Source organism: Providencia rettgeri (genome assembly GCF_023205015.1).
In the GTDB taxonomy this organism is placed as follows: domain Bacteria; phylum Pseudomonadota; class Gammaproteobacteria; order Enterobacterales; family Enterobacteriaceae; genus Providencia; species Providencia rettgeri_E.
The window spans coordinates 57,672-113,394 of record NZ_CP096259.1 but is presented as its reverse complement, the minus strand read 5'-3'; the positions used below and the strand labels follow the sequence as shown (position 1 = coordinate 113,394).

57 protein-coding genes and 8 pseudogenes (2 of these 65 only partly in view) are annotated in these 55,723 nt (G+C 55.2%); 45 read left to right on the top strand and 20 right to left on the bottom strand.

From position 1 onward, the window contains the following. On the bottom strand, positions 1-86 hold the 5' portion of the coding sequence (locus tag M0M83_RS21295; RefSeq protein WP_248468485.1) for a DNA replication terminus site-binding protein. 748 nt of this gene lie to the left of the window's left edge; the window shows 86 of its 834 coding nt (coding positions 1-86); the start codon lies at positions 84-86; its stop codon lies off the left edge, out of view. 126 nt (positions 87-212) lie between these two features. Then, on the bottom strand, positions 213-668 hold the full coding sequence (gene merR, locus M0M83_RS21290; protein ID WP_001166628.1) for an Hg(II)-responsive transcriptional regulator: 456 nt from the start codon (positions 666-668) through the stop codon (positions 213-215). Positions 669-739: 71 nt separating this feature from the next. Here merR (M0M83_RS21290) and merT point away from each other — a divergent pair, with 71 nt between their 5' ends. From merT to M0M83_RS21240, 10 genes are all read left to right on the top strand, one after another. Then, on the top strand, positions 740-1,105 hold the full coding sequence (merT, locus tag M0M83_RS21285; RefSeq protein WP_001294656.1) for a mercuric ion transporter MerT: 366 nt from the start codon (positions 740-742) through the stop codon (positions 1,103-1,105). Positions 1,106-1,120: 15 nt separating this feature from the next. After that, positions 1,121-1,396: a mercury resistance system periplasmic binding protein MerP gene (gene merP / locus M0M83_RS21280; RefSeq protein ID WP_000732275.1), complete on the top strand. Its 276-nt coding sequence runs from the start codon at positions 1,121-1,123 to the stop codon at positions 1,394-1,396. Between the two features lie 27 nt (positions 1,397-1,423). Further along, positions 1,424-1,849, top strand: a complete 426-nt coding sequence (gene merC, locus M0M83_RS21275) for an organomercurial transporter MerC (protein ID WP_000522996.1) — start codon at positions 1,424-1,426, stop codon at positions 1,847-1,849. Between the two features lie 38 nt (positions 1,850-1,887). Next, a complete protein-coding gene (gene merA / locus M0M83_RS21270) occupies positions 1,888-3,573 on the top strand; it encodes a mercury(II) reductase (protein ID WP_000209296.1) in 1,686 nt (561 codons plus the stop codon). A 17-nt stretch (positions 3,574-3,590) separates the two neighbouring features. Next, entirely contained in the window at positions 3,591-3,956 is a 366-nt protein-coding gene (gene merD / locus M0M83_RS21265) for a mercury resistance co-regulator MerD (protein ID WP_001277466.1), read from the top strand. Then, a complete protein-coding gene (gene merE, locus M0M83_RS21260) occupies positions 3,953-4,189 on the top strand; it encodes a broad-spectrum mercury transporter MerE (protein WP_001087807.1) in 237 nt (78 codons plus the stop codon). The genes merD (M0M83_RS21265) and merE (M0M83_RS21260) overlap by 4 nt, the downstream gene beginning before the upstream one ends. Positions 4,190-4,254: 65 nt before the next feature. Continuing rightward, positions 4,255-4,467: a DUF3330 domain-containing protein gene (locus M0M83_RS21255; protein ID WP_000993245.1), complete on the top strand. Its 213-nt coding sequence runs from the start codon at positions 4,255-4,257 to the stop codon at positions 4,465-4,467. A 125-nt stretch (positions 4,468-4,592) separates the two neighbouring features. Next, complete coding sequence (locus tag M0M83_RS21250) at positions 4,593-5,153, top strand: recombinase family protein (RefSeq protein WP_000147567.1); 561 nt, start codon at positions 4,593-4,595, stop codon at positions 5,151-5,153. A gap of 2 nt (positions 5,154-5,155) precedes the next feature. Beyond that, the gene (locus M0M83_RS21245) at positions 5,156-8,122 is read left to right on the top strand and encodes a Tn3-like element TnAs3 family transposase (protein ID WP_001138064.1); all 2,967 of its coding nucleotides are present in this window, start codon (positions 5,156-5,158) and stop codon (positions 8,120-8,122) included. 66 nt (positions 8,123-8,188) lie between these two features. Next, a complete protein-coding gene (locus tag M0M83_RS21240; RefSeq protein WP_000656305.1) occupies positions 8,189-8,566 on the top strand; it encodes a GNAT family N-acetyltransferase in 378 nt (125 codons plus the stop codon). Positions 8,567-8,766: 200 nt separating this feature from the next. Here M0M83_RS21240 and M0M83_RS21235 read toward each other — a convergent pair whose 3' ends face one another. Then, complete coding sequence (locus M0M83_RS21235) at positions 8,767-9,426, bottom strand: type A-1 chloramphenicol O-acetyltransferase (protein ID WP_000412211.1); 660 nt, start codon at positions 9,424-9,426, stop codon at positions 8,767-8,769. A 278-nt stretch (positions 9,427-9,704) separates the two neighbouring features. On the opposite strand from M0M83_RS21235, the gene M0M83_RS21230 reads away from it, so the two are divergent. Continuing rightward, a protein-coding gene (locus M0M83_RS21230; protein ID WP_095033700.1) for an IS1-like element IS1B family transposase occupies positions 9,705-10,402 on the top strand; the annotation gives its coding sequence in 2 pieces (ribosomal slippage) (positions 9,705-9,954 and positions 9,954-10,402; 699 coding nt in all). A 106-nt stretch (positions 10,403-10,508) separates the two neighbouring features. On the opposite strand, the gene merR (M0M83_RS21225) is transcribed toward M0M83_RS21230, so the two are convergent. Next, the gene (gene merR / locus M0M83_RS21225) at positions 10,509-10,943 is read right to left on the bottom strand and encodes an Hg(II)-responsive transcriptional regulator (RefSeq protein ID WP_000429836.1); all 435 of its coding nucleotides are present in this window, start codon (positions 10,941-10,943) and stop codon (positions 10,509-10,511) included. Positions 10,944-11,014: 71 nt separating this feature from the next. Here merR (M0M83_RS21225) and M0M83_RS21220 point away from each other — a divergent pair, with 71 nt between their 5' ends. The 9 genes and pseudogenes from M0M83_RS21220 (at position 11,015) to M0M83_RS21180 (ending at position 17,269) form a co-directional block, all read left to right on the top strand. Then, positions 11,015-11,365 (top strand): mercuric transport protein MerT, encoded by a 351-nt coding sequence (locus tag M0M83_RS21220; protein ID WP_001294663.1) that lies wholly within the window; start codon positions 11,015-11,017, stop codon positions 11,363-11,365. 13 nt (positions 11,366-11,378) lie between these two features. Then, on the top strand, positions 11,379-11,654 hold the full coding sequence (gene merP / locus M0M83_RS21215) for a mercury resistance system periplasmic binding protein MerP (RefSeq protein WP_000732292.1): 276 nt from the start codon (positions 11,379-11,381) through the stop codon (positions 11,652-11,654). Between the two features lie 35 nt (positions 11,655-11,689). Continuing rightward, complete coding sequence (gene merC, locus M0M83_RS21210; protein WP_001340589.1) at positions 11,690-12,112, top strand: organomercurial transporter MerC; 423 nt, start codon at positions 11,690-11,692, stop codon at positions 12,110-12,112. Between the two features lie 51 nt (positions 12,113-12,163). Next, the gene (merA, locus tag M0M83_RS21205; RefSeq protein ID WP_000105636.1) at positions 12,164-13,858 is read left to right on the top strand and encodes a mercury(II) reductase; all 1,695 of its coding nucleotides are present in this window, start codon (positions 12,164-12,166) and stop codon (positions 13,856-13,858) included. A gap of 17 nt (positions 13,859-13,875) precedes the next feature. Beyond that, positions 13,876-14,238, top strand: coding sequence for a mercury resistance co-regulator MerD (gene merD, locus M0M83_RS21200; protein WP_001277456.1), 363 nt, complete (start codon positions 13,876-13,878; stop codon positions 14,236-14,238). Then, the gene (gene merE, locus M0M83_RS21195; RefSeq protein WP_000993386.1) at positions 14,235-14,471 is read left to right on the top strand and encodes a broad-spectrum mercury transporter MerE; all 237 of its coding nucleotides are present in this window, start codon (positions 14,235-14,237) and stop codon (positions 14,469-14,471) included. The genes merD (M0M83_RS21200) and merE (M0M83_RS21195) overlap by 4 nt, the downstream gene beginning before the upstream one ends. A 35-nt stretch (positions 14,472-14,506) precedes the next feature. Further along, positions 14,507-15,175, top strand: a complete 669-nt coding sequence (locus M0M83_RS21190; protein ID WP_001300294.1) for an EAL domain-containing protein — start codon at positions 14,507-14,509, stop codon at positions 15,173-15,175. Between the two features lie 74 nt (positions 15,176-15,249). Further along, a pseudogene (locus tag M0M83_RS21185) lies at positions 15,250-16,500 on the top strand (transposase); the annotation flags it as partial. A 64-nt stretch (positions 16,501-16,564) separates the two neighbouring features. Continuing rightward, complete coding sequence (locus tag M0M83_RS21180; protein ID WP_001067855.1) at positions 16,565-17,269, top strand: IS6-like element IS26 family transposase; 705 nt, start codon at positions 16,565-16,567, stop codon at positions 17,267-17,269. A 59-nt stretch (positions 17,270-17,328) separates the two neighbouring features. On the opposite strand, the gene intI1 (M0M83_RS21175) is transcribed toward M0M83_RS21180, so the two are convergent. Continuing rightward, positions 17,329-18,342, bottom strand: coding sequence for a class 1 integron integrase IntI1 (intI1, locus tag M0M83_RS21175; RefSeq protein WP_000845054.1), 1,014 nt, complete (start codon positions 18,340-18,342; stop codon positions 17,329-17,331). 157 nt (positions 18,343-18,499) lie between these two features. Between intI1 (M0M83_RS21175) and dfrA17 the strand changes: the two genes are divergently transcribed. The 8 genes and pseudogenes from dfrA17 to M0M83_RS21135 form a co-directional block, all read left to right on the top strand. Further along, entirely contained in the window at positions 18,500-18,973 is a 474-nt protein-coding gene (gene dfrA17, locus M0M83_RS21170) for a trimethoprim-resistant dihydrofolate reductase DfrA17 (RefSeq protein ID WP_001389366.1), read from the top strand. A gap of 130 nt (positions 18,974-19,103) precedes the next feature. Continuing rightward, positions 19,104-19,892, top strand: a complete 789-nt coding sequence (locus tag M0M83_RS21165; RefSeq protein ID WP_000503573.1) for an ANT(3'')-Ia family aminoglycoside nucleotidyltransferase AadA5 — start codon at positions 19,104-19,106, stop codon at positions 19,890-19,892. A 205-nt stretch (positions 19,893-20,097) separates the two neighbouring features. Next, entirely contained in the window at positions 20,098-20,445 is a 348-nt protein-coding gene (locus M0M83_RS21160) for a quaternary ammonium compound efflux SMR transporter QacE delta 1 (RefSeq protein WP_000679427.1), read from the top strand. Further along, positions 20,439-21,278, top strand: coding sequence for a sulfonamide-resistant dihydropteroate synthase Sul1 (gene sul1, locus M0M83_RS21155; protein WP_000259031.1), 840 nt, complete (start codon positions 20,439-20,441; stop codon positions 21,276-21,278). The genes M0M83_RS21160 and sul1 (M0M83_RS21155) overlap by 7 nt, the downstream gene beginning before the upstream one ends. Positions 21,279-21,682: 404 nt before the next feature. Then, positions 21,683-23,224: an IS91-like element ISCR1 family transposase gene (locus M0M83_RS21150; RefSeq protein ID WP_000050481.1), complete on the top strand. Its 1,542-nt coding sequence runs from the start codon at positions 21,683-21,685 to the stop codon at positions 23,222-23,224. A gap of 331 nt (positions 23,225-23,555) precedes the next feature. Then, a complete protein-coding gene (locus M0M83_RS21145; protein WP_012579084.1) occupies positions 23,556-24,212 on the top strand; it encodes a quinolone resistance pentapeptide repeat protein QnrA1 in 657 nt (218 codons plus the stop codon). A 246-nt stretch (positions 24,213-24,458) separates the two neighbouring features. Then, positions 24,459-26,000: an IS91-like element ISCR1 family transposase gene (locus M0M83_RS21140; protein ID WP_000050481.1), complete on the top strand. Its 1,542-nt coding sequence runs from the start codon at positions 24,459-24,461 to the stop codon at positions 25,998-26,000. A 231-nt stretch (positions 26,001-26,231) separates the two neighbouring features. Further along, positions 26,232-27,068, top strand: a pseudogene (locus M0M83_RS21135) (protein-disulfide reductase DsbD domain-containing protein); the annotation flags it as partial. A gap of 10 nt (positions 27,069-27,078) precedes the next feature. Here the strand turns inward: M0M83_RS21135 and M0M83_RS21130 are convergent. From M0M83_RS21130 to M0M83_RS21115, 4 genes and pseudogenes are all read right to left on the bottom strand, one after another. Beyond that, positions 27,079-27,717: a phosphoribosylanthranilate isomerase gene (locus M0M83_RS21130; protein WP_004201168.1), complete on the bottom strand. Its 639-nt coding sequence runs from the start codon at positions 27,715-27,717 to the stop codon at positions 27,079-27,081. Positions 27,718-27,721: 4 nt separating this feature from the next. Beyond that, complete coding sequence (ble, locus tag M0M83_RS21125) at positions 27,722-28,087, bottom strand: bleomycin binding protein Ble-MBL (protein ID WP_004201167.1); 366 nt, start codon at positions 28,085-28,087, stop codon at positions 27,722-27,724. 3 nt (positions 28,088-28,090) lie between these two features. Next, a complete protein-coding gene (locus tag M0M83_RS21120; RefSeq protein WP_004201164.1) occupies positions 28,091-28,903 on the bottom strand; it encodes a subclass B1 metallo-beta-lactamase NDM-1 in 813 nt (270 codons plus the stop codon). 100 nt (positions 28,904-29,003) lie between these two features. Further along, positions 29,004-29,393: pseudogene (locus M0M83_RS21115) on the bottom strand (IS30 family transposase); the annotation flags it as partial. Between M0M83_RS21115 and M0M83_RS21110 the strand changes: the two are divergent. The 6 genes and pseudogenes from M0M83_RS21110 to armA all read left to right on the top strand — a co-directional run. Then, positions 29,382-29,708, top strand: a pseudogene (locus M0M83_RS21110) (dihydropteroate synthase); the annotation flags it as partial. The pseudogenes M0M83_RS21115 and M0M83_RS21110 sit on opposite strands and share 12 nt — an antisense overlap. Positions 29,709-30,112: 404 nt before the next feature. Next, a complete protein-coding gene (locus tag M0M83_RS21105) occupies positions 30,113-31,654 on the top strand; it encodes an IS91-like element ISCR1 family transposase (RefSeq protein ID WP_000050481.1) in 1,542 nt (513 codons plus the stop codon). Between the two features lie 331 nt (positions 31,655-31,985). Then, positions 31,986-32,642 (top strand): quinolone resistance pentapeptide repeat protein QnrA1, encoded by a 657-nt coding sequence (locus M0M83_RS21100; protein WP_012579084.1) that lies wholly within the window; start codon positions 31,986-31,988, stop codon positions 32,640-32,642. A gap of 246 nt (positions 32,643-32,888) precedes the next feature. Beyond that, positions 32,889-34,430: an IS91-like element ISCR1 family transposase gene (locus M0M83_RS21095; RefSeq protein ID WP_000050481.1), complete on the top strand. Its 1,542-nt coding sequence runs from the start codon at positions 32,889-32,891 to the stop codon at positions 34,428-34,430. 233 nt (positions 34,431-34,663) lie between these two features. After that, positions 34,664-35,503: pseudogene (locus M0M83_RS21090) on the top strand (IS5 family transposase); the annotation flags it as partial. 325 nt (positions 35,504-35,828) lie between these two features. Then, positions 35,829-36,602, top strand: a complete 774-nt coding sequence (gene armA / locus M0M83_RS21085; protein WP_000359986.1) for a 16S rRNA (guanine(1405)-N(7))-methyltransferase ArmA — start codon at positions 35,829-35,831, stop codon at positions 36,600-36,602. Here armA and M0M83_RS22060 read toward each other — a convergent pair. Together M0M83_RS22060 and M0M83_RS21080 are read right to left on the bottom strand one after the other, a co-directional pair. Next, the gene (locus tag M0M83_RS22060; RefSeq protein ID WP_172691603.1) at positions 36,583-36,792 is read right to left on the bottom strand and encodes an aminomethyltransferase beta-barrel domain-containing protein; all 210 of its coding nucleotides are present in this window, start codon (positions 36,790-36,792) and stop codon (positions 36,583-36,585) included. The genes armA and M0M83_RS22060 overlap by 20 nt on opposite strands. A 291-nt stretch (positions 36,793-37,083) precedes the next feature. Then, positions 37,084-37,269, bottom strand: a complete 186-nt coding sequence (locus M0M83_RS21080) for a hypothetical protein (protein ID WP_002026779.1) — start codon at positions 37,267-37,269, stop codon at positions 37,084-37,086. Between the two features lie 48 nt (positions 37,270-37,317). On the opposite strand from M0M83_RS21080, the gene M0M83_RS21075 reads away from it, so the two are divergent. The 3 genes from M0M83_RS21075 (at position 37,318) to M0M83_RS21065 (ending at position 41,316) form a co-directional block, all read left to right on the top strand. Continuing rightward, on the top strand, positions 37,318-38,502 hold the full coding sequence (locus tag M0M83_RS21075; protein ID WP_002001451.1) for an IS4-like element ISEc29 family transposase: 1,185 nt from the start codon (positions 37,318-37,320) through the stop codon (positions 38,500-38,502). Positions 38,503-38,900: 398 nt separating this feature from the next. Beyond that, the gene (gene msr(E) / locus M0M83_RS21070) at positions 38,901-40,376 is read left to right on the top strand and encodes an ABC-F type ribosomal protection protein Msr(E) (protein WP_000052512.1); all 1,476 of its coding nucleotides are present in this window, start codon (positions 38,901-38,903) and stop codon (positions 40,374-40,376) included. Between the two features lie 55 nt (positions 40,377-40,431). Continuing rightward, positions 40,432-41,316 (top strand): Mph(E) family macrolide 2'-phosphotransferase, encoded by an 885-nt coding sequence (locus tag M0M83_RS21065; RefSeq protein ID WP_000155092.1) that lies wholly within the window; start codon positions 40,432-40,434, stop codon positions 41,314-41,316. Positions 41,317-41,505: 189 nt separating this feature from the next. Here M0M83_RS21065 and M0M83_RS21060 read toward each other — a convergent pair. Continuing rightward, positions 41,506-41,796, bottom strand: a pseudogene (locus tag M0M83_RS21060) (helix-turn-helix domain-containing protein); the annotation flags it as partial. 56 nt (positions 41,797-41,852) lie between these two features. On the opposite strand from M0M83_RS21060, the gene M0M83_RS21055 reads away from it, so the two are divergent. The 3 genes and pseudogenes from M0M83_RS21055 (at position 41,853) to M0M83_RS21045 (ending at position 43,908) form a co-directional block, all read left to right on the top strand. Then, entirely contained in the window at positions 41,853-42,557 is a 705-nt protein-coding gene (locus M0M83_RS21055; protein ID WP_001067855.1) for an IS6-like element IS26 family transposase, read from the top strand. Between the two features lie 53 nt (positions 42,558-42,610). Beyond that, positions 42,611-43,045: pseudogene (locus M0M83_RS21050) on the top strand (Mu transposase C-terminal domain-containing protein); the annotation flags it as partial. A gap of 2 nt (positions 43,046-43,047) precedes the next feature. Further along, positions 43,048-43,908 (top strand): TniB family NTP-binding protein, encoded by an 861-nt coding sequence (locus M0M83_RS21045; protein WP_000344784.1) that lies wholly within the window; start codon positions 43,048-43,050, stop codon positions 43,906-43,908. Positions 43,909-43,958: 50 nt separating this feature from the next. On the opposite strand, the gene M0M83_RS21040 is transcribed toward M0M83_RS21045, so the two are convergent. After that, positions 43,959-45,503: an IS3 family transposase gene (locus tag M0M83_RS21040; RefSeq protein WP_000287615.1), complete on the bottom strand. Its 1,545-nt coding sequence runs from the start codon at positions 45,501-45,503 to the stop codon at positions 43,959-43,961. Between the two features lie 122 nt (positions 45,504-45,625). Between M0M83_RS21040 and istA the strand changes: the two genes are divergently transcribed. Further along, complete coding sequence (gene istA / locus M0M83_RS21035; RefSeq protein ID WP_001324342.1) at positions 45,626-47,149, top strand: IS21-like element IS1326 family transposase; 1,524 nt, start codon at positions 45,626-45,628, stop codon at positions 47,147-47,149. Beyond that, the gene (istB, locus tag M0M83_RS21030; protein WP_000983249.1) at positions 47,136-47,921 is read left to right on the top strand and encodes an IS21-like element IS1326 family helper ATPase IstB; all 786 of its coding nucleotides are present in this window, start codon (positions 47,136-47,138) and stop codon (positions 47,919-47,921) included. Before istA ends, istB begins: the two co-directional genes overlap by 14 nt. Positions 47,922-48,096: 175 nt before the next feature. Here the strand turns inward: istB and M0M83_RS21025 are convergent, their stop codons facing one another. The 7 genes and pseudogenes from M0M83_RS21025 to aadB all read right to left on the bottom strand — a co-directional run bounded on the left by M0M83_RS21025 (position 48,097) and on the right by aadB (position 52,992). Continuing rightward, positions 48,097-48,597: a GNAT family N-acetyltransferase gene (locus M0M83_RS21025; protein ID WP_000376623.1), complete on the bottom strand. Its 501-nt coding sequence runs from the start codon at positions 48,595-48,597 to the stop codon at positions 48,097-48,099. Positions 48,598-48,724: 127 nt separating this feature from the next. Further along, positions 48,725-49,564: a sulfonamide-resistant dihydropteroate synthase Sul1 gene (gene sul1 / locus M0M83_RS21020; RefSeq protein ID WP_000259031.1), complete on the bottom strand. Its 840-nt coding sequence runs from the start codon at positions 49,562-49,564 to the stop codon at positions 48,725-48,727. Further along, positions 49,558-49,905 (bottom strand): quaternary ammonium compound efflux SMR transporter QacE delta 1, encoded by a 348-nt coding sequence (locus M0M83_RS21015; protein WP_000679427.1) that lies wholly within the window; start codon positions 49,903-49,905, stop codon positions 49,558-49,560. The genes sul1 (M0M83_RS21020) and M0M83_RS21015 overlap by 7 nt, the downstream gene beginning before the upstream one ends. A gap of 116 nt (positions 49,906-50,021) precedes the next feature. Continuing rightward, a pseudogene (gene aadA1 / locus M0M83_RS21010) lies at positions 50,022-50,860 on the bottom strand (ANT(3'')-Ia family aminoglycoside nucleotidyltransferase AadA1). Positions 50,861-50,876: 16 nt separating this feature from the next. After that, the gene (locus M0M83_RS21005; protein ID WP_000846390.1) at positions 50,877-51,677 is read right to left on the bottom strand and encodes an oxacillin-hydrolyzing class D beta-lactamase OXA-10; all 801 of its coding nucleotides are present in this window, start codon (positions 51,675-51,677) and stop codon (positions 50,877-50,879) included. Positions 51,678-51,745: 68 nt separating this feature from the next. Next, positions 51,746-52,378, bottom strand: coding sequence for a type B chloramphenicol O-acetyltransferase (gene catB / locus M0M83_RS21000; protein WP_248468516.1), 633 nt, complete (start codon positions 52,376-52,378; stop codon positions 51,746-51,748). Positions 52,379-52,458: 80 nt separating this feature from the next. Further along, complete coding sequence (gene aadB / locus M0M83_RS20995; protein WP_000381802.1) at positions 52,459-52,992, bottom strand: aminoglycoside nucleotidyltransferase ANT(2'')-Ia; 534 nt, start codon at positions 52,990-52,992, stop codon at positions 52,459-52,461. 145 nt (positions 52,993-53,137) lie between these two features. On the opposite strand from aadB, the gene intI1 (M0M83_RS20990) reads away from it, so the two are divergent. The 3 genes from intI1 (M0M83_RS20990) to M0M83_RS20980 all read left to right on the top strand — a co-directional run. After that, positions 53,138-54,151, top strand: coding sequence for a class 1 integron integrase IntI1 (gene intI1, locus M0M83_RS20990; protein ID WP_000845054.1), 1,014 nt, complete (start codon positions 53,138-53,140; stop codon positions 54,149-54,151). A gap of 305 nt (positions 54,152-54,456) precedes the next feature. Beyond that, the gene (locus M0M83_RS20985; protein ID WP_001162012.1) at positions 54,457-55,014 is read left to right on the top strand and encodes a recombinase family protein; all 558 of its coding nucleotides are present in this window, start codon (positions 54,457-54,459) and stop codon (positions 55,012-55,014) included. A gap of 2 nt (positions 55,015-55,016) precedes the next feature. Next, a protein-coding gene (locus M0M83_RS20980; protein ID WP_001138073.1) for a Tn3 family transposase crosses the window boundary here: on the top strand, positions 55,017-55,723 show its start. Its footprint extends 2,266 nt past the window's final position; only the first 707 of its 2,973 coding nucleotides appear in the window; it begins with the start codon at positions 55,017-55,019; its stop codon lies beyond the right edge, outside the window.

Sequence of the window (55,723 nt, the reverse complement as noted above, 5' to 3'; positions counted from 1 at the left end):
AGGGCTGAAATTACCTTTGTATCTCGAAAAAGAGAGTCAAGCTGGTGGAGGTACTTCAGCAATGAACCAATATAGCTATCAAGCATGACATGGAACTCCTGTTCTTAGAAAGAAAGTATCACAACCAAATATGCCAACATACAAATAAGAGCTTAACAAATACAGGTGCGAAACTTACAGGGGTCGTCTCAGAATTCGGAAAATAAAGCACGCTAAGGCGTAGTCACCCCGTGACTCCCCCGCGCCGATGCAGCGAGCTTCGTTCCGTCTTGCAGTGACGCAATCAGCGGGCAGGAAACGTTCCCTTTCCGCGCATGGCAGGCGCACACCAGTTCAGACAGCACGGCCTCCATGCGTGCCAAGTCGGCCATCTTCTCGCGCACATCCTTGAGCTTGTGCTCGGCCAGGCCGCTGGCTTCCTCGCAATGGGTGCCATCCTCCAGCCGCAGTAGCTCGGCGATTTCGTCCAGGCTAAAGCCCAGCCGCTGGGCCGATTTCACGAACCGCACTCGTGTTACATCCGCCTCGCCATAGCGGCGAATGCTGCCATAGGGCTTGTCTGGCTCCGGCAGCAGGCCCTTGCGCTGGTAGAACCGGATGGTCTCCACATTGACCCCGGCCGCCTTGGCAAAAACGCCAATGGTCAGATTCTCAAAATTAATTTGCATATCGCTTGACTCCGTACATAACTACGGAAGTAAGCTTAAGCTATCCAAACCAAATTTGAAAGGACAAGCGTATGTCTGAACCACAAAAGTCTGAACCACAAAACGGGCGCGGCGCGCTCTTCGCCGGTGGGCTGGCCGCCATTCTTGCGTCGGCCTGCTGCCTGGGGCCGCTGGTTTTGATCGCCTTGGGGTTCAGCGGGGCATGGATCGGCAACCTGACGGTGCTGGAACCCTATCGCCCGATCTTCATCGGCGCAGCGCTGGTCGCGCTGTTTTTCGCCTGGCGGCGCATCTACCGCCCGGCGCAAGCCTGCAAACCGGGTGAGGTCTGCGCGATTCCCCAAGTGCGAGCTACTTACAAGCTCATTTTCTGGATCGTGGCCGCGCTGGTCCTGGTCTCGCTCGGATTTCCCTACGTCATGCCATTTTTCTATTAATCACAGGAGTTCATCATGAAAAAACTGTTTGCCGCCCTCGCCCTCGCTGCCGTTGTTGCCCCCGTGTGGGCCGCCACCCAGACCGTCACGCTGTCCGTGCCTGGCATGACCTGCGCCTCTTGCCCGATCACTGTCAAGCACGCGCTTTCCAAGGTTGAGGGCGTGAGCAAGACCGACGTAAGTTTCGACAAGCGCCAGGCCGTCGTCACCTTCGACGATGCCAAGACCAACGTCCAGAAGTTGACCAAGGCGACCGAGGACGCGGGCTATCCGTCCAGCCTCAAACGCTGATCCGTTAACCGAACTCGGGAGCGACACATGGGACTCATCACGCGCATCGCTGGCAAAACCGGCGCGCTCGGCAGCGTCGTTTCCGCGATGGGCTGCGCCGCCTGTTTTCCTGCCATCGCCAGCTTTGGCGCGGCCATCGGACTGGGCTTCTTGAGCCAGTACGAGGGGCTATTCATTGGCATCCTGCTGCCGATGTTCGCCGGCATCGCGTTACTCGCCAATGCTATCGCTTGGCTCAATCATCGACAGTGGCGACGCACGGCGCTCGGCACGATAGGCCCGATCTTGGTGCTGGCAGCGGTGTTTTTAATGCGGGCTTACGGCTGGCAGAGCGGTGGACTGCTCTATGTCGGCCTGGCCTTGATGGTTGGGGTGTCGGTCTGGGATTTCATCTCGCCAGCACATCGCCGCTGCGGGCCGGACAGCTGTGAATTGCCAGAACAACGTGGCTGACGGCAACAGCCGTAGCCACCACAGAAAAGGAAAAATACATGACCACCCTGAAAATCACCGGGATGACCTGCGACTCGTGCGCGGCTCACGTCAAGGAAGCCTTGGAGAAAGTGCCCGGCGTGCAATCGGCGCTGGTGTCCTATCCGAAGGGCACAGCGCAACTCGCCATTGAGGCGGGCACGTCATCGGATGCGCTGACTACCGCCGTGGCCGGACTGGGCTACGAGGCAACGCTTGCCGATGCGCCACCGACGGACAACCGCGCCGGCCTGCTCGACAAGATGCGCGGCTGGATAGGGGCCGCTGATAAGCCCAGTGGCAACGAACGCCCGTTGCAGGTCGTCGTCATTGGTAGCGGTGGAGCCGCGATGGCGGCAGCACTGAAGGCCGTCGAGCAAGGCGCGCAGGTCACGCTGATTGAGCGCGGCACCATCGGCGGCACCTGCGTCAACGTCGGTTGTGTGCCGTCCAAGATCATGATCCGCGCCGCCCACATCGCCCATCTGCGCCGGGAAAGCCCATTCGACGGCGGCATGCCACCCACACCGCCGACGATCTTGCGCGAGCGGCTGCTGGCCCAGCAGCAGGCCCGTGTCGAAGAACTCCGTCATGCCAAGTACGAAGGCATCCTGGACGGCAATTCAGCCATCACCGTTCTGCACGGTGAAGCGCGTTTCAAGGACGACCAGAGCCTTATCGTTAGTTTGAACGAGGGTGGCGAGCGCGTCGTGATGTTCGACCGCTGCCTGGTCGCCACGGGTGCCAGCCCGGCGGTCCCGCCGATTCCGGGCTTGAAAGAGTCACCCTACTGGACTTCCACCGAGGCCCTGGCGAGCGACACCATTCCCGAACGCCTTGCCGTAATCGGCTCGTCGGTGGTGGCGCTGGAGCTGGCGCAAGCCTTTGCCCGGCTGGGCAGCAAGGTCACGGCCCTGGCGCGCAATACCTTGTTCTTCCGTGAAGACCCGGCCATCGGCGAGGCGGTGACAGCCGCTTTCCGTGCCGAGGGCATCGAGGTGCTGGAGCACACGCAAGCCAGCCAGGTCGCCCATATGGACGGTGAATTCGTGCTGACCACCACGCACGGTGAATTGCGCGCCGACAAGCTGCTGGTCGCCACCGGCCGGACACCGAACACGCGCAGCCTGGCATTGGAAGCGGCGGGGGTAGCCGTCAATGCGCAGGGGGCCATCGTCATCGACAAGGGCATGCGCACCAGTAGCCCGAACATCTACGCGGCCGGCGACTGCACCGACCAGCCGCAGTTCGTCTATGTGGCGGCAGCGGCCGGCACTCGTGCGGCGATCAACATGACTGGCGGCGATGCGGCCCTGGACCTGACCGCAATGCCGGCCGTGGTGTTCACCGACCCGCAGGTCGCCACCGTGGGCTACAGCGAGGCGGAAGCACATCACGACGGGATCGAGACCGACAGTCGCCTGCTAACACTGGATAACGTGCCGCGTGCGCTTGCCAACTTCGACACACGCGGCTTCATCAAGCTGGTCATCGAGGAAGGTAGCGGACGGCTCATCGGCGTGCAAGCGGTGGCCCCGGAAGCGGGTGAACTGATCCAGACGGCGGTGCTCGCCATTCGCAACCGTATGACCGTGCAGGAACTGGCCGACCAATTGTTCCCCTACCTGACCATGGTCGAAGGGCTGAAGCTCGCGGCGCAGACCTTCAGCAAGGACGTGAAGCAGCTTTCGTGCTGCGCCGGATGAGGAAAAGGAGGTGTTCAATGAGCGCCTACACAGTGTCCCGGCTGGCCCTTGATGCCGGGGTGAGCGTGCATATCGTGCGCGACTACCTGCTGCGCGGATTGCTACGGCCGGTCGCGTACACCACGGGCGGCTACGGCTTGTTCGATGACACCGCGTTGCAACGGCTGCGCTTTGTACGGGCTGCCTTCGAAGCGGGTATCGGCCTGGACGCACTGGCGCGGCTGTGCCGGGCGCTGGATGCTGCGGACGGTGACGGTGCGTCTGCGCAGCTTGCCGTGTTGCGGCAACTCGTCGAGCGTCGGCGCGAGGCCCTGGCCAGCCTCGAAATGCAACTGGCCGCCATGCCAACCGAACCGGCACAGCACGCGGAGAGTCTGCCATGAACAGCCCAGAGCACTTGCCGTCTGAGACGCACAAACCGATCACCGGCTACTTGTGGGGCGCGCTGGCCGTGCTCACCTGTCCCTGCCATTTGCCGATTCTCGCCATTGTGCTAGCCGGCACGACGGCCGGCGCGTTCATCGGGGAGCACTGGGGTATTGCAGCCCTCACGCTGACCGGCTTGTTTGTCCTGTCTGTGACGCGGCTGCTGCGGGCCTTCAAGGGAAGATCATGACCGCTTCCCAGCCAGCCGAGAGTGGGCAGCTTTGAGCTTCGCTACCAATCTGGAGGAGTACCACCATGAACGCAAACGCCCCGAACACTGCCAGTTGCACCACCTGCTGCGTATGCTGCAAAGAAATTCCGCTCGATGCCGCCTTCACCCCGGAAGGCGCGGAATACGTCGAACATTTCTGCGGGCTGGATTGCTATGAACGCTTCCAGGCACGCGCCAAGGCCGCGACAGAATCTGACATTGCGCCTGTCCCTGGCGGTTCGCAGCCGTCAGATTGAGGCATACCCTAACCTGATGTCAGATGCCATGTGTAAATTGCGTCAGGATAGGATTGAATTTTGAATTTATTGACATATCTCGTTGAAGGTCATAGAGTCTTCCCTGACATTTTGCAGGGAATTCCATGACTGGACAGCGCATTGGGTATATCAGGGTCAGCACCTTCGACCAGAACCCGGAACGGCAACTGGAAGGCGTCAAGGTTGATCGCGCTTTTAGCGACAAGGCATCCGGCAAGGATGTCAAGCGTCCGCAACTGGAAGCGCTGATAAGCTTCGCCCGCACCGGCGACACCGTGGTGGTGCATAGCATGGATCGCCTGGCGCGCAATCTCGATGATTTGCGCCGGATCGTGCAAACGCTGACACAACGCGGCGTGCATATCGAATTCGTCAAGGAACACCTCAGTTTTACTGGCGAAGACTCTCCGATGGCGAACCTGATGCTCTCGGTGATGGGCGCGTTCGCCGAGTTCGAGCGCGCCCTGATCCGCGAGCGTCAGCGCGAGGGTATTGCGCTCGCCAAGCAACGCGGGGCTTACCGTGGCAGGAAGAAATCCCTGTCGTCTGAGCGTATTGCCGAACTGCGCCAACGTGTCGAGGCTGGCGAGCAAAAGACCAAGCTTGCTCGTGAATTCGGAATCAGTCGCGAAACCCTGTATCAATACTTGAGAACGGATCAGTAAATATGCCACGTCGTTCCATCCTGTCCGCCGCCGAGCGGGAAAGCCTGCTGGCGTTGCCGGACTCCAAGGACGACCTGATCCGACATTACACATTCAACGATACCGACCTCTCGATCATCCGACAGCGGCGCGGGCCAGCCAATCGGCTGGGCTTCGCGGTGCAGCTCTGTTACCTGCGCTTTCCCGGCGTCATCCTGGGCGTCGATGAACTACCGTTCCCGCCCTTGTTGAAGCTGGTCGCCGACCAGCTCAAGGTCGGCGTCGAAAGCTGGAACGAGTACGGCCAGCGGGAGCAGACCCGGCGCGAGCACCTGAGCGAGCTGCAAACCGTGTTCGGTTTCCGGCCCTTCACCATGAGCCATTACCGGCAGGCCGTCCAGATGCTGACCGAGCTGGCGATGCAAACCGACAAAGGCATCGTGCTGGCCAGCGCCTTGATCGGGCACCTGCGGCGGCAGTCGGTCATTCTGCCCGCCCTCAACGCCGTCGAGCGGGCGAGTGCCGAGGCGATCACCCGTGCTAACCGGCGCATCTACGACGCCTTGGCCGAACCACTGGCGGACGCGCATCGCCGCCGCCTCGACGATCTGCTCAAGCGCCGGGACAACGGCAAGACGACCTGGTTGGCTTGGTTGCGCCAGTCTCCGGCCAAGCCAAATTCGCGGCATATGCTGGAACACATCGAACGCCTCAAGGCATGGCAGGCACTCGATCTGCCTACCGGCATCGAGCGGCTGGTTCACCAGAACCGCCTGCTCAAGATTGCCCGCGAGGGCGGCCAGATGACACCCGCCGACCTGGCCAAATTCGAGCCGCAACGGCGCTACGCCACTCTCGTGGCGCTGGCCACCGAGGGCATGGCCACCGTCACCGACGAAATCATCGACCTGCACGACCGCATCCTGGGTAAGCTGTTTAACGCTGCCAAGAATAAGCATCAGCAGCAGTTCCAGGCGTCAGGCAAGGCCATCAACGCCAAGGTACGTCTGTACGGGCGCATCGGTCAGGCGCTGATCGACGCCAAGCAATCAGGCCGCGATGCGTTTGCCGCCATCGAGGCCGTCATGTCCTGGGATTCCTTTGCCGAGAGCGTCACCGAGGCGCAGAAGCTCGCGCAACCCGATGACTTCGATTTCCTGCATCGCATCGGCGAGAGCTACGCCACCCTGCGCCGCTATGCACCGGAATTCCTTGCCGTGCTCAAGCTGCGGGCCGCGCCCGCCGCCAAAAACGTGCTTGATGCCATTGAGGTGCTGCGCGGCATGAACACCGACAACGCCCGCAAGCTGCCAGCCGATGCACCGACCGGCTTCATCAAGCCGCGCTGGCAGAAACTGGTGATGACCGACGCCGGCATCGACCGGCGCTACTACGAACTGTGCGCGCTGTCCGAGTTGAAGAACTCCCTGCGCTCGGGCGACATCTGGGTGCAGGGTTCACGCCAGTTCAAGGACTTCGAGGACTACCTGGTACCGCCCGAGAAGTTCACCAGCCTCAAGCAGTCCAGCGAATTGCCGCTGGCCGTGGCCACCGACTGCGAACAATATCTGCATGAGCGGCTGACGCTGCTGGAAGCACAACTTGCCACCGTCAACCGCATGGCGGCAGCCAACGACCTGCCGGATGCCATCATCACCGAGTCGGGCTTGAAGATCACGCCGCTGGATGCGGCGGTGCCCGACACCGCGCAGGCGCTGATAGACCAGACAGCCATGGTCCTGCCGCACGTCAAGATCACCGAACTGCTGCTCGAAGTCGATGAGTGGACGGGCTTCACCCGGCACTTCACGCACTTGAAATCGGGCGATCTGGCCAAGGACAAGAACCTGTTGTTGACCACGATCCTGGCCGACGCGATCAACCTGGGCCTGACCAAGATGGCCGAGTCCTGCCCCGGCACGACCTACGCGAAGCTCGCTTGGCTGCAAGCCTGGCATACCCGCGACGAAACGTACTCGACAGCGTTGGCTGAACTGGTCAACGCTCAGTTTCGGCATCCCTTTGCCGGGCACTGGGGCGATGGCACCACATCATCATCGGACGGACAGAATTTCCGAACCGCTAGCAAGGCAAAGAGCACGGGGCACATCAACCCAAAATATGGCAGCAGCCCAGGACGGACTTTCTACACCCACATCTCCGACCAATACGCGCCATTCCACACCAAGGTGGTCAATGTCGGCCTGCGCGACTCAACCTACGTGCTCGACGGCCTGCTGTACCACGAATCCGACCTGCGGATCGAGGAGCACTACACCGACACGGCGGGCTTCACCGATCACGTCTTCGCCCTGATGCACCTCTTGGGCTTCCGCTTCGCGCCGCGCATCCGCGACCTGGGCGACACCAAGCTCTACATCCCGAAGGGCGATGCCGCCTATGACGCGCTCAAGCCGATGATCGGCGGCACGCTCAACATCAAGCACGTCCGCGCCCATTGGGACGAAATCCTGCGGCTGGCCACCTCGATCAAGCAGGGCACGGTGACGGCCTCGCTGATGCTCAGGAAACTCGGCAGCTACCCGCGCCAGAACGGCTTGGCCGTCGCGCTGCGCGAGTTGGGCCGCATCGAGCGCACGCTGTTCATCCTCGACTGGCTGCAAAGCGTCGAGCTACGCCGCCGCGTGCATGCCGGGCTGAACAAGGGCGAGGCGCGCAATGCGCTGGCCCGTGCCGTGTTCTTCAACCGCCTTGGTGAAATCCGTGACCGCAGTTTCGAGCAGCAGCGCTACCGGGCCAGCGGCCTCAACCTGGTGACGGCGGCCATCGTGCTGTGGAACACGGTCTACCTGGAGCGTGCGGCGCATGCGTTGCGCGGCAATGGTCATGCCGTCGATGACTCGCTATTGCAGTACCTGTCGCCACTCGGCTGGGAGCACATCAACCTGACCGGTGATTACCTATGGCGCAGCAGCGCCAAGATCGGCGCGGGGAAGTTCAGGCCGCTACGGCCTCTGCAACCGGCTTAGCGTGCTTTATTTTCCGTTTTCTGAGACGACCCCTATTATGGCGAAGGTATCATTCAGGAAGCGTTGATGAAGGATTATCTCTGTAAAAAGTTATTCAACCGGCTTTCCGGTACCCTGGTGATCAGAGCGCGCTGCGGCAATAACATTACTGGCCTGGCATGTTGCAATATTCTTTATCCCTCGCCCCGATACAGCGGTCAGCTGCATATTAAAGAGCTGTATGTTTCTCAGTGCGATCGAAATAAGGGCACGGGTAAAGCGATAATGCGCTTTATAGCCCGGCTTGCGCTTGAACAGGAATGCCTTAGCCTTAGCTGGAACGCTGAAAAATCCAACCCCGGCGCTAACCGTTTTTATCAGGCTCTGGGAGGCAGAATAAATGATCATATCGTCAATTATTACCTCCACGGGGAGAGCCTGAGCAAACTGGCCTCAGGCATTTGAGAAGCACACGGTCACACTGCTTCCGGTAGTCAATAAACCGGTAAACCAGCAATAGACATAAGCGGCTATTTAACGACCCTGCCCTGAACCGACGACCGGGTCGAATTTGCTTTCGAATTTCTGCCATTCATCCGCTTATTATCACTTATTCAGGCGTAGCAACCAGGCGTTTAAGGGCACCAATAACTGCCTTAAAAAAATTACGCCCCGCCCTGCCACTCATCGCAGTACTGTTGTAATTCATTAAGCATTCTGCCGACATGGAAGCCATCACAAACGGCATGATGAACCTGAATCGCCAGCGGCATCAGCACCTTGTCGCCTTGCGTATAATATTTGCCCATGGTGAAAACGGGGGCGAAGAAGTTGTCCATATTGGCCACGTTTAAATCAAAACTGGTGAAACTCACCCAGGGATTGGCTGAGACGAAAAACATATTCTCAATAAACCCTTTAGGGAAATAGGCCAGGTTTTCACCGTAACACGCCACATCTTGCGAATATATGTGTAGAAACTGCCGGAAATCGTCGTGGTATTCACTCCAGAGCGATGAAAACGTTTCAGTTTGCTCATGGAAAACGGTGTAACAAGGGTGAACACTATCCCATATCACCAGCTCACCGTCTTTCATTGCCATACGGAATTCCGGATGAGCATTCATCAGGCGGGCAAGAATGTGAATAAAGGCCGGATAAAACTTGTGCTTATTTTTCTTTACGGTCTTTAAAAAGGCCGTAATATCCAGCTGAACGGTCTGGTTATAGGTACATTGAGCAACTGACTGAAATGCCTCAAAATGTTCTTTACGATGCCATTGGGATATATCAACGGTGGTATATCCAGTGATTTTTTTCTCCATTTTAGCTTCCTTAGCTCCTGAAAATCTCGATAACTCAAAAAATACGCCCGGTAGTGATCTTATTTCATTATGGTGAAAGTTGGAACCTCTTACGTGCCGATCAACGTCTCATTTTCGCCAAAAGTTGGCCCAGGGCTTCCCGGTATCAACAGGGACACCAGGATTTATTTATTCTGCGAAGTGATCTTCCGTCACAGGTATTTATTCGGCGCAAAGTGCGTCGGGTGATGCTGCCAACTTACTGATTTAGTGTATGATGGTGTTTTTGAGGTGCTCCAGTGGCTTCTGTTTCTATCAGCTGTCCCTCCTGTTCAGCTACTGACGGGGTGGTGCGTAACGGCAAAAGCACCGCCGGACATCAGCGCTATCTCTGCTCTCACTGCCGTAAAACATGGCAACTGCAGTTCACTTACACCGCTTCTCAACCCGGTACGCACCAGAAAATCATTGATATGGCCATGAATGGCGTTGGATGCCGGGCAACCGCCCGCATTATGGGCGTTGGCCTCAACACGATTTTCCGCCATTTAAAAAACTCAGGCCGCAGTCGGTAACCTCGCGCATACAGCCGGGCAGTGACGTCATCGTCTGCGCGGAAATGGACGAACAGTGGGGATACGTCGGGGCTAAATCGCGCCAGCGCTGGCTGTTTTACGCGTATGACAGGCTCCGGAAGACGGTTGTTGCGCACGTATTCGGTGAACGCACTATGGCGACGCTGGGGCGTCTTATGAGCCTGCTGTCACCCTTTGACGTGGTGATATGGATGACGGATGGCTGGCCGCTGTATGAATCCCGCCTGAAGGGAAAGCTGCACGTAATCAGCAAGCGATATACGCAGCGAATTGAGCGGCATAACCTGAATCTGAGGCAGCACCTGGCACGGCTGGGACGGAAGTCGCTGTCGTTCTCAAAATCGGTGGAGCTGCATGACAAAGTCATCGGGCATTATCTGAACATAAAACACTATCAATAAGTTGGAGTCATTACCCCCCGGACGAGTGGGAATCCATGGTAGGGATTTTTACCGAAATGGAAGAACACTATTAGGGGGCACCTCAGAAAACGGAAAATAAAGCACGCTAAGGCATAGCTGACCTTGCCAGGCCTGCTTCGCCCTGTAGTGACGCGATCAACGGGCAGGAAACATTCCCCTTTCGTGCATGGCAGGCGCACACGAGTTCAGACAGCACGGTTTCCATGCGCGCCAAGTCGGCCATCTTCTCGCGCACGTCCTTGAGCTTGTGTTCGGCCAGGCTGCTGGCCTCCTCGCAGTGGGTGCCATCGTCGAGCCGCAACAGCTCGGCAATCTCGTCCAGACTGAACCCCAGCCGCTGTGCCGATTTCACGAATTTCACCCGAACCACGTCCGCCTCCCCATAGCGGCGGATGCTGCCGTAAGGCTTGTCCGGTTCCCGCAACAGGCCCTTGCGCTGATAGAAGCGGATTGTCTCCACGTTGACCCCGGCCGCCTTGGCAAAAACGCCAATGGTCAGGTTTTCCAAATTATTTTCCATATCGCTTGACTCCGTACATGAGTACGGAAGTAAGGTTACGCTATCCAATCCAAATTCAAAAGGGCCAACGTATGTCTGAACCACAAAACGGGCGCGGTGCGCTCTTCGCCGGCGGGCTGGCCGCCATTCTTGCATCGACCTGCTGCCTGGGGCCGCTAGTACTGGTCGCCCTGGGCTTCTCCGGTGCTTGGATCGGCAACCTGACGGTGCTGGAACCCTATCGACCGTTGTTCATCGGCGCGGCGCTAGTGGCGCTGTTCTTCGCCTGGAAGCGGATTTACCGGCCCGTGCAGGCATGCAAGCCAGGTGAGGTCTGCGCGATTCCGCAGGTGCGCGCCACCTACAAGCTGATTTTCTGGATCGTGGCCGTGCTGGTCCTGGTCGCGCTTGGATTTCCCTATGTCGTTCCATTTTTCTATTAACCAGGAGTTCATCATGAAGAAACTGTTTGCCTCCCTTGCCCTCGCCGCCGCTGTTGCCCCGGTGTGGGCCGCTACCCAGACCGTCACGCTAGCGGTTCCCGGCATGACTTGCGCCGCCTGCCCGATCACAGTCAAGAAAGCGCTCTCCAAGGTCGAAGGCGTGAGCAAGGTCGATGTGGGCTTCGAGAAGCGCGAGGCCGTCGTCACTTTTGACGACACCAAGGCCAGCGTACAGAAGCTGACCAAGGCCACCGCAGACGCCGGCTATCCGTCCAGCGTCAAGCAGTGAGCCAGCAAGCCAACGACAACAGCGAGAGCCGCTTCATGGGACTGATGACACGCATTGCCGATAAAACCGGCGCGCTCGGCAGCGTCGTTTCCGCGATGGGCTGCGCCGCCTGCTTTCCAGCCCTCGCCAGCTTCGGCGCGGCCATCGGGCTGGGCTTCTTGAGCCAGTACGAGGGACTGTTCATCAGCCGCCTGCTGCCGCTGTTTGCCGCGCTGGCCTTCCTGGCGAACGCGCTGGGTTGGTTCAGTCATCGGCAATGGCTGCGCAGTCTGCTCGGCATGATCGGCCCGGCCATCGTGTTTGCGGCCACGGTCTGGCTGCTCGGCAACTGGTGGACGGCGAACCTGATGTACGTCGGCCTGGCCTTGATGATTGGGGTGTCGATCTGGGACTTCGTGTCGCCGGCGCATCGCCGTTGCGGACCGGACGGCTGCGAACTCCCCGCCAAGCGCTTGTGAAAGACGGCTGACCGTGCGACACGGCGGCCCACACGAATAAGGAACGATGGTATGAGCACTCTCAAAATCACCGGCATGACTTGCGACTCGTGCGCAGTGCATGTCAAGGACGCCCTGGAGAAAGTGCCCGGCGTGCAATCAGCGGATGTCTCCTACGCCAAGGGCAGCGCCAAGCTCGCCATTGAGGTCGGCACGTCACCCGACGCGCTGACGGCCGCTGTAGCTGGACTCGGTTATCGGGCCACGCTGGCCGATGCCCCCTCAGTTTCGACGCCGGGCGGATTGCTCGACAAGATGCGCGATCTGCTGGGCAGAAACGACAAGACGGGTAGCAGCGGCGCATTGCATATCGCCGTCATCGGCAGCGGCGGGGCCGCGATGGCAGCGGCGCTGAAGGCCGTCGAGCAAGGCGCACGTGTCACGCTGATCGAGCGCGGCACCATCGGCGGCACCTGCGTCAATGTCGGTTGTGTGCCGTCCAAGATCATGATCCGCGCCGCCCATATCGCCCATCTGCGCCGGGAAAGCCCGTTCGATGGCGGCATCGCCGCTACCACGCCGACCATCCAGCGCACGGCGCTGCTGGCCCAGCAGCAGGCCCGCGTCGATGAACTGCGCCACGCCAAGTACGAAGGCATCTTGGAGGGCAATCCGGCGATCACTGTGCTGCACGGCTCCGCCCGCTTTAAGGACAATCGCAACCTGATCGTGCAACTCAACGACGGCGGCGAGCGCGTGGTGGCATTCGACCGCTGCCTGATCGCCACCGGCGCGAGCCCGGCCGTGCCGCCGATTCCCGGCCTGAAAGACACTCCGTACTGGACTTCCACTGAAGCGCTGGTCAGCGAGACGATTCCTAAGCGCCTGGCCGTGATTGGCTCATCAGTGGTGGCGCTGGAGCTGGCGCAGGCGTTCGCCCGACTCGGAGCGAAGGTGACGATCCTGGCTCGCAGCACGCTGTTCTTCCGCGAAGACCCAGCTATAGGCGAAGCCGTCACGGCCGCATTCCGCATGGAGGGCATCGAGGTGAGGGAACACACCCAGGCCAGCCAGGTCGCGTATATCAATGGTGAAGGGGACGGCGAATTCGTGCTCACCACGGCGCACGGCGAACTGCGCGCCGACAAGCTGCTGGTCGCCACCGGCCGCGCGCCCAACACACGCAAGCTGGCACTGGATGCGACGGGCGTCACGCTCACCCCGCAAGGCGCTATCGTCATCGACCCCGGCATGCGTACAAGCGTGGAACACATCTACGCCGCAGGCGACTGCACCGACCAGCCGCAGTTCGTCTATGTGGCGGCAGCGGCCGGCACTCGCGCCGCGATCAACATGACCGGCGGTGACGCGGCCCTGAACCTGACCGCGATGCCGGCCGTGGTGTTCACCGACCCGCAAGTGGCGACCGTAGGCTACAGCGAGGCGGAAGCGCACCATGACGGCATCAAAACTGATAGTCGCACGCTAACGCTGGACAACGTGCCGCGCGCGCTCGCCAACTTCGACACGCGCGGCTTCATCAAACTGGTGGTTGAAGAAGGCAGCGGACGACTGATCGGCGTGCAGGCAGTGGCCCCGGAAGCGGGCGAACTGATCCAGACGGCCGCACTGGCGATTCGCAACCGGATGACGGTGCAGGAACTGGCCGACCAGTTGTTCCCCTACCTGACGATGGTCGAAGGGTTGAAGCTCGCGGCGCAGACCTTCAACAAGGATGTGAAGCAGCTTTCCTGCTGCGCCGGGTGAGGACAAGGAGGTGTGCGATGAGCGCCTACACGGTATCGCAACTGGCCCATAACGCTGGGGTGAGCGTACATATCGTGCGCGACTACCTGGTGCGCGGCTTGTTACGGCCGGTGGCCTGCACCACGGGCGGCTACGGCGTGTTCGACGATGCGGCCTTGCAACGGCTGTGCTTCGTGCGCGCGGCCTTCGAGGCGGGTATCGGCCTGGATGCCCTGGCGCGGCTGTGCCGTGCGCTCGACGCAGCGGACGGCGCACAAGCCGCAGCGCAGCTTGCCGTGCTGCGCCAGTTGGTCGAGCGGCGGCGCGCGGCGTTGGCCCATCTGGACGCGCAACTGGCCTCCATGCCAGCCGAGCGGGCGCACGAGGAGGCATTGCCGTGAACGCCCCTGACAAACTGCCGCCCGAGACGCGCCAACCCGTTTCCGGCTACCTGTGGGGTGCGCTGGCCGTGTTGACCTGCCCCTGCCATCTGCCGATTCTCGCCGCCGTGCTGGCCGGGACGACCGCCGGTGCCTTCCTTGGCGAGCATTGGGGTGTTGCCGCGCTCGCGCTGACCGGCTTGTTCGTTCTGGCCGTAACGCGGCTGCTGCGCGCCTTCCGGGGCGGATCATGACGAGTTCGCAGCCCGCCGGATGGACGGCGGCCGAGTTGGCGCAGGCGGCGGCGCGCGGACAGCTTGACCTGCATTACCAGCCGCTGGTCGATCTGCGCGATCACCGGATCGCTGGCGCGGAAGCGTTGATGCGCTGGCGGCATCCGAGGCTTGGCCTGTTGCCGCCCGGCCAGTTCCTGCCGCTGGCCGAGTCGTTCGGCCTGATGCCGGAAATAGGCGCGTGGGTGCTGGGCGAGGCCTGTCGCCAGATGCACAAGTGGCAAGGACCGGCATGGCAACCGTTCCGTCTTGCCATCAATGTGTCCGCCAGCCAGGTTGGGCCAACGTTCGACGACGAGGTAAAGCGGGTGCTGGCCGATATGGCCCTGCCCGCCGAGCTTCTGGAGATCGAACTGACCGAATCGGTCGCATTCGGCAATCCAGCCCTGTTCGCCAGTTTCGACGCCTTGCGCGCCATCGGCGTGCGCTTCGCCGCCGACGACTTCGGCACCGGCTATTCCTGCCTGCAACATCTGAAATGCTGCCCCATCACCACATTGAAAATCGACCAATCCTTTGTCGCCAGGCTCCCGGATGATGCCCGTGACCAAACTATCGTGCGGGCGGTGATCCAGCTCGCGCACGGGCTGGGCATGGATGTCATTTTCAGAAGACGACTGCACCAGTTGATTGGGCGTAATGGCTGTTGTGCAGCCAGCTCCTGACAGTTCAATATCAGAAGTGATCTGCACCAATCTCGACTATGCTCAATACTCGTGTGCACCAAAGCGAGGTGAGCATGGCGACGGACACCCCACGGATTCCAGAACAAGGCGTGGCCACTCTGCCTGATGAGGCTTGGGAGCGTGCGCGCCGTCGTGCGGAGATCATCAGTCCGTTGGCGCAGTCGGAGACGGTCGGGCACGAAGCGGCCGATATGGCGGCTCAGGCGCTGGGCTTGTCTCGGCGCCAGGTATACGTTCTGATCCGGCGTGCCCGGCAAGGCAGCGGCCTCGTGACGGATCTGGTGCCCGGCCAGTCCGGTGGAGGTAAAGGTAAGGGGCGCTTGCCGGAACCGGTCGAGCGCGTCATCCACGAGCTACTGCAAAAGCGGTTCCTGACCAAGCAGAAGCGCAGCCTAGCGGCCTTTCACCGCGAAGTCACTCAGGTGTGCAAGGCTCAAAAACTGCGAGTGCCGGCGCGCAATACCGTGGCCTTACGGATCGCTAGCCTTGACCCGCGCAAGGTCATCCGCCGGCGGGAAGGCCAGGATGCCGCTCGTGACCTACAAGGTGTGGGCGGCGAGCCTCCTGCCGTGACCGCGCCGCTGGAGCAGGTGCAGATAGACCATACGGTCATCGACCTGATCGTGGTCGATGACCGCGACCGGCAACCTATTGGCCGCCCGTACCTGACCCTCGCCATCGACGTGTTCACCCGCTGCGTGCTCGGCATGGTCGTCACGCTGGAAGCGCCGTCTGCCGTTTCGGTTGGCCTGTGCCTCGTGCATGTCGCCTGCGACAAGCGCCCTTGGCTGGAAGGACTGAACGTGGAAATGGATTGGCAGATGAGCGGCAAGCCCTTGCTGCTCTACCTAGACAACGCGGCCGAGTTCAAGAGCGAGGCCCTGCGCCGGGGTTGCGAGCAGCATGGCATCCGGCTGGACTATCGCCCGCTGGGACAGCCGCACTATGGCGGCATCGTGGAACGGATCATCGGCACGGCGATGCAGATGATTCACGACGAACTGCCGGGAACGACCTTCTCCAACCCTGACCAGCGCGGCGACTACGATTCCGAAAACAAGGCCGCCCTGACGCTGCGCGAGCTAGAGCGCTGGCTCACATTGGCGGTCGGCACCTACCACGGTTCGGTGCACAACGGCCTGCTCCAACCGCCGGCCGCGCGCTGGGCCGAGGCCGTGGCGCGTGTCGGCGTACCGGCCGTCGTCACACGCGCTACTTCGTTCCTGGTCGATTTTCTGCCGATCCTCCGGCGCACGCTGACCCGCACCGGCTTTGTCATCGACCACATCCACTACTACGCCGATGGGCACTGTTGCAAATAGTCGGTGGTGATAAACTTATCATCCCCTTTTGCTGATGGAGCTGCACATGAACCCATTCAAAGGCCGGCATTTTCAGCGTGACATCATTCTGTGGGCCGTACGCTGGTACTGCAAATACGGCATCAGTTACCGTGAGCTGCAGGAGATGCTGGCTGAACGCGGAGTGAATGTCGATCACTCCACGATTTACCGCTGGGTTCAGCGTTATGCGCCTGAAATGGAAAAACGGCTGCGCTGGTACTGGCGTAACCCTTCCGATCTTTGCCCGTGGCACATGGATGAAACCTACGTGAAGGTCAATGGCCGCTGGGCGTATCTGTACCGGGCCGTCGACAGCCGGGGCCGCACTGTCGATTTTTATCTCTCCTCCCGTCGTAACAGCAAAGCTGCATACCGGTTTCTGGGTAAAATCCTCAACAACGTGAAGAAGTGGCAGATCCCGCGATTCATCAACACGGATAAAGCGCCCGCCTATGGTCGCGCGCTTGCTCTGCTCAAACGCGAAGGCCGGTGCCCGTCTGACGTTGAACACCGACAGATTAAGTACCGGAACAACGTGATTGAATGCGATCATGGCAAACTGAAACGGATAATCGGCGCCACGCTGGGATTTAAATCCATGAAGACGGCTTACGCCACCATCAAAGGTATTGAGGTGATGCGTGCACTACGCAAAGGCCAGGCCTCAGCATTTTATTATGGTGATCCCCTGGGCGAAATGCGCCTGGTAAGCAGAGTTTTTGAAATGTAAGGCCTTTGAATAAGACAAAAGGCTGCCTCATCGCTAACTTTGCAACAGTGCCCGCTGCCCTACCTCTCACTAGTGAGGGGCGGCAGCGCATCAAGCGGTGAGCGCACTCCGGCACCGCCAACTTTCAGCACATGCGTGTAAATCATCGTCGTAGAGACGTCGGAATGGCCGAGCAGATCCTGCACGGTTCGAATGTCGTAACCGCTGCGGAGCAAGGCCGTCGCGAACGAGTGGCGGAGGGTGTGCGGTGTGGCGGGCTTCGTGATGCCTGCTTGTTCTACGGCACGTTTGAAGGCGCGCTGAAAGGTCTGGTCATACATGTGATGGCGACGCACGACACCGCTCCGTGGATCGGTCGAATGCGTGTGCTGCGCAAAAACCCAGAACCACGGCCAGGAATGCCCGGCGCGCGGATACTTCCGCTCAAGGGCGTCGGGAAGCGCAACGCCGCTGCGGCCCTCGGCCTGGTCCTTCAGCCACCATGCCCGTGCACGCGACAGCTGCTCGCGCAGGCTGGGTGCCAAGCTCTCGGGTAACATCAAGGCCCGATCCTTGGAGCCCTTGCCCTCCCGCACGATGATCGTGCCGTGATCGAAATCCAGATCCTTGACCCGCAGTTGCAAACCCTCACTGATCCGCATGCCCGTTCCATACAGAAGCTGGGCGAACAAACGATGCTCGCCTTCCAGAAAACCGAGGATGCGAACCACTTCATCCGGGGTCAGCACCACCGGCAAGCGCCGCGACGGCCGAGGTCTTCCGATCTCCTGAAGCCAGGGCAGATCCGTGCACAGCACCTTGCCGTAGAAGAACAGCAAGGCCGCCAATGCCTGACGATGCGTGGAGACCGAAACCTTGCGCTCGTTCGCCAGCCAGGACAGAAATGCCTCGACTTCGCTGCTGCCCAAGGTTGCCGGGTGACGCACACCGTGGAAACGGATGAAGGCACGAACCCAGTTGACATAAGCCTGTTCGGTTCGTAAACTGTAATGCAAGTAGCGTATGCGCTCACGCAACTGGTCCAGAACCTTGACCGAACGCAGCGGTGGTAACGGCGCAGTGGCGGTTTTCATGGCTTGTTATGACTGTTTTTTTGTACAGTCTATGCCTCGGGCATCCAAGCAGCAAGCGCGTTACGCCGTGGGTCGATGTTTGATGTTATGGAGCAGCAACGATGTTACGCAGCAGGGCAGTCGCCCTAAAACAAAGTTAGCCATTAAGGGAGTTAAATTGAAAATATCATTGATTTCTGCAGTGTCAGAAAATGGCGTAATCGGTAGTGGTCCTGATATCCCGTGGTCAGTAAAAGGTGAGCAACTACTCTTTAAAGCGCTCACATATAATCAATGGCTCCTTGTCGGAAGAAAAACATTTGACTCTATGGGTGTTCTTCCAAATCGCAAATATGCAGTAGTGTCAAAGAACGGAATTTCAAGCTCAAATGAAAACGTCCTAGTTTTTCCTTCAATAGAAAATGCTTTGAAAGAGCTATCAAAAGTTACAGATCATGTATATGTCTCTGGCGGGGGTCAAATCTATAATAGCCTTATTGAAAAAGCAGATATAATTCATTTGTCTACTGTTCACGTTGAAGTCGAAGGTGATATCAAATTCCCTATAATGCCTGAGAATTTCAATTTGGTTTTTGAACAGTTTTTTATGTCTAATATAAATTATACATACCAGATTTGGAAAAAAGGCTAACAATGCGTTGCAGCACCAGTCGCTTCGCTCCTTGGACAGCTTTTAAGTCGCGTCTTTGTGGTTTTGCTGCGCAAAAGTATTCCACAAAGCCGCAACTTAAAAGCTGCCGCTGAACTTAACGTTAGGCATCATGGGTGAATTTTTCCCTGCACAAGTTTTCAAGCAGCTGTCCCACGCTCGCGCGGTGATCGAGCGCCATCTGGCTGCGACACTGGACACAATCCACCTGTTCGGATCTGCGATCGATGGAGGGCTGAAGCCGGACAGCGACATAGACTTGCTCGTGACCGTCAGCGCCGCACCTAACGATTCGCTCCGGCAGGCGCTAATGCTCGATTTGCTGAAAGTCTCATCACCGCCAGGCGATGGCGGAACATGGCGACCGCTGGAGCTAACTGTTGTCGCTCGAAGCGAAGTAGTGCCTTGGCGCTATCCGGCGCGGCGTGAGCTTCAGTTCGGTGAGTGGCTCCGCCACGACATCCTTTCCGGAACGTTCGAGCCTGCCGTTCTGGATCACGATCTTGCGATTTTGCTGACCAAGGCGAGGCAACACAGCCTTGCGCTTCTAGGCCCATCCGCAGCCACGTTTTTCGAGCCGGTGCCGAAGGAGCATTTCTCCAAGGCGCTTTTCGACACTATTGCCCAGTGGAATGCAGAGTCGGATTGGAAGGGTGACGAGCGGAACGTCGTTCTTGCTCTTGCTCGCATTTGGTACAGCGCTTCAACTGGTCTCATTGCTCCTAAGGACGTTGCTGCCGCATGGGTATCGGAGCGTTTGCCTGCCGAGCATCGGCCCCTCATCTGCAAGGCACGCGCGGCGTACCTGGGTAGCGAGGACGACGACCTAGCAATGCGCGTCGAAGAGACGGCCGCGTTCGTTCGATATGCCAAAGCAACGATTGAGAGAATCTTGCGTTGAGCGGCATGTGCGAAAAGTGCATCGACCCGCGCCGAGGGCATCTGATGCCTAACTCGGCGTTCAAGCGGACGGGCTGCGCCCGCCGCTCAACTATGCGTTAGATGCACTAAGCACATAATTGCTCACAGCCAAACTATCAGGTCAAGTCTGCTTTTATTATTTTTAAGCGTGCATAATAAGCCCTACACAAATTGGGAGATATATCATGAAAGGCTGGCTTTTTCTTGTTATCGCAATAGTTGGCGAAGTAATCGCAACATCCGCATTAAAATCTAGCGAGGGCTTTACTAAGCTTGCCCCTTCCGCCGTTGTCATAATCGGTTATGGCATCGCATTTTATTTTCTTTCTCTGGTTCTGAAATCCATCCCTGTCGGTGTTGCTTATGCAGTCTGGTCGGGACTCGGCGTCGTCATAATTACAGCCATTGCCTGGTTGCTTCATGGGCAAAAGCTTGATGCGTGGGGCTTTGTAGGTATGGGGCTCATAATTGCTGCCTTTTTGCTCGCCCGATCCCCATCGTGGAAGTCGCTGCGGAGGCCGACGCCATGGTGACGGTGTTCGGCATTCTGAATCTCACCGAGGACTCCTTCTTCGATGAGAGCCGGCGGCTAGACCCCGCCGGCGCTGTCACCGCGGCGATCGAAATGCTGCGAGTCGGATCAGACGTCGTGGATGTCGGACCGGCCGCCAGCCATCCGGACGCGAGGCCTGTATCGCCGGCCGATGAGATCAGACGTATTGCGCCGCTCTTAGACGCCCTGTCCGATCAGATGCACCGTGTTTCAATCGACAGCTTCCAACCGGAAACCCAGCGCTATGCGCTCAAGCGCGGCGTGGGCTACCTGAACGATATCCAAGGATTTCCTGACCCTGCGCTCTATCCCGATATTGCTGAGGCGGACTGCAGGCTGGTGGTTATGCACTCAGCGCAGCGGGATGGCATCGCCACCCGCACCGGTCACCTTCGACCCGAAGACGCGCTCGACGAGATTGTGCGGTTCTTCGAGGCGCGGGTTTCCGCCTTGCGACGGAGCGGGGTCGCTGCCGACCGGCTCATCCTCGATCCGGGGATGGGATTTTTCTTGAGCCCCGCACCGGAAACATCGCTGCACGTGCTGTCGAACCTTCAAAAGCTGAAGTCGGCGTTGGGGCTTCCGCTATTGGTCTCGGTGTCGCGGAAATCCTTCTTGGGCGCCACCGTTGGCCTTCCTGTAAAGGATCTGGGTCCAGCGAGCCTTGCGGCGGAACTTCACGCGATCGGCAATGGCGCTGACTACGTCCGCACCCACGCGCCTGGAGATCTGCGAAGCGCAATCACCTTCTCGGAAACCCTCGCGAAATTTCGCAGTCGCGACGCCAGAGACCGAGGGTTAGATCATGCCTAGCATTCACCTTCCGGCCGCCCGCTAAATATCTCCTTTTGGGTTGTTAATAAAACATCCAATAAGTTGACTGTGCGTGAAAAAGAAAGTTTTGTGTGATGGCGTTGAAGATCGCACCGTTAAGCTCTTATGTGGGATGGTGCAGAGCTCGACGACTACCGATAAAACGCAACCGCCGCAAACAGACAAGAAAAAGCCCCAACTGATAACAGTTGGGGCTTCAGTATTGTGATTGGTGGAGCAATAGCACCCTGAACCCAAAACCTTCTCGCTCAACCGGTAGTGGCTGATAACAACTCGTGAGGGCTATTGCGGGTTAAGCATTTAGCGATGTCTAGGGCCAGACTGGACGTCTGAACGCAAGCCGCTGATACTGTACATAACCACAGTATCAGCGGAGGATACCCATGTCGCTGGCAAGGAACGCCACGGCGAGTCAATCGCCCACTCAAACAAACGGTTACGAACGCCACCAACCCGACCAGACGCTGCTCTACCAGCTGGTTGAGCAGCACTACCCAGCCTTCAAAGCCTCACTCGAAGCCCAAGGTCAACACCTGCCTCGCTACATCCAACAAGAATTCAACGACCTCCTCCAATGTGGCCGTCTGGAGTATGGTTTCATGCGGGTTCGCTGCGAGGATTGTCATCACGAGCGTCTGGTCGCCTTCAGCTGTAAACGACGCGGCTTTTGCCCTAGCTGCGGTGCCCGCCGGATGGCCGAGAGTGCGGCGCTGCTGATAGACGAAGTCTTCCCCAAGGAGCCCATTCGCCAGTGGGTGCTCAGCTTTCCTTTCCAGCTACGCTTTTTGCTGGCTCGCCATCCCCAGCTGATGGGCCAGGTCTTGAGTATCGTCTATCGTACACTCTCAACTCATCTGATCAAAAAAGCCGGTTACACCAAAGCCTCTGCACAAACTGGCTCAGTGACTCTTATCCAACGCTTTGGCTCCGCGCTAAATCTCAATGTCCACTACCACATGCTGTTTCTCGATGGTGTCTATGCCGAAGATGACTATGGCAAGCAACGCTTCCATCGTGTCAAGGCACCCACTTACGATGAGCTGAATACGCTCGCTCACACCCTCAGCCATCGCATCGCTCGCTGCATGGAAAAGCGTGGGATTTTGGAGCGTGATGCCGAGAATACGTGGTTGACACTGGAAGAGGGCGAAGACGATACGCTGACTCAATTACATGGTGCTTCGGTTACGTATCGCATTGCCGTCGGCCCCCAGCAAGGGCGCAAAGTCTTCACCCTGCAAACCTTGCCAGGGCGTGAGGATAAAGCCGACTCAAGCAGTCGAGTAGCCAACCATGCTGGTTTCTCGCTACACGCCGGTGTGATGGCCGAAGCGCATCAGCGGGATAAGCTTGAGCGCTTGTGTCGCTACATTAGTCGGCCAGCGGTTTCAGAAAAACGTCTGGCATTAACCGCCAATGGGCAGGTGCGTTACGAGCTCAAAACTCCGTACCGCAATGGCACCACCCATGTGATCTTCGAGCCGCTGGACTTCATCGCCAAACTCGCTGCGTTGGTACCTAAGCCGCGAGTCAACCTCACACGCTTCCACGGCGTCTTTGCACCGAACAGCAAACACCGAGTTCAAGTAACACCCGCCAAGCGGGGCAAGAAGCCCGACAAATCGGAAGGTCTCGATACTAACTGGCGTGACAAGAGTCCTGCAGAGCGCCACCGCGCCATGACCTGGATGCAACGCCTCAAGCGAGTCTTCAATATTGATATTGAAGTCTGCGAACACTGCGGCGGTCACGTCAAAGTGATTGCCAGCATCGAAGATCCGAAGGTCATTGAGCAGATTCTCAAGCATCTGAAACAGAAAACAGCCAAGGCGAATGCCGCCAAGCAGCGTGAGCTGCCACCAGAACGAGCGCCGCCACTGACTCCCAGCCTGTTCGATCCATCACAGAGTCGTCTCTTTGACTGACGACCCCAAATCCAACACTGCTCAACACTGCCAACTTTTAAACGGGGCGGTGGGGCAGTTTGTATCTCTCGAGCTATCAGGCTAGAGATTTTACCGCCAAATCGAACCTTATTAGAGCGGTTTAGGCTGGACCGGCAGTTAAAATTGGGGCTTGAGCGGTAAACGAGTGAGGGAATTTCAGGTAAGATACTTCGGATGAGGAGCAAAAAGGTGGTTTATACTTCCTATACCCTGCAAAGGTTGTTGGGAAGACGCGAACCAACCCCATGTTTGCCTGCCTAGGCAAAGCTCGCCGAAAGAGTTAGCACCCTCCCTGATTAAAGGAAGCCGTATGGATATTATTGATAAAGTTTTTCAGCAAGAGGATTTCTCACGCCAGGATTTGAGTGACAGCCGTTTTCGCCGCTGCCGCTTTTATCAGTGTGACTTCAGCCACTGTCAGCTGCAGGATGCCAGTTTCGAGGATTGCAGTTTCATTGAAAGCGGCGCCGTTGAAGGGTGTCACTTCAGCTATGCCGATCTGCGCGATGCCAGTTTCAAGGCCTGCCGTCTGTCTTTGGCCAACTTCAGCGGTGCCAACTGCTTTGGCATAGAGTTCAGGGAGTGCGATCTCAAGGGCGCCAACTTTTCCCGGGCCCGCTTCTACAATCAAGTCAGCCATAAGATGTACTTCTGCTCGGCTTATATCTCAGGTTGCAACCTGGCCTATACCAACTTGAGTGGCCAATGCCTGGAAAAATGCGAGCTGTTTGAAAACAACTGGAGCAATGCCAATCTCAGCGGCGCTTCCTTGATGGGCTCAGATCTCAGCCGCGGCACCTTCTCCCGCGACTGTTGGCAACAGGTCAATCTGCGGGGCTGTGACCTAACCTTTGCCGATCTGGATGGGCTCGACCCCAGACGGGTCAACCTCGAAGGAGTCAAGATCTGTGCCTGGCAACAGGAGCAACTGCTGGAACCCTTGGGAGTAATAGTGCTGCCGGATTAGCTCGAATGCAAACACAAGAGGCAAATATCACTTGAGTTCCGCGCTGCAACAAGGCAGATTCTGCTATAGCAGAGTATTACCGCCGGAATGCTGAACCCAAAACCTTCTCGCTCAACCGGTAGTGGCTGATAACAACTCGTGAGGGCTATTGCGGGTTAAGCATTTAGCGATGTCTAGGGCCAGACTGGACGTCTGAACGCAAGCCGCTGATACTGTACATAACCACAGTATCAGCGGAGGATACCCATGTCGCTGGCAAGGAACGCCACGGCGAGTCAATCGCCCACTCAAACAAACGGTTACGAACGCCACCAACCCGACCAGACGCTGCTCTACCAGCTGGTTGAGCAGCACTACCCAGCCTTCAAAGCCTCACTCGAAGCCCAAGGTCAACACCTGCCTCGCTACATCCAACAAGAATTCAACGACCTCCTCCAATGTGGCCGTCTGGAGTATGGTTTCATGCGGGTTCGCTGCGAGGATTGTCATCACGAGCGTCTGGTCGCCTTCAGCTGTAAACGACGCGGCTTTTGCCCTAGCTGCGGTGCCCGCCGGATGGCCGAGAGTGCGGCGCTGCTGATAGACGAAGTCTTCCCCAAGGAGCCCATTCGCCAGTGGGTGCTCAGCTTTCCTTTCCAGCTACGCTTTTTGCTGGCTCGCCATCCCCAGCTGATGGGCCAGGTCTTGAGTATCGTCTATCGTACACTCTCAACTCATCTGATCAAAAAAGCCGGTTACACCAAAGCCTCTGCACAAACTGGCTCAGTGACTCTTATCCAACGCTTTGGCTCCGCGCTAAATCTCAATGTCCACTACCACATGCTGTTTCTCGATGGTGTCTATGCCGAAGATGACTATGGCAAGCAACGCTTCCATCGTGTCAAGGCACCCACTTACGATGAGCTGAATACGCTCGCTCACACCCTCAGCCATCGCATCGCTCGCTGCATGGAAAAGCGTGGGATTTTGGAGCGTGATGCCGAGAATACGTGGTTGACACTGGAAGAGGGCGAAGACGATACGCTGACTCAATTACATGGTGCTTCGGTTACGTATCGCATTGCCGTCGGCCCCCAGCAAGGGCGCAAAGTCTTCACCCTGCAAACCTTGCCAGGGCGTGAGGATAAAGCCGACTCAAGCAGTCGAGTAGCCAACCATGCTGGTTTCTCGCTACACGCCGGTGTGATGGCCGAAGCGCATCAGCGGGATAAGCTTGAGCGCTTGTGTCGCTACATTAGTCGGCCAGCGGTTTCAGAAAAACGTCTGGCATTAACCGCCAATGGGCAGGTGCGTTACGAGCTCAAAACTCCGTACCGCAATGGCACCACCCATGTGATCTTCGAGCCGCTGGACTTCATCGCCAAACTCGCTGCGTTGGTACCTAAGCCGCGAGTCAACCTCACACGCTTCCACGGCGTCTTTGCACCGAACAGCAAACACCGAGTTCAAGTAACACCCGCCAAGCGGGGCAAGAAGCCCGACAAATCGGAAGGTCTCGATACTAACTGGCGTGACAAGAGTCCTGCAGAGCGCCACCGCGCCATGACCTGGATGCAACGCCTCAAGCGAGTCTTCAATATTGATATTGAAGTCTGCGAACACTGCGGCGGTCACGTCAAAGTGATTGCCAGCATCGAAGATCCGAAGGTCATTGAGCAGATTCTCAAGCATCTGAAACAGAAAACAGCCAAGGCGAATGCCGCCAAGCAGCGTGAGCTGCCACCAGAACGAGCGCCGCCACTGACTCCCAGCCTGTTCGATCCATCACAGAGTCGTCTCTTTGACTGACGACCCCAAATCCAACACTGCTCAACACTGCCAACTTTTAAACGGGGCGGTGGGGCAGTTTGTATCTCTCGAGCTATCAGGCTAGAGATTTTACCGCCAAATCGAACCTTATTAGAGCGGTTTAGGCTGGACCGGCAGTTAAAATTGGGGCTTGAGCGGTAAACGAGTGAGGGAATTTCAGGTAAGATACTTCGGATGAGGAGCAAAAAGGTGGTTTATACTTCCTATACCCGGCACCGCACCTCGGTCAAGGCCGATGCCGCCTTCACCGGCGCGACCATGGCGCTGCCGAAGGGCAAGGCCTACCGCGACGAATTCTTCGGCGACGTCGAAACCTACCGCAAGGAATTGCTCGGCACCCTCACCGGCACGCCCGCGGCCGGCGCGAGCGCGACCACCCTGACCGTGAAGTACCAGGGCTGCGCCGATGCCGGCGTGTGCTACCCGCCGCAGACCCGCACCCTGAAGGTCGCGTTGCCGGGCGAAGCGGGCGCTGGCGGCTTCGGCTGTAAGGCGCGCGGGCTGCATGATTATGTCGTCAAGAACGGCTCTGCCGATCATCCCAACGCCGAGGTGAAATTCGCACTGGGTGATGTGGTCAACACCATGATCGGCTGCACTAATGGTGAAACGATCATGCTGTGCCACGACACCTCGCTGCCGCGCCCCTATTCTCTCGGCTTTCGGGTGCAAGGCACCGAGGGGCTGTGGATGGACGTCAACAAGTCGATCTATCTGGAGGGCAAGAGCCCACAGCCGCACCGCTGGGAGCCTGCCGAGGGCTGGTTTGCGAAATACGATCACCCGCTATGGAAACGCTACGCCGATCTGGCGGCAGGGGCCGGGCATGGCGGGATGGACTGGTTCGTGATCCACGCTTTTGTCGAGGCGCTGAAGGCCAAGGCCCCGATGCCAATCGACATTTACGACGCGCTGGCCTGGAGCGCGATCACGCCTCTGTCGGAACAATCGATTGCTGAGGGCAATCGCACGTTAGATTTTCCCGACTTCACCCGAGGGCAGTGGCGCACCCGCAAGCCGATCTTTGCGCTGAACGACGCCTATTGATCGACGCGATTTAGGCCAAGCGCACCGCAAAGGCGAAATTGGTAATCTTGTCGGTATCCTTGACGCCCGGCGCGCTTTCGACGCCGCTGGAGGTATCGACCAGCGGCGCTCCGGTGCGCGCAATCGCCTCGGCAACATTCGTCGGATTTAGCCCGCCTGCCAGCCCCCACGGCAAGGCACCGCGATATCCGGCCAGCAGCGACCAGTCGAACGCCAACCCCATGCCGCCGGGCAGCGCGCCTTTGGGGGTCTTGGCGTCGAACAAGATCAAGTCCGCCGCCCCGGCATAGGCTGCGGCGCGTGCGACATCGCTGGCGCTGGCGACGGGCAGCGCCTTCCACACCGGCTTGCCAAACCGCGCGCGCAACTGGGCCACGCGTTCGGGCGATTCCGAACCGTGCAGCTGCAGCGCGTTCAGCTTGGCTGCCACCAGTGCGTCGGCGATGACAGCATCATCCGCATCGACGAACAAACCGACCATGGCGATCTGGCCAGCTGCGCGCGATGTCAAAGCGCCCGCGACATTCGACGTAACCGCACGGGGCGACGCTGGATAGAACACCAACCCGGCATAGTCCGCCCGCGCCGCGATGGTCGCATCGAGCGCCTCGGGTGTGCTGATCCCGCAAATCTTGATTTTCGCGGGCATGCGGTCAGTCGGGGTTCTGGATCAGCCGCACCAGCGTGCAGTCGGGATCGATCAGGTAGCCGATCCTCAGGCCGCTCGCCTCCAGTTGCGGAGCTTTGAAGCGCGGCCAGCCGGTGCTTTTTTCCTCGGCTCCCGCCGCGTTCACCAATGCCACCATGGCATCGAGATCATCCAACCGCAGGCAACAGCCGAACGAGCTCGTAGCTGGGTCGAGGTCAGGATAGGGGAAGAATTCGAGCTGCAAACCGCCGCGCTGCAGGATCATCCAGCCGCGATCCTTCCAACTCGTCGCAAAGCCCAGCTTCGCATAAAACGCCTCTGTCACATCGAAATCGCGCGATGGCAGATTGGGGGTGACGTGGTCAGCCATGGCTCAGCGCAGCTTGTCGGCCATGCGGGCCGTATGAGTGATTGCGGCGCGGCTATCGGGGGCGGAATGGCTCATCACGATCATGCTGGCCTTGGGGAACGCCGCACCAAACGCGCGCGCTGACGCGGCGTAGTGCTCAGTGTCGGCATCACCGAGATTGCCGAGCGACTTGGCCTTGCTGTCCTTGATCAGGCAGCCACCAAAAGCGATGTCGGTGCCGTCGATCCCAACGGTGATATTGTCACTGGTGTGGCCGGGGCCGGGGTAAAATACCTTGAGCGGGCCAAAGTTGGGCGCGGTTGCTGGTTCGACCCAGCCATTGGCGGCGAAAGTCAGGCTGTGTTGCGCCGCAACCATCCCCTCTTGCGGGGCAAGCTGGTTCGACAACGCATTGGCATAAGTCGCAATCCCCGCCGCATGCAGCGCGTCCATACCGCCCATCTTGTCCTGATGCGCGTGAGTCACCACCGCCAGCGCGACCGGCAGGTTGATCTCCTGCTTGATCCAGTTGAGGATCTGGGCGGTCTGGTCATCGGTCCAGGCGGTATCGACCACCAGCACGCGGCCGCCATCCCTGACGATCAAACCGTTGGAAGCGACTGCCCCGAAACCCGGCATGTCGAGATAGGAAGTGTGCTGCCAGACATTCGGTGCGAGCTGGCGGAAAACCAGATCGCCAAACCGTTGGTCGCCAGTTTCCATTTGCTGGCCAATCGTCGGGCGGATTTCACCGGGCATGCACCCGCTCAGCATCAATGCAGCGGCTAATGCGGTGCTCAGCTTCGCGACCGGGTGCATAATATTGGGCAATTCCATCAAGTTTTCCTTTTATTCAGCATTAAAAACCCCGCAAATGCGAGGCCTAGTAAATAGATGATCTTAATTTGGTTCACTGTAGCAAAAATATGGGGCGAATTCAAACATGAGGTGCGACAGTTTCAAAAGCCATATGATAATCAACAAGCTGAGCAAATTTCTCTAATGGTGTAAGCCAATCTAACGCCTTTCTAGGACGAGTATTCAGTGACATGGCAACTTGATTTAAATAATGCTGATCTGCCTGATTTAAATCAATCCCTTTAGGTAAATATTGCCTAATTAAACCATTCATATTTTCGCATGTGCCTTTTTGCCAGGGTGAATGTGGGTCACAGAAATATACATCTATGCCTAAATCTTCTTCGAGTATTTTATGTTCTGACATCTCACGTCCACGGTCATAGGTCAACGTTTTACGCAGTTCTGCAGGTAAATATTTCAGAGCTTCAGTTAAAGCCTTGCGCACTGATTCTGCCTTTGCCCGGGGATGGGATTTTTCTTGAGCCCCGCACCGGAAACATCGCTGCACGTGCTGTCGAACCTTCAAAAGCTGAAGTCGGCGTTGGGGCTTCCGCTATTGGTCTCGGTGTCGCGGAAATCCTTCTTGGGCGCCACCGTTGGCCTTCCTGTAAAGGATCTGGGTCCAGCGAGCCTTGCGGCGGAACTTCACGCGATCGGCAATGGCGCTGACTACGTCCGCACCCACGCGCCTGGAGATCTGCGAAGCGCAATCACCTTCTCGGAAACCCTCGCGAAATTTCGCAGTCGCGACGCCAGAGACCGAGGGTTAGATCATGCCTAGCATTCACCTTCCGGCCGCCCGCTAAATATCTCCTTTTGGGTTGTTAATAAAACATCCAATAAGTTGACTGTGCGTGAAAAAGAAAGTTTTGTGTGATGGCGTTGAAGATCGCACCGTTAAGCTCTTATGTGGGATGGTGCAGAGCTCGACGACTACCGATAAAACGCAACCGCCGCAAACAGACAAGAAAAAGCCCCAACTGATAACAGTTGGGGCTTCAGTATTGTGATTGGTGGAGCAATAGCACCCTGAACCCAAAACCTTCTCGCTCAACCGGTAGTGGCTGATAACAACTCGTGAGGGCTATTGCGGGTTAAGCATTTAGCGATGTCTAGGGCCAGACTGGACGTCTGAACGCAAGCCGCTGATACTGTACATAACCACAGTATCAGCGGAGGATACCCATGTCGCTGGCAAGGAACGCCACGGCGAGTCAATCGCCCACTCAAACAAACGGTTACGAACGCCACCAACCCGACCAGACGCTGCTCTACCAGCTGGTTGAGCAGCACTACCCAGCCTTCAAAGCCTCACTCGAAGCCCAAGGTCAACACCTGCCTCGCTACATCCAACAAGAATTCAACGACCTCCTCCAATGTGGCCGTCTGGAGTATGGTTTCATGCGGGTTCGCTGCGAGGATTGTCATCACGAGCGTCTGGTCGCCTTCAGCTGTAAACGACGCGGCTTTTGCCCTAGCTGCGGTGCCCGCCGGATGGCCGAGAGTGCGGCGCTGCTGATAGACGAAGTCTTCCCCAAGGAGCCCATTCGCCAGTGGGTGCTCAGCTTTCCTTTCCAGCTACGCTTTTTGCTGGCTCGCCATCCCCAGCTGATGGGCCAGGTCTTGAGTATCGTCTATCGTACACTCTCAACTCATCTGATCAAAAAAGCCGGTTACACCAAAGCCTCTGCACAAACTGGCTCAGTGACTCTTATCCAACGCTTTGGCTCCGCGCTAAATCTCAATGTCCACTACCACATGCTGTTTCTCGATGGTGTCTATGCCGAAGATGACTATGGCAAGCAACGCTTCCATCGTGTCAAGGCACCCACTTACGATGAGCTGAATACGCTCGCTCACACCCTCAGCCATCGCATCGCTCGCTGCATGGAAAAGCGTGGGATTTTGGAGCGTGATGCCGAGAATACGTGGTTGACACTGGAAGAGGGCGAAGACGATACGCTGACTCAATTACATGGTGCTTCGGTTACGTATCGCATTGCCGTCGGCCCCCAGCAAGGGCGCAAAGTCTTCACCCTGCAAACCTTGCCAGGGCGTGAGGATAAAGCCGACTCAAGCAGTCGAGTAGCCAACCATGCTGGTTTCTCGCTACACGCCGGTGTGATGGCCGAAGCGCATCAGCGGGATAAGCTTGAGCGCTTGTGTCGCTACATTAGTCGGCCAGCGGTTTCAGAAAAACGTCTGGCATTAACCGCCAATGGGCAGGTGCGTTACGAGCTCAAAACTCCGTACCGCAATGGCACCACCCATGTGATCTTCGAGCCGCTGGACTTCATCGCCAAACTCGCTGCGTTGGTACCTAAGCCGCGAGTCAACCTCACACGCTTCCACGGCGTCTTTGCACCGAACAGCAAACACCGAGTTCAAGTAACACCCGCCAAGCGGGGCAAGAAGCCCGACAAATCGGAAGGTCTCGATACTAACTGGCGTGACAAGAGTCCTGCAGAGCGCCACCGCGCCATGACCTGGATGCAACGCCTCAAGCGAGTCTTCAATATTGATATTGAAGTCTGCGAACACTGCGGCGGTCACGTCAAAGTGATTGCCAGCATCGAAGATCCGAAGGTCATTGAGCAGATTCTCAAGCATCTGAAACAGAAAACAGCCAAGGCGAATGCCGCCAAGCAGCGTGAGCTGCCACCAGAACGAGCGCCGCCACTGACTCCCAGCCTGTTCGATCCATCACAGAGTCGTCTCTTTGACTGACGACCCCAAATCCAACACTGCTCAACACTGCCAACTTTTAAACGGGGCGGTGGGGCAGTTTGTATCTCTCGAGCTATCAGGCTAGAGATTTTACCGCCAAATCGAACCTTATTAGAGCGGTTTAGGCTGGACCGGCAGTTAAAATTGGGGCTTGAGCGGTAAACGAGTGAGGGAATTTCAGGTAAGATACTTCGGATGAGGAGCAAAAAGGTGGTTTATACTTCCTATACCCTGCAAAGGTTGTTGGGAAGACGCGAACCAACCCCATGTTTGCCTGCCTAGGCAAAGCTCGCCGAAAGAGTTAGCACCCTCCCTGATTAAAGGAAGCCGTATGGATATTATTGATAAAGTTTTTCAGCAAGAGGATTTCTCACGCCAGGATTTGAGTGACAGCCGTTTTCGCCGCTGCCGCTTTTATCAGTGTGACTTCAGCCACTGTCAGCTGCAGGATGCCAGTTTCGAGGATTGCAGTTTCATTGAAAGCGGCGCCGTTGAAGGGTGTCACTTCAGCTATGCCGATCTGCGCGATGCCAGTTTCAAGGCCTGCCGTCTGTCTTTGGCCAACTTCAGCGGTGCCAACTGCTTTGGCATAGAGTTCAGGGAGTGCGATCTCAAGGGCGCCAACTTTTCCCGGGCCCGCTTCTACAATCAAGTCAGCCATAAGATGTACTTCTGCTCGGCTTATATCTCAGGTTGCAACCTGGCCTATACCAACTTGAGTGGCCAATGCCTGGAAAAATGCGAGCTGTTTGAAAACAACTGGAGCAATGCCAATCTCAGCGGCGCTTCCTTGATGGGCTCAGATCTCAGCCGCGGCACCTTCTCCCGCGACTGTTGGCAACAGGTCAATCTGCGGGGCTGTGACCTAACCTTTGCCGATCTGGATGGGCTCGACCCCAGACGGGTCAACCTCGAAGGAGTCAAGATCTGTGCCTGGCAACAGGAGCAACTGCTGGAACCCTTGGGAGTAATAGTGCTGCCGGATTAGCTCGAATGCAAACACAAGAGGCAAATATCACTTGAGTTCCGCGCTGCAACAAGGCAGATTCTGCTATAGCAGAGTATTACCGCCGGAATGCTGAACCCAAAACCTTCTCGCTCAACCGGTAGTGGCTGATAACAACTCGTGAGGGCTATTGCGGGTTAAGCATTTAGCGATGTCTAGGGCCAGACTGGACGTCTGAACGCAAGCCGCTGATACTGTACATAACCACAGTATCAGCGGAGGATACCCATGTCGCTGGCAAGGAACGCCACGGCGAGTCAATCGCCCACTCAAACAAACGGTTACGAACGCCACCAACCCGACCAGACGCTGCTCTACCAGCTGGTTGAGCAGCACTACCCAGCCTTCAAAGCCTCACTCGAAGCCCAAGGTCAACACCTGCCTCGCTACATCCAACAAGAATTCAACGACCTCCTCCAATGTGGCCGTCTGGAGTATGGTTTCATGCGGGTTCGCTGCGAGGATTGTCATCACGAGCGTCTGGTCGCCTTCAGCTGTAAACGACGCGGCTTTTGCCCTAGCTGCGGTGCCCGCCGGATGGCCGAGAGTGCGGCGCTGCTGATAGACGAAGTCTTCCCCAAGGAGCCCATTCGCCAGTGGGTGCTCAGCTTTCCTTTCCAGCTACGCTTTTTGCTGGCTCGCCATCCCCAGCTGATGGGCCAGGTCTTGAGTATCGTCTATCGTACACTCTCAACTCATCTGATCAAAAAAGCCGGTTACACCAAAGCCTCTGCACAAACTGGCTCAGTGACTCTTATCCAACGCTTTGGCTCCGCGCTAAATCTCAATGTCCACTACCACATGCTGTTTCTCGATGGTGTCTATGCCGAAGATGACTATGGCAAGCAACGCTTCCATCGTGTCAAGGCACCCACTTACGATGAGCTGAATACGCTCGCTCACACCCTCAGCCATCGCATCGCTCGCTGCATGGAAAAGCGTGGGATTTTGGAGCGTGATGCCGAGAATACGTGGTTGACACTGGAAGAGGGCGAAGACGATACGCTGACTCAATTACATGGTGCTTCGGTTACGTATCGCATTGCCGTCGGCCCCCAGCAAGGGCGCAAAGTCTTCACCCTGCAAACCTTGCCAGGGCGTGAGGATAAAGCCGACTCAAGCAGTCGAGTAGCCAACCATGCTGGTTTCTCGCTACACGCCGGTGTGATGGCCGAAGCGCATCAGCGGGATAAGCTTGAGCGCTTGTGTCGCTACATTAGTCGGCCAGCGGTTTCAGAAAAACGTCTGGCATTAACCGCCAATGGGCAGGTGCGTTACGAGCTCAAAACTCCGTACCGCAATGGCACCACCCATGTGATCTTCGAGCCGCTGGACTTCATCGCCAAACTCGCTGCGTTGGTACCTAAGCCGCGAGTCAACCTCACACGCTTCCACGGCGTCTTTGCACCGAACAGCAAACACCGAGTTCAAGTAACACCCGCCAAGCGGGGCAAGAAGCCCGACAAATCGGAAGGTCTCGATACTAACTGGCGTGACAAGAGTCCTGCAGAGCGCCACCGCGCCATGACCTGGATGCAACGCCTCAAGCGAGTCTTCAATATTGATATTGAAGTCTGCGAACACTGCGGCGGTCACGTCAAAGTGATTGCCAGCATCGAAGATCCGAAGGTCATTGAGCAGATTCTCAAGCATCTGAAACAGAAAACAGCCAAGGCGAATGCCGCCAAGCAGCGTGAGCTGCCACCAGAACGAGCGCCGCCACTGACTCCCAGCCTGTTCGATCCATCACAGAGTCGTCTCTTTGACTGACGACCCCAAATCCAACACTGCTCAACACTGCCAACTTTTAAACGGGGCGGTGGGGCAGTTTGTATCTCTCGAGCTATCAGGCTAGAGATTTTACCGCCAAATCGAACCTTATTAGAGCGGTTTAGGCTGGACCGGCAGTTAAAATTGGGGCTTGAGCGGTAAACGAGTGAGGGAATTTCAGGTAAGATACTTCGGATGAGGAGCAAAAAGGTGGTTTATACTTCCTATACCCCTGGATGGACGAACAAGCCATTAAGCAGTGGCATTGCCTGGTCCACCATGGCCGCCGAGGGAGAGGTTTCCACTACAGTGACACCGCCATTGAGACGGCCCTGATGCTAAAAGGCTTGTTCAAGTTGCCGCTGCGGGCGCTAGAAGGCTTCATTAACTCGTTGTTCCAACTGATGGCGGTGCCTTTGCAGTCGCCGGACTATAGCTGTATCAGCAAGCGCGCCAAGACCGTCGACATCAAGTACCGCCTCCCCAGCCAAGGCCCGGTGGCTCACTTGGTCATTGATGCCACCGGCCTCAAGGTCTATGGCGAAGGCGAATGGAAAATTCGCAAACACGGCAAGGAGAAGCGACGAGTGTGGCGCAAGCTCCACTTGGCGGTGGATGCCACAACCCATGCGGTCATCGCTGCCGAAGTCAGCCTGGAGACGGTGGCGGATAACGAGGTGTTACCGACGTTGCTCAACCCCTTACGACGCAAGATAAAACAGGTCAGCGCCGATGGTGCGTATGACACCAAGGCCTGTCATGCGCTACTGAAGAAAAAGGGGGCGAAAGCCACCATACCGCCGAGAAAAAATGCGGCACCGTGGGAGGAAGGCCATCCCCGCAACGAGGCGGTGACGGCGCTCAAGGCCGGTGAACTGAAGCAATGGAAGAAAGACTCCGGCTATCACCAGCGCTCGATAGCCGAGACCGCCATGTACCGGTTCAAGCAACTCATCGGGCCAACGCTGAGCCTGCGGAACTACAACGCCCAGGTGGGCGAAATCCTGGCTGGCGTGAAGGTGATGAACAAGCTGATAGGGCTTGGTATGCCTGTTCGCCAGCCAGTGAATTGAGTGGTATCAACGGGTTGGGGAACGGCCATCCAGCGACGGATTTGGTCAACAACGCCGATAACACCTCGAAATCGGAGTTTATATGGCTTCGTGGGGGAGTTATGTGTTTGAGCTTTGTCGCATTAACGCGAATCAGGGGTTGACGGCAGAAATGGACTGGAATTACACTTCTTAGAGTCGGCGTTGCCGGAAAATTCTGATTGGATTAGTTGTTCGGGGTGCGAAAACAGTCGTAGTTCGGGGGAAAAACCGAATTTTGACCCGAAACCGCAAAAAACCCGAAATGACAGTTCCTATCAAATACTTAACTTGTAGGTTCTTTCAAATGGATAAGAATGATGTTGTTAAGAAGATACTTGAATCAAAAAAGTACGAAAACCTTGATTCAGATATTGTTGAAAAGGTTGTTTCCATTTCTGAGAAGAAATATAAATTAAAGGAAGTTGAGAATTATTCTAAAAAGAAATTGCATCAAATATGGGGGTCTTACTATTCTGCCTATCCTAATTGGGATAAATTATTAAAAAAGTACAATCAGGGGCAGTTATCAATAGAAGATTTACTAAAGATTCATTCTTCGACGAATGAAAGAGTCGCAACATTAAATGACTTTTACACTTATGTATTTGGAAATATCAAACATGTCTCATCTATTTTAGATTTTGGTTGTGGCTTCAATCCATTAGCTTTATACCAATGGAATGAAAATGAAAAAATAATATATCATGCATACGATATTGATAGAGCTGAGATAGCTTTTTTGAGTAGCATTATTGGGAAGTTAAAGACGACGATAAAGTATAGGTTTTTGAATAAAGAGAGTGATGTCTACAAAGGTACTTATGATGTAGTATTCCTTTTAAAGATGCTTCCTGTGCTAAAACAGCAAGATGTAAATATCTTGGATTTCCTACAGCTTTTTCATACTCAAAACTTTGTAATATCTTTTCCAATAAAGTCTTTATCTGGAAAGGAGAAGGGAATGGAAGAGAATTACCAGCTATGGTTTGAATCTTTTACAAAAGGTTGGATAAAAATCCTTGATTCGAAGGTTATAGGGAATGAGTTAGTATATATTACTAGTGGATTTCAGAAATAACTCCGCCTCCAAGGCACTCATTTTCTTGGAAAAGTACTAAACTCTGTCCAACGGCTGGAGCCCATTGTGGTGCAGAAAATTCAAATATATATCCATTTTCATTCTGGGTTACTTTTACTGGTGTATCCTGACTTCTATAACGGATAGATGCTGTATAGTTATTATTAAGTAATGAAGTTTCGTTTATCAAGTGCAATTCTGAAACACTTACTATGTTTTTCCAAAGTTTTGGATTATCTTTTCCTTGGACAACATAGAGGATATTTTGAGGAAAAGATAGGTTTCAACTACAGTTTAGAAGGTTAAAAACAAATGCATGCATGGCTCAAAAGCAATCTAGGGAAGGTGCGAATAAGCGGGGAAATTCTTCTCGGCTGACTCAGTCATTTCATTTTTTCCTGTTTGAGCCGTTTTTTCTCCCGTAAATGCACTGTATACCGATATGGGCAGGGCGAAGCGCTAAAGTACAACAATCTTATTGTTAGCTATTGTCTTGGCGTTCCAGAAAATCTTTAAACTCAATAGTATAAAGCCGTAACAGCACCATGGTTAACGCAAAAATAATTGGCCCATAAATCAAACCAATTAAACCAAAGAGTTGCAAACCACCTGAGGTATCCCCAGAAATTCTGTAGTTAAAATAAAATGTTAGTTGATTGGGGAACATTCATGGCGGTTCCTGATCTGATCATTCGCCAAAACTCCCACACCGCGGATGCTCACCATGAATGTAAAAGCTATGCTCGCTGATTTCCTCACCTTTGTCACGCCAAAATCAATGCATAAAGCCCGATTTTCGGTTTTGCTAGATGCGGTAACCGCCCTGGCAAAGGATGCGTGTTGCACCGTTACTGCGATTGGCCGGGCGATGCCTGGCTCTTCAGATAAGGTCAGTATCAAACGGGCAGATCGTCTACTCAATAATCCTAACCTGCAACGAGAGCTGCCATTGATTTATGCTGCGCTGACGGCTTCTATTGTTGGCCATAAAACTAAGCCGATGATTTTGGTTGACTGGAGCAATGCCGATACTGCCAAGCGACACTTTATCCTGCGTGCCAGCATTGCCGCTGACGGTAGAGCGTTGACTCTGCTACAGAAGATTGCCGCCGCAGAAGATTATACCTGCCCACACCTACACGGGGCGTTTTTAAAGCAGCTTAAAGCCATGCTACCCAAGGACTGTAAGCCCGTAATTGTCACTGACGCGGGGTTTAAAGTTCCATGGCTGAAACAAGTGCGTAAGCTGGGATGGCATTATGTAGCTAGAGTTCGAGGCAATGTGAAGCTTAAATTGGCAGAGCAGGACAAGTTTATCAGTGTTAATCAGCTTTATCGGCAAGCGAAGAAGGATCCAAAAAGTGTAGGAAAAATCATGCTTGCCCAAACACAACACTATGAAACGCAGGCCGTCCTGGTTGGCAAAGGTTATAAGCTATTGAAACGCGATAAAAATAAGACGTATAAGGAACCATGGTTGTTGGTGTCATCCTTAGCTGACTGCCATGGGTATGCGGATAAAATTGCTAAGTGCTACAGTAGCCGAATGCAAATTGAAGAAAGCTTCCGTGATCAGAAAAGTCACCGCTATGGCCTGGGTAGCGATTTGCATGGTACCAAGAAGAAATCTCGCTTAGAGATACTGCTACTACTGGCCGCATTGGTTAATTGGTTTCATTACCTGCTAGGTAGCGCAGCGGAGAAAGCGGGTTTGCACCTGCGTTATCAAGCTAACACCGTTAAAAATAGGCGGGTATTGGCCCTGAATTTCCTTGGGATATTACTTTGCAAAGAACCCAAACAGCGAATACGCAGGCAATATTATCAGCAGGGACTTAAACAAATACTACAGTGGGTGGTTCAGTGGGACTGGGCAGTAATCAAACAGGCTGATAGCTGATTGTATGAATGGAAATTTTGTGGGGATCCCTCAGGTTGTCTAGACTTCTTTTAACAGTAAAGTTATCATAAAACTGAATTTTATTTTTTAGGTAAGTTTATGCATTCTATCCGCATTCGTTAAGACACAACTATTTGCATAGTGACACTATTTTATAATGGTGGGCTTTTGTTGTGTCTTTAAGAATATATGCGGATATATAAAGTAAAAGTATGCTTAATTTATAAGTATGCTTTTAGTGCATAGTTTCCAGTTATAACTTAATTGACTAGCTATTTGTCCACCCTGTGGATGAATAGCTTTTTTTTTGGGAGGACACTGTGATGCTAGCTTTTGTTTTCACCTAAATCCTGTTTGCTGCATAAAAAATTTCAAGAGCTAAACAGGAGTAAATAAAAATGAGTTTAATTATTAAAGCGAGAAACATACGCTTGGATTATGCTGGGCGTGATGTTTTGGATATTGATGAATTGGAAATTCACTCTTATGACCGTATTGGTCTTGTGGGTGATAACGGAGCAGGAAAGAGTAGTTTACTCAAAGTACTTAATGGCGAAATTGTTTTAGCCGAAGCGACATTACAGCGTTTTGGTGATTTTGCACATATCAGCCAACTGGGCGGAATCGAAATAGAAACGGTCGAAGACCGGGCAATGTTATCTCGCCTTGGTGTTTCCAATGTACAAAACGACACAATGAGTGGCGGAGAGGAAACTCGTGCAAAAATTGCTGCCGCATTTTCCCAACAAGTACATGGCATTCTAGCGGATGAACCAACCAGCCACCTTGATCTCAATGGAATAGATCTACTTATTGGTCAACTTAAAGCATTTGATGGAGCATTACTTGTTATCAGTCATGACCGATATTTTCTTGATATGGTTGTAGACAAGATATGGGAGTTAAAAGACGGTAAAATTACGGAATATTGGGGTGGTTACTCGGATTACTTGCGTCAAAAAGAAGAAGAGCGACAACACCAAGCCGTAGAATATGAGCTGATGATGAAGGAACGGGAGCGATTAGAATCTGCTGTGCAAGAAAAACGCCAGCAAGCTAATCGATTAGACAATAAGAAAAAAGGAGAAAAATCCAAAAACTCTACCGAAAGTGCTGGACGACTTGGGCATGCAAAAATGACTGGCACCAAGCAAAGAAAACTGTATCAGGCAGCTAAGAGTATGGAAAAGCGTTTGGCTGCATTAGAAGATATTCAAGCACCAGAGCATTTGCGTTCTATTCGTTTTCGTCAAAGTTCAGCCCTAGAACTGCACAATAAGTTCCCGATTACGGCAGATGGTCTGAGCTTAAAATTTGGTAGCCGTACTATCTTTGATGACGCTAACTTTATAATACCGCTTGGCGCTAAAGTCGCTATAACTGGATCGAATGGAACAGGGAAAACGTCCTTGTTAAAAATGATATCAGAACGTGCTGATGGATTAACCATATCTCCAAAAGCTGAAATTGGCTACTTTACACAAACAGGATATAAATTTAACACGCATAAATCTGTGCTCTCCTTTATGCAGGAAGAGTGCGAGTACACAGTTGCGGAAATTCGTGCAGTATTGGCTTCAATGGGGATCGGAGCGAATGATATTCAAAAAAACTTATCCGACTTATCGGGAGGTGAAATCATCAAACTGCTTTTATCCAAAATGCTTTTAGGAAAATATAATATTTTGCTTATGGATGAACCAGGAAACTATCTTGACCTAAAAAGTATTGCCGCATTAGAAACAATGATGAAGTCCTATGCAGGAACTATTATCTTCGTATCTCATGACAAGCAATTGGTCGATAATATTGCTGACATTATCTACGAGATCAAAGACCACAAAATCATCAAGACTTTTGAGAGAGATTGTTAATGATAGCCAATCTAATCCGAACATTAATTATTGAACTCTTTAAAGGAAATTAAAAATGACAATTCAAGATATTCAATCACTTGCTGAAGCACACGGCTTGTTGCTTACGGACAAAATGAATTTCAATGAAATGGGCATTGATTTTAAGGTCGTTTTTGCTCTTGATACAAAGGGGCAACAATGGTTGCTGCGTATTCCTCGTCGTGATGGCATGAGGGAACAAATCAAGAAAGAAAAACGCATTTTAGAATTGGTAAAAAAACATCTTTCTGTAGAGGTTCCTGATTGGAGAATTTCATCTACAGAATTAGTGGCTTATCCCATACTTAAAGATAATCCTGTTTTAAATTTGGATGCTGAAACCTATGAAATAATTTGGAATATGGACAAAGATAGCCCGAAATACATAACATCTTTGGCAAAAACCTTATTTGAAATCCATAGTATTCCTGAAAAAGAAGTTCGGGAAAATGATTTGAAAATTATGAAACCTTCAGATTTAAGACCTGAAATAGCAAACAATTTGCAGTTAGTAAAATCTGAAATTGGTATAAGTGAGCAATTGGAAACCCGCTACAGAAAATGGTTGGATAATGATGTTCTATGGGCAGATTTCACCCAATTTATACATGGCGATTTATATGCTGGGCATGTACTAGCTTCAAAGGATGGAGCTGTTTCAGGCGTTATTGATTGGTCAACAGCCCATATAGATGACCCAGCGATTGATTTTGCTGGGCATGTAACTTTGTTTGGAGAAGAAAGCCTCAAAACTCTAATCATCGAGTATGAAAAACTAGGGGGTAAAGTTTGGAATAAACTATATGAACAGACTTTAGAAAGAGCAGCGGCCTCTCCTTTGATGTATGGTTTATTTGCCTTAGAAACTCAAAATGAAAGCCTTATCGTTGGAGCAAAAGCTCAGTTGGGAGTTATATAATTTAAAAATATGATTGCTGAGAACTGCCTTGTTTTGAAACTTGGTTGGCTTTAATTAGTTTTTAGTATTCTTTATAGAAAATGCCTCGATCAAGGGGCATTTCTAACAATCATTTAACATAAAATTTCTTATGTGAAGTAACCTGAATGCAGCGGTGCCCCATTGGGGGCGCGTTGAGATAAGCCTCTTTTAGATAACTTTAGCAACTCGATAGACAGTTGCAACTCCACAATTCACTGCTTTGGCAATTTCTTCCTTAGTCATATTGCCAACTACTAGCAATTCTTTTATTCGTTTATGTTTAGCCTCATTTGCCTTCTTGCCTGTTGGTTTGTAACCCGAACGTGCCAGGCCCTGCTTAATACGTTCTATACGTTTCTCATTGTCTAGGCGGGCCATTGTTGCCAGAAGATCAATCAACATATTGTTGATGAGTTCCAAGATTGAATGAGTAATGCTGTCACTGGTTTGAAGGCACTGTTGCAAATAGTCGGTGGTGATAAACTTATCATCCCCTTTTGCTGATGGAGCTGCACATGAACCCATTCAAAGGCCGGCATTTTCAGCGTGACATCATTCTGTGGGCCGTACGCTGGTACTGCAAATACGGCATCAGTTACCGTGAGCTGCAGGAGATGCTGGCTGAACGCGGAGTGAATGTCGATCACTCCACGATTTACCGCTGGGTTCAGCGTTATGCGCCTGAAATGGAAAAACGGCTGCGCTGGTACTGGCGTAACCCTTCCGATCTTTGCCCGTGGCACATGGATGAAACCTACGTGAAGGTCAATGGCCGCTGGGCGTATCTGTACCGGGCCGTCGACAGCCGGGGCCGCACTGTCGATTTTTATCTCTCCTCCCGTCGTAACAGCAAAGCTGCATACCGGTTTCTGGGTAAAATCCTCAACAACGTGAAGAAGTGGCAGATCCCGCGATTCATCAACACGGATAAAGCGCCCGCCTATGGTCGCGCGCTTGCTCTGCTCAAACGCGAAGGCCGGTGCCCGTCTGACGTTGAACACCGACAGATTAAGTACCGGAACAACGTGATTGAATGCGATCATGGCAAACTGAAACGGATAATCGGCGCCACGCTGGGATTTAAATCCATGAAGACGGCTTACGCCACCATCAAAGGTATTGAGGTGATGCGTGCACTACGCAAAGGCCAGGCCTCAGCATTTTATTATGGTGATCCCCTGGGCGAAATGCGCCTGGTAAGCAGAGTTTTTGAAATGTAAGGCCTTTGAATAAGACAAAAGGCTGCCTCATCGCTAACTTTGCAACAGTGCCCGCCGATGCGCTCAAGCCGTGGATTGCGCGGCGTGAACGCTGGCCGTCCTTTCTGATCCGGCGCGATCCGCGCGACATCAGCCGTATCTGGGTCCTGGAACCGGAGGGACAGCATTACCTGGAAATTCCCTACCGTACCTTGTCGCATCCGGCTGTCACCCTCTGGGAACAACGGCAGGCGCTGGCGAAACTGCGGCAGCAAGGGCGCGAACAGGTGGATGAGTCGGCGCTGTTCCGCATGATCGGCCAGATGCGTGAGATTGTGACCAGCGCGCAGAAGGCCACACGCAAGGCGCGGCGTGACGCGGATCGCCGCCAGCACCTCAAGACATCAGCTCGGCCGGACAAGCCCGTTCCGCCGGATACGGATATTGCCGACCCGCAGGCAGACAACTTGCCACCCGCCAAACCGTTCGACCAGATTGAGGAGTGGTAGCCGTGGACGAATATCCCATCATCGACCTGTCCCACCTGCTGCCGGCGGCCCAGGGCTTGGCCCGTCTTCCGGCGGACGAGCGCATCCAGCGCCTTCGCGCCGACCGCTGGATCGGCTATCCGCGCGCAGTCGAGGCGCTGAACCGGCTGGAAGCCCTTTATGCGTGGCCAAACAAGCAACGCATGCCCAACCTGCTGCTGGTTGGCCCGACCAACAATGGCAAGTCGATGATCGTCGAGAAGTTCCGCCGCACCCACCCGGCCAGCTCCGACGCCGACCAGGAGCACATCCCGGTGTTGGTCGTGCAGATGCCGTCCGAGCCGTCCGTGATCCGCTTCTACGTCGCGCTGCTCGCCGCGATGGGCGCGCCGCTGCGCCCACGCCCACGGTTGCCGGAAATGGAGCAACTGGCTCTGGCACTGCTGCGCAAGGTCGGCGTGCGCATGCTGGTGATCGACGAGCTGCACAACGTGCTGGCCGGCAACAGCGTCAACCGCCGGGAATTCCTCAACCTGCTGCGCTTCCTCGGCAACGAACTGCGCATCCCGTTGGTTGGGGTAGGCACGCGCGACGCCTACCTAGCCATCCGCTCCGATGACCAGTTGGAAAATCGCTTCGAGCCGATGATGCTGCCGGTATGGGAGGCCAACGACGATTGCTGCTCACTGCTGGCCAGCTTCGCCGCTTCGCTCCCGCTGCGCCGGCCTTCCCCAATTGCCACGCTGGACATGGCTCGCTACCTGCTCACACGCAGCGAGGGCACCATAGGGGAACTGGCGCACTTGCTGATGGCGGCGGCCATCGTCGCCGTGGAGAGCGGCGAGGAAGCGATCAACCATCGCACACTCAGCATGGCCTGTTGAGTTGCATCTAAAATTGACCCACTGGGGGTGCGGACGATTTCTTGGACGGTTTATACGGACATCAATCCGACCGCATGACGATACTCGATGGGACTACGCCCGCCAAGCGACACTTTGATGCGGCGCTCGTTGTACCAGTGGATATAGGCATCGATTCGCGTCATGAGGTCTTTCAGCGTCACGTGCTGCCAATTCCTCGGGTAGATTAGTTCGGTCTTCAATCGTCCGAAAAAGCCCTCGCATGCAGCATTGTCTGGCGAGCAGCCCTTTTTGGACATCGACCGCGTTAATTGGGCATTTTCAGTGCGGCGGATCCACGCAGGCCAGCGATAATGCGAGCCCCTGTCCGAATGGATAACCGGATGCTCACCGGGTCGCAGTGTCCGTACCGCGTGATCCAGCATGGTATTGACCAGGTTCGCATCCGGGCTGGTGCCGATATTCCAGGCCACCACCAGCCCATCGAAGCAATCGACGATCGGCGAGACGTAGACCTTCCCTGCCGGAATGTGTATTTCCGTCAGATCGGTCAACCATTTCGTATTCGGCGCCGACGCGTGAAAGTCGCGATTCAGCAGATTCGGGACCGCTGGTGTCGGGTCGCCAGCATACGCCGAGAAGCGCCGGCGGCGCGGTGTTCTCACGACCAGACGCTCTTGCGCCATCAAGCGACGCACGACCTTCTCGGACACACGCATGCCACCAAGGCGCAAGGCACTATCAATGCGTCGATAGCCATAGCAGCGGTAGTTGTCCTCGAAGATAGTCCGAATGACCTCACGCACCTGCGTGTACTTGTCGGGCCGCGTCTGCCGCAGGCGTTGATAGAAGTATGTGCTGCGCGCCAGCTTCAGGCCGCACAACAGATTGGCTAATGGAAACGTGACTCTGAGGGCATCAACCACCTTCGTTTTTTCTCGGCTTGTCAGTTCGAGGGGGTTGATGCCCATGTCTTTTTTTATCAATTCACTCGCCTTCTCCAGAATTGCATTCTCCATGCGAAGCCGCTGGTTCTGGCTCTCCAGTTCGGCCAGTTCCCTGAGTAGTGCCTCATGCCGCTGCTCGAGCGAGGTGTCACCTTTCTTCTTTGTCATGGGTTTTAGGGGCACTTTGCCAAGTAATCGATGCTGCCAGTTATACAACGTTGGTCGCGATACACCGACAGTGTCGGCCACATCCTTTGCCGAACCTACGCGCAGGTTCAGTGCAATGACGGCTTGCTGCTTCTCGAGGCGAGAGCGGGCGACTGTGGGAGCGCTGCTGCCGACGACCGTCCTAGCGAATTCAGGGCGTAAATCACGGATCCAGGCACGCAAGGCCTCGCGGCTTGGGTAGCCCAGGCTTCGGATTGTGTGACTCAGGCAGTAGCCTTGTTCGATATAGTGATCTACTGCCCGTTGCTTTTGCTCATCGGTGTACTGCCGTTTTATCCGTTGATAGCCTCGGCGAAGATCCTGATTCCGTTCGAATTCTGCCAACCAGGCCTTCAGCGAGTTCTTGGTGGGGTATCCCAGCTGCCGTAGTGTGGCGCTCATCCGGCGCCCAAGCTTCAGGTACAACCTCACGGCTCGAAGGCGATCTTCATACGAATACATGAACTACTCCTAAAGTAGTCCAAGATTTTGTCCGCACCCCAACTTAGGGTAAAGATTTGCGTCGAAATTTGACCCACGTATGACACTGTTTCCCGTCTGGATATGGCGGGAGAAATCAAGGAGTGATAAACGTGGCGATATTGAGCGCAATTCGACGCTGGCATTTTCGCGATGGTGCGTCGATTCGGGAAATAGCCCGACGAAGCGGCCTGTCCAGGAACACCGTTCGCAAGTATTTGCAAAGCAAGGTGGTTGAACCGCAGTACCCAGCGCGAGACAGCGTTGGCAAGTTAAGTCCTTTTGAGCCCAAGTTAAGGCAGTGGCTCTCCACCGAGCACAAAAAGACAAAGAAGCTGCGCAGAAACCTGCGCAGCATGTACCGGGATTTGGTCGCTTTGGGCTTTACCGGGTCTTATGACCGAGTGTGTGCCTTTGCCCGACAGTGGAAAGATTCCGAACAGTTCAAGGCGCAAACCTCGGGCAAGGGTTGTTTCATCCCCTTGCGCTTTGCTTGTGGCGAAGCCTTCCAATTCGATTGGAGTGAGGACTTTGCCCGCATAGCGGGCAAACAGGTCAAACTTCAGATTGCCCAGTTTAAGTTGGCCCACAGCCGGGCCTTTGTGCTTCGGGCTTACTACCAGCAAAAACATGAAATGCTGTTTGATGCCCACTGGCATGCCTTTCAAATCTTCGGTGGCATTCCCAAGCGCGGCATCTACGACAACATGAAGACCGCTGTGGATTCGGTGGGGCGTGGCAAAGAGCGCAGGGTCAATCAGCGGTTCACTGCCATGGTCAGCCACTACCTGTTTGATGCGCAGTTCTGTAATCCAGCATCGGGTTGGGAGAAAGGCCAGATTGAGAAGAACGTGCAGGATTCCCGCCAACGCCTGTGGCAAGGGGCACCAGACTTTCAAAGCCTTGCTGATTTGAATGTGTGGCTTGAGCATCGCTGCAAAGCGCTGTGGTCTGAGCTGCGCCACCCCGAATTGGACCAAACCGTGCAAGAGGCCTTTGCCGATGAACAAGGCGAGTTGATGGCGCTACCCAATGCCTTTGATGCATTCGTGGAGCAAACCAAGCGAGTCACTTCAACCTGCCTTGTTCACCACGAGGGCAATCGCTACAGCGTTCCTGCCAGTTACGCCAACAGGGCCATCAGCCTTCGGATTTATGCAGACAAGCTGGTGATGGCTGCCGAAGGCCAACACATTGCCGAGCATCCAAGATTGTTTGGCAGTGGCCACGCTCGGCGTGGCCACACACAATACGACTGGCACCATTACTTGTCTGTGCTTCAGAAGAAACCTGGGGCGTTGCGCAATGGTGCGCCATTTGCTGAATTGCCACCCGCGTTCAAGAAGCTTCAATCCATCTTGCTGCAACGCCCCGGCGGTGACCGTGACATGGTGGAAATTCTGGCCCTTGTATTGCACCACGATGAAGGTGCGGTACTCAGTGCTGTGGAATTGGCATTGGAGTGTGGCAAGCCATCGAAGGAGCATGTGCTTAATCTGTTGGGACGTTTGACCGAAGAACCTCCACCCAAACCGATTCCAATTCCCAAGGGGTTAAGGCTGACATTGGAACCACAGGCCAACGTGAACCGCTATGACAGTTTAAGGAGAGCCCATGATGCAGCATGAAGGCCATGTGAGAATCCTCAAATCCTTGAAACTCTTTGGCATGGCACACGCCATTGAGGAGTTGGGCAATCAGAATTCACCAGCATTTAATCAAGCCTTGCCCATGCTGGACAGCTTGATTAAAGCTGAAGTGGCAGAGCGTGAAGTACGTTCGGTGAACTATCAATTGCGGGTGGCCAAGTTCCCCGTGTATCGGGACTTGGTGGGCTTTGACTTCAGTCAAAGCCTGGTTAATGAGGCCACGGTCAAACAATTGCACCGGTGCGACTTCATGGAACAAGCCCAGAACGTGGTGCTGATTGGTGGGCCAGGCACAGGCAAGACTCACCTGGCCACAGCCATTGGTACACAAGCAGTGATGCACTTGAACCGACGGGTGCGTTTCTTCTCCACCGTGGATTTGGTCAATGCACTGGAGCAAGAGAAATCATCTGGGCGTCAGGGACAAATCGCAAACCGTCTGTTGTATGCCGATTTGGTGATTCTGGATGAGCTGGGATATTTGCCTTTTAGCCAAACCGGTGGGGCACTGCTGTTTCACCTGCTCTCAAAGCTGTACGAAAAAACCAGCGTGATACTGACCACCAACTTGAGCTTCTCGGAATGGAGCCGAGTGTTTGGCGATGAAAAGATGACAACAGCGTTGTTGGACCGACTAACCCACCACTGCCACATCCTGGAAACCGGCAATGAAAGTTACCGCTTCAAACACAGTTCAACTCAGAATAAGCAGGAGGAAAAACAGACCCGCAAACTGAAAATCGAGACATAATTCTGACAACAAGGGGTGGGTCAAAATTCAATGCAAATCCCGGGTCAAATTTGGGTGCAAATCAACAGATATCGACAACCTCTCGCGCAACCAAGACATCGCGGTCGGACTGCAAGTGATCTTGAAGCCACGGGCCCGTCCCACCCCGACATGGACCTCGATGCCCGAACGGACGTTAGATTTCGAGTTCTAGGCGTTCTGCGATGAAGGTTGGATCCCAGCCGGGATTGAAAGTGTCGACGTGGGTGAATCCGAGCCGCTCGTATAGGCCACGCAGGTTCGGGTGGCAGTCGAGCCGCAGCTTGGCGCACCCCTGCGTTCGCGCGGCATGGCGGCAAGCCTCGATCAGCGCGGAGCTGACACCCCGGCCCGCATGTGTCCGTCGCACCGCGAGCTTGTGCAGATATGCGGCCTCCCCCTTGAGGGCGTCGGGCCAGAACTCGGGATCCTCGGCCGACAAGGTGCAACAGCCGACGATGCCGTCGCTGCAACTCGCGACTAGGAGCTCGGATCTCAGGACGAAGGTCTCCGCGAATGTCCGGTCGATCCGCGCGACGTCCCAGGCGGGCGTTCCCTTGGCGGACATCCACGCCGCAGCGTCGTGCATCAGCCGCACAACCTCGTCGATATCACCCGAGCAGGCGACCCGAACGTTCGGAGGCTCCTCGCTGTCCATTCGCTCCCCTGGCGCGGTATGAACCGCCGCCTCATAGTGCAGTTTGATCCTGACGAGCCCAGCATGTCTGCGCCCACCTTCGCGGAACCTGACCAGGGTCCGCTAGCGGGCGGCCGGAAGGTGAATGCTAGGCATGATCTAACCCTCGGTCTCTGGCGTCGCGACTGCGAAATTTCGCGAGGGTTTCCGAGAAGGTGATTGCGCTTCGCAGATCTCCAGGCGCGTGGGTGCGGACGTAGTCAGCGCCATTGCCGATCGCGTGAAGTTCCGCCGCAAGGCTCGCTGGACCCAGATCCTTTACAGGAAGGCCAACGGTGGCGCCCAAGAAGGATTTCCGCGACACCGAGACCAATAGCGGAAGCCCCAACGCCGACTTCAGCTTTTGAAGGTTCGACAGCACGTGCAGCGATGTTTCCGGTGCGGGGCTCAAGAAAAATCCCATCCCCGGATCGAGGATGAGCCGGTCGGCAGCGACCCCGCTCCGTCGCAAGGCGGAAACCCGCGCCTCGAAGAACCGCACAATCTCGTCGAGCGCGTCTTCGGGTCGAAGGTGACCGGTGCGGGTGGCGATGCCATCCCGCTGCGCTGAGTGCATAACCACCAGCCTGCAGTCCGCCTCAGCAATATCGGGATAGAGCGCAGGGTCAGGAAATCCTTGGATATCGTTCAGGTAGCCCACGCCGCGCTTGAGCGCATAGCGCTGGGTTTCCGGTTGGAAGCTGTCGATTGAAACACGGTGCATCTGATCGGACAGGGCGTCTAAGAGCGGCGCAATACGTCTGATCTCATCGGCCGGCGATACAGGCCTCGCGTCCGGATGGCTGGCGGCCGGTCCGACATCCACGACGTCTGATCCGACTCGCAGCATTTCGATCGCCGCGGTGACAGCGCCGGCGGGGTCTAGCCGCCGGCTCTCATCGAAGAAGGAGTCCTCGGTGAGATTCAGAATGCCGAACACCGTCACCATGGCGTCGGCCTCCGCAGCGACTTCCACGATGGGGATCGGGCGAGCAAAAAGGCAGCAATTATGAGCCCCATACCTACAAAGCCCCACGCATCAAGCTTTTGCCCATGAAGCAACCAGGCAATGGCTGTAATTATGACGACGCCGAGTCCCGACCAGACTGCATAAGCAACACCGACAGGGATGGATTTCAGAACCAGAGAAAGAAAATAAAATGCGATGCCATAACCGATTATGACAACGGCGGAAGGGGCAAGCTTAGTAAAGCCCTCGCTAGATTTTAATGCGGATGTTGCGATTACTTCGCCAACTATTGCGATAACAAGAAAAAGCCAGCCTTTCATGATATATCTCCCAATTTGTGTAGGGCTTATTATGCACGCTTAAAAATAATAAAAGCAGACTTGACCTGATAGTTTGGCTGTGAGCAATTATGTGCTTAGTGCATCTAACGCTTGAGTTAAGCCGCGCCGCGAAGCGGCGTCGGCTTGAACGAATTGTTAGACATTATTTGCCGACTACCTTGGTGATCTCGCCTTTCACGTAGTGAACAAATTCTTCCAACTGATCTGCGCGGGAGGCCAAGCGATCTTCTTCTTGTCCAAGATAAGCCTGTCTAGCTTCAAGTATGACGGGCTGATACTGGGCCGGCAGGCGCTCCATTGCCCAGTCGGCAGCGACATCCTTCGGCGCGATTTTGCCGGTTACTGCGCTGTACCAAATGCGGGACAACGTAAGCACTACATTTCGCTCATCGCCAGCCCAGTCGGGCGGCGAGTTCCATAGCGTTAAGGTTTCATTTAGCGCCTCAAATAGATCCTGTTCAGGAACCGGATCAAAGAGTTCCTCCGCCGCTGGACCTACCAAGGCAACGCTATGTTCTCTTGCTTTTGTCAGCAAGATAGCCAGATCAATGTCGATCGTGGCTGGCTCGAAGATACCTGCAAGAATGTCATTGCGCTGCCATTCTCCAAATTGCAGTTCGCGCTTAGCTGGATAACGCCACGGAATGATGTCGTCGTGCACAACAATGGTGACTTCTACAGCGCGGAGAATCTCGCTCTCTCCAGGGGAAGCCGAAGTTTCCAAAAGGTCGTTGATCAAAGCTCGCCGCGTTGTTTCATCAAGCCTTACGGTCACCGTAACCAGCAAATCAATATCACTGTGTGGCTTCAGGCCGCCATCCACTGCGGAGCCGTACAAATGTACGGCCAGCAACGTCGGTTCGAGATGGCGCTCGATGACGCCAACTACCTCTGATAGTTGAGTCGATACTTCGGCGATCACCGCTTCCCTCATGATGTTTAACTTTGTTTTAGCCACCAATGATGCCCTCACTTTCCATGATTTTGGTGGGAATGGATTTTCTTAGCGGCAACTTACTTTCGTTGTCTATATCCATGTTAAAGGCGAAAAAGTAAACCTCTGTCTCCTTCTCAACCCACCCAACCCACCATGCGACACCAGGATTTGACTCAGTTCCCACACCAGAAAAACCAGTTTTTGAATGCACTAGATATTCAGGTGCCGCCTCCGTTACCAAAGCCTCTTTTACTATTAGCTGGTTTTCTTTAGATGCTGACAATTTATTTAAATATAGAGACTCTAGAAACTCCACTTGATTAACTGCGGAAATTCTAAGCTGGCCTTCCAACCAGAATTTGTCAATGCCACCACTGATATTCTGGTTGCCATAGGAAAATTTTTTAAGGTATTTCTGCATTCTTACTTCGCCAACTTCTCTGGCGATTTGTTGAAATACGGGAACAGCTGAAACTTGTATTGCCCCTCTTAAGGTCAAGTCTCTTTCCCATTGCTTCATGGCTCTTGGCTTTCCGTCCCATTTGAAAACCTGATGCTCATTCTTTATGACACCAGTTTCTAGGCCGATAATTGCGTTGGGGATCTTAAATGTTGATGCTGGAAGATATTCCTTTGATGCACGAGCTAAGTCATTGGTAGCGCAGGATTTACTGCTACTTTTACAAAGCACGAAGACACCATTGACGGCTTCGGCAGAGAACTCTTTGTTCCAAGACGTATTTTCTGTAATTGAACCAGCTAATGCCGTACTCGAAAGACACGCGATAATTACATATGCGGCAAATGTTTTCATGGCACCTTCTTGGTGGCTAACGCCAGAATTAAGCCGTGCCGCGAAGCGGCGTCGGCTTGAATGAATTGTTAGACGACAAACTCGCGCCAATACTTATGCAGACCAAAAATATTTGACGAGCACAGCAGAGGCATTGCTGTCTTAATTTTATCCAGTGGCCAGTTCCACCACTCCATCTCCATGAGCAATGAGATTTCCTCATCGGAGAAGCGCTTCTTAATTTGCTTTGCGGGACTTCCTCCGATGATGGCATAAGGCACTACATCTTTTGTCACCAACGAGCGACTACCTATCACGGCACCGTCTCCAATTTTGATTCCGGGCATAATCATTGCCTCCGAGCCTATCCAGACATCATTGCCAATGGCGGTATCACCTGCTCTTTGGAAGGCATCGAGTGCGCTTGAGAAAGCAGGTTCCTCTTGCATATAGAAGAAGGGGAAGGATGATGCCCAGTCATGCCGATGCCCCTGATTGCCAGCCATGATGAAGGAAGCCCCGCTTCCTATAGAACAAAAGCTGCCAATGATCAATTTATCAACGTCATCACGATCTGGATGCAAGTATCGCGCGCATTCATCAAATGATTGGCCGTGATAGTAGCCAGAGTAATAGCTATAACGGCCTACTTTGATGTTTGGATTTTTCACTTGCTCAGAAAGAAGCTCCCCTTTGAAAGGGCTGTCAAAGTAGTTTTTCATCAGAGTTCGTGGAACCTTTTCTTGCCGTCTAACACCTGAGTTAAGCCGCGCCGCGAAGCGGCGTCGGCTTGGACGAATTGTTAGGCCGCATATCGCGACCTGAAAGCGGCACGCAAGACCTCAACCTTTTCCGCCCCGAGTGAGGTGCATGCGAGCCTGTAGGACTCTATGTGCTTTGTAGGCCAGTCCACTGGTGGTACTTCATCGGCATAGTAAAAGTAATCCCAGATGATCGCCTCCCAGCTGTTACAACGGACTGGCCGCCCGGCGATGACGCCCTCAGCCGCCTCTGGGCACGAGCCCTGCGGAGCCTCCGCGATTTCATACGCTTCGTCTGCCCACCAAGCAGGTTCGCAGTCAAGTAACTCATCCCCGATCTCCGCTAAGAATCCATAGTCCAACTCCTCCATGACGCGCCCGCCGAGCATTTCAACTATTGCCTCGAGCTCGCCGCGCCTCTCGCCGGGAAACGTCAGATCAATATCATCGTGCTTGCGTGTTACACGCCCTAGCCGTGCATCGATCGCCCAGCCCCCACCGATCCAGAGCGGCAGATTTCGCTCATCTGCCGCAGCTAGAATTTTGTGTATCAATGTGACCTGCGTTGTGTCCATGCGGCCTAACTTTGTTTTAGGGCGACTGCCCTGCTGCGTAACATCGTTGCTGCTCCATAACATCAAACATCGACCCACGGCGTAACGCGCTTGCTGCTTGGATGCCCGAGGCATAGACTGTACAAAAAAACAGTCATAACAAGCCATGAAAACCGCCACTGCGCCGTTACCACCGCTGCGTTCGGTCAAGGTTCTGGACCAGTTGCGTGAGCGCATACGCTACTTGCATTACAGTTTACGAACCGAACAGGCTTATGTCAACTGGGTTCGTGCCTTCATCCGTTTCCACGGTGTGCGTCACCCGGCAACCTTGGGCAGCAGCGAAGTCGAGGCATTTCTGTCCTGGCTGGCGAACGAGCGCAAGGTTTCGGTCTCCACGCATCGTCAGGCATTGGCGGCCTTGCTGTTCTTCTACGGCAAGGTGCTGTGCACGGATCTGCCCTGGCTTCAGGAGATCGGAAGACCTCGGCCGTCGCGGCGCTTGCCGGTGGTGCTGACCCCGGATGAAGTGGTTCGCATCCTCGGTTTTCTGGAAGGCGAGCATCGTTTGTTCGCCCAGCTTCTGTATGGAACGGGCATGCGGATCAGTGAGGGTTTGCAACTGCGGGTCAAGGATCTGGATTTCGATCACGGCACGATCATCGTGCGGGAGGGCAAGGGCTCCAAGGATCGGGCCTTGATGTTACCCGAGAGCTTGGCACCCAGCCTGCGCGAGCAGCTGTCGCGTGCACGGGCATGGTGGCTGAAGGACCAGGCCGAGGGCCGCAGCGGCGTTGCGCTTCCCGACGCCCTTGAGCGGAAGTATCCGCGCGCCGGGCATTCCTGGCCGTGGTTCTGGGTTTTTGCGCAGCACACGCATTCGACCGATCCACGGAGCGGTGTCGTGCGTCGCCATCACATGTATGACCAGACCTTTCAGCGCGCCTTCAAACGTGCCGTAGAACAAGCAGGCATCACGAAGCCCGCCACACCGCACACCCTCCGCCACTCGTTCGCGACGGCCTTGCTCCGCAGCGGTTACGACATTCGAACCGTGCAGGATCTGCTCGGCCATTCCGACGTCTCTACGACGATGATTTACACGCATGTGCTGAAAGTTGGCGGTGCCGGAGTGCGCTCACCGCTTGATGCGCTGCCGCCCCTCACTAGTGAGAGGTAGGGCAGCGCAAGTCAATCCTGGCGGATTCACTACCCCTGCGCGAAGGCCATCGGTGCCGCATCGAACGGCCGGTTGCGGAAAGTCCTCCCTGCGTCCGCTGATGGCCGGCAGCAGCCCGTCGTTGCCTGATGGATCCAACCCCTCCGCTGCTATAGTGCAGTCGGCTTCTGACGTTCAGTGCAGCCGTCTTCTGAAAACGACACCATGTGCAAACGATGTCAGAATAGAGTTAAATTTCCTATTGATTGACATATTCCGTCAAAGGTAATAGATTTCATCCTGACACTTTTGCCTTTGGAGGCATCTTGCAAGGTCAACGCATCGGCTATGTCCGCGTCAGCAGCTTCGACCAGAACCCGGAACGGCAATTGGAGGGTGTTCAGGTGGCGCGGGTGTTCACCGACAAGGCTTCTGGCAAGGACACCCAGCGTCCCGAGCTGGAAAGGCTGCTGGCCTTCGTCCGCGAGGGCGACACCGTGGTGGTGCATAGCATGGACAGGCTGGCACGCAACCTTGATGACCTGCGCCGCATCGTCCAAGGGCTGACACAACGGGGCGTGCGCATGGAGTTCGTCAAAGAAGGGCTGAAGTTCACCGGCGAGGACTCACCGATGGCCAATCTGATGCTGTCGGTCATGGGAGCCTTCGCTGAGTTCGAGCGCGCCCTGATCCGCGAACGTCAGCGCGAGGGAATCGTGCTGGCCAAGCAGCGCGGTGCCTACCGGGGACGAAAGAAATCGCTGAACAGCGAACAAATTGCCGAGTTGAAACGGCGAGTTGCGGCAGGCGACCAAAAAACCTTGGTGGCCCGTGACTTCGGCATCAGCCGCGAAACCTTGTACCAGTACCTGCGGGAAGACTGACCATGCCACGCCGCTCAATCCTGTCCGCCACCGAGCGCGAAAGCCTGCTGGCACTGCCAGATGCCAAAGACGAACTGATACGGCACTACACGTTCAACGAAACCGACCTGTCGGTGATCCGTCAGCGTCGCGGCGCCGCGAATCGATTGGGCTTCGCTGTGCAGCTTTGCTACTTGCGATTCCCTGGCACCTTTTTGGGCGTCGATGAGCCTCCGTTTCCGCCCCTGTTGCGCATGGTGGCCGCGCAACTCAAGATGCCAGTGGAAAGTTGGAGCGAGTACGGCCAGCGCGAACAGACACGGCGGGAGCACTTGGTCGAGCTGCAAACGGTTTTTGGGTTCAAGCCCTTCACCATGAGCCACTATCGGCAAGCCGTGCATACATTGACCGAGCTGGCCTTGCAGACCGACAAAGGCATCGTGCTGGCGAGCGCACTTGTCGAGAATCTGCGGCGGCAGAGCATTATCCTGCCCGCCATGAATGCCATCGAGCGCGCAAGCGCCGAGGCCATCACCCGTGCCAACCGACGCATTTACGCGGCGCTGACCGATTCTTTGTTATCACCCCACCGTCAGCGCCTGGACGAACTTCTCAAGCGCAAGGACGGCAGTAAAGTGACGTGGCTGGCATGGCTGCGCCAGTCGCCTGCCAAACCGAACTCTCGCCACATGCTCGAACATATTGAGCGCCTGAAATCCTGGCAAGCACT

Excerpts from the sequence above, each read along its gene's own strand:
- merR (WP_001166628.1), bottom strand. The coding sequence starts at position 668 with ATGCAAATTAATTTTGAGAATCTGACCATTGGCGTTTTTGCCAAGGCG.
- merT (WP_001294656.1), top strand. The coding sequence starts at position 740 with ATGTCTGAACCACAAAAGTCTGAACCACAAAACGGGCGCGGCGCGCTC.
- merP (WP_000732275.1), top strand. The coding sequence starts at position 1,121 with ATGAAAAAACTGTTTGCCGCCCTCGCCCTCGCTGCCGTTGTTGCCCCC.
- merC (WP_000522996.1), top strand. The coding sequence starts at position 1,424 with ATGGGACTCATCACGCGCATCGCTGGCAAAACCGGCGCGCTCGGCAGC.
- merA (WP_000209296.1), top strand. The coding sequence starts at position 1,888 with ATGACCACCCTGAAAATCACCGGGATGACCTGCGACTCGTGCGCGGCT.
- merD (WP_001277466.1), top strand. The coding sequence starts at position 3,591 with ATGAGCGCCTACACAGTGTCCCGGCTGGCCCTTGATGCCGGGGTGAGC.
- merE (WP_001087807.1), top strand. The coding sequence starts at position 3,953 with ATGAACAGCCCAGAGCACTTGCCGTCTGAGACGCACAAACCGATCACC.
- M0M83_RS21255 (WP_000993245.1), top strand. The coding sequence starts at position 4,255 with ATGAACGCAAACGCCCCGAACACTGCCAGTTGCACCACCTGCTGCGTA.
- M0M83_RS21250 (WP_000147567.1), top strand. The coding sequence starts at position 4,593 with ATGACTGGACAGCGCATTGGGTATATCAGGGTCAGCACCTTCGACCAG.
- M0M83_RS21245 (WP_001138064.1), top strand. The coding sequence starts at position 5,156 with ATGCCACGTCGTTCCATCCTGTCCGCCGCCGAGCGGGAAAGCCTGCTG.
- M0M83_RS21240 (WP_000656305.1), top strand. The coding sequence starts at position 8,189 with ATGAAGGATTATCTCTGTAAAAAGTTATTCAACCGGCTTTCCGGTACC.
- M0M83_RS21235 (WP_000412211.1), bottom strand. The coding sequence starts at position 9,426 with ATGGAGAAAAAAATCACTGGATATACCACCGTTGATATATCCCAATGG.
- merR (WP_000429836.1), bottom strand. The coding sequence starts at position 10,943 with ATGGAAAATAATTTGGAAAACCTGACCATTGGCGTTTTTGCCAAGGCG.
- M0M83_RS21220 (WP_001294663.1), top strand. The coding sequence starts at position 11,015 with ATGTCTGAACCACAAAACGGGCGCGGTGCGCTCTTCGCCGGCGGGCTG.
- merP (WP_000732292.1), top strand. The coding sequence starts at position 11,379 with ATGAAGAAACTGTTTGCCTCCCTTGCCCTCGCCGCCGCTGTTGCCCCG.
- merC (WP_001340589.1), top strand. The coding sequence starts at position 11,690 with ATGGGACTGATGACACGCATTGCCGATAAAACCGGCGCGCTCGGCAGC.
- merA (WP_000105636.1), top strand. The coding sequence starts at position 12,164 with ATGAGCACTCTCAAAATCACCGGCATGACTTGCGACTCGTGCGCAGTG.
- merD (WP_001277456.1), top strand. The coding sequence starts at position 13,876 with ATGAGCGCCTACACGGTATCGCAACTGGCCCATAACGCTGGGGTGAGC.
- M0M83_RS21180 (WP_001067855.1), top strand. The coding sequence starts at position 16,565 with ATGAACCCATTCAAAGGCCGGCATTTTCAGCGTGACATCATTCTGTGG.
- intI1 (WP_000845054.1), bottom strand. The coding sequence starts at position 18,342 with ATGAAAACCGCCACTGCGCCGTTACCACCGCTGCGTTCGGTCAAGGTT.
- M0M83_RS21165 (WP_000503573.1), top strand. The coding sequence starts at position 19,104 with ATGGGTGAATTTTTCCCTGCACAAGTTTTCAAGCAGCTGTCCCACGCT.
- M0M83_RS21160 (WP_000679427.1), top strand. The coding sequence starts at position 20,098 with ATGAAAGGCTGGCTTTTTCTTGTTATCGCAATAGTTGGCGAAGTAATC.
- sul1 (WP_000259031.1), top strand. The coding sequence starts at position 20,439 with ATGGTGACGGTGTTCGGCATTCTGAATCTCACCGAGGACTCCTTCTTC.
- M0M83_RS21150 (WP_000050481.1), top strand. The coding sequence starts at position 21,683 with ATGTCGCTGGCAAGGAACGCCACGGCGAGTCAATCGCCCACTCAAACA.
- M0M83_RS21145 (WP_012579084.1), top strand. The coding sequence starts at position 23,556 with ATGGATATTATTGATAAAGTTTTTCAGCAAGAGGATTTCTCACGCCAG.
- M0M83_RS21140 (WP_000050481.1), top strand. The coding sequence starts at position 24,459 with ATGTCGCTGGCAAGGAACGCCACGGCGAGTCAATCGCCCACTCAAACA.
- M0M83_RS21130 (WP_004201168.1), bottom strand. The coding sequence starts at position 27,717 with ATGCCCGCGAAAATCAAGATTTGCGGGATCAGCACACCCGAGGCGCTC.
- ble (WP_004201167.1), bottom strand. The coding sequence starts at position 28,087 with ATGGCTGACCACGTCACCCCCAATCTGCCATCGCGCGATTTCGATGTG.
- M0M83_RS21120 (WP_004201164.1), bottom strand. The coding sequence starts at position 28,903 with ATGGAATTGCCCAATATTATGCACCCGGTCGCGAAGCTGAGCACCGCA.
- M0M83_RS21105 (WP_000050481.1), top strand. The coding sequence starts at position 30,113 with ATGTCGCTGGCAAGGAACGCCACGGCGAGTCAATCGCCCACTCAAACA.
- M0M83_RS21100 (WP_012579084.1), top strand. The coding sequence starts at position 31,986 with ATGGATATTATTGATAAAGTTTTTCAGCAAGAGGATTTCTCACGCCAG.
- M0M83_RS21095 (WP_000050481.1), top strand. The coding sequence starts at position 32,889 with ATGTCGCTGGCAAGGAACGCCACGGCGAGTCAATCGCCCACTCAAACA.
- armA (WP_000359986.1), top strand. The coding sequence starts at position 35,829 with ATGGATAAGAATGATGTTGTTAAGAAGATACTTGAATCAAAAAAGTAC.
- M0M83_RS21080 (WP_002026779.1), bottom strand. The coding sequence starts at position 37,269 with ATGTTCCCCAATCAACTAACATTTTATTTTAACTACAGAATTTCTGGG.
- M0M83_RS21075 (WP_002001451.1), top strand. The coding sequence starts at position 37,318 with ATGCTCACCATGAATGTAAAAGCTATGCTCGCTGATTTCCTCACCTTT.
- M0M83_RS21065 (WP_000155092.1), top strand. The coding sequence starts at position 40,432 with ATGACAATTCAAGATATTCAATCACTTGCTGAAGCACACGGCTTGTTG.
- M0M83_RS21055 (WP_001067855.1), top strand. The coding sequence starts at position 41,853 with ATGAACCCATTCAAAGGCCGGCATTTTCAGCGTGACATCATTCTGTGG.
- M0M83_RS21040 (WP_000287615.1), bottom strand. The coding sequence starts at position 45,503 with ATGTATTCGTATGAAGATCGCCTTCGAGCCGTGAGGTTGTACCTGAAG.
- istB (WP_000983249.1), top strand. The coding sequence starts at position 47,136 with ATGATGCAGCATGAAGGCCATGTGAGAATCCTCAAATCCTTGAAACTC.
- M0M83_RS21025 (WP_000376623.1), bottom strand. The coding sequence starts at position 48,597 with ATGGACAGCGAGGAGCCTCCGAACGTTCGGGTCGCCTGCTCGGGTGAT.
- sul1 (WP_000259031.1), bottom strand. The coding sequence starts at position 49,564 with ATGGTGACGGTGTTCGGCATTCTGAATCTCACCGAGGACTCCTTCTTC.
- M0M83_RS21015 (WP_000679427.1), bottom strand. The coding sequence starts at position 49,905 with ATGAAAGGCTGGCTTTTTCTTGTTATCGCAATAGTTGGCGAAGTAATC.
- M0M83_RS21005 (WP_000846390.1), bottom strand. The coding sequence starts at position 51,677 with ATGAAAACATTTGCCGCATATGTAATTATCGCGTGTCTTTCGAGTACG.
- catB (WP_248468516.1), bottom strand. The coding sequence starts at position 52,378 with ATGAAAAACTACTTTGACAGCCCTTTCAAAGGGGAGCTTCTTTCTGAG.
- aadB (WP_000381802.1), bottom strand. The coding sequence starts at position 52,992 with ATGGACACAACGCAGGTCACATTGATACACAAAATTCTAGCTGCGGCA.
- intI1 (WP_000845054.1), top strand. The coding sequence starts at position 53,138 with ATGAAAACCGCCACTGCGCCGTTACCACCGCTGCGTTCGGTCAAGGTT.